Source organism: Helicobacter sp. L8 (assembly GCF_003660355.1).
Lineage (GTDB): Bacteria > Campylobacterota > Campylobacteria > Campylobacterales > Helicobacteraceae > Helicobacter > Helicobacter labacensis.
Genome location: NZ_QXQR01000001.1, coordinates 1 through 57,671 on the forward strand (window position 1 = coordinate 1; position 57,671 = coordinate 57,671).

The following is a 57,671-nucleotide window of genomic DNA, read 5'->3' on the forward strand; positions in this document are numbered from 1 at the left end:
CCAGCCAAACCCACCCCCCCAAGCCGCCCCCAAAGGCACAAAGAAAGATCAAGACAAATCAGTCGCTTTGGGGGTAGAGCAGACCGTGCGCGTGGATGTGCGCCGTTTGGATCACTTGATGAATCTCATTGGGGAATTGGTGCTAGGCAAGAACCGCTTGATTCGCATTTATGGCGATGTGGAGGAACGCTATGATGGAGAAAAATTCTTAGAGGAGCTCAATCAGGTGGTCTCTTCCATCTCAGCCGTAACCACGGATTTACAGCTTGCCGTGATGAAAACGCGCATGCAACCTATTGGCAAGGTGTTTAACAAATTCCCGCGCATGGTGCGCGATTTGAGCCGCGAATTAGGCAAGAGTATTGAGCTTGTCATTGATGGGGAGGAAACCGAGCTAGATAAATCCATTGTGGAGGAAATTGGCGATCCGCTCATCCACATTATTCGCAACTCCTGCGACCATGGCATTGAAAAACCCGAAGATCGCAAGATGTTAGGCAAACCAGAAACCGGGCGCGTGGAACTCAGTGCTTACAATGAGGGCAACCACATCGTCATTAAAATTACAGACGATGGGGCTGGGTTAGACCCCGAAAAGCTCAGAGAAAAAGCCGTAGAAAAAGGCGTAATCACCGAAAGAGAAGCCGCAGGGATGAGCGATAAAGAAGCTTTGAATATTATCTTCAAACCCGGCTTTTCTACTGCCAAGACTTTGAGCAATGTCTCAGGGCGGGGCGTAGGGATGGATGTGGTCAAAACCAATATTGAAAAACTCAATGGGATCATCGAACTTGAATCAGAAGTGGGGGTTAAAACCACCCAAAAACTCAAAATCCCCTTGACTTTGGCGATCATCCAAGCCTTGTTGGTGGGCGTGCAAGAGGAATACTACGCGATCCCTCTTTCTTCTGTGCTAGAAACTGTGCGCATCAGCCAAGATGAGATTTATAGCGTGGATGGCAAAAGCGTGTTGCGCTTGCGCGATGAGGTGCTCTCTTTGGTGCGCTTGGCAGACATTTTTAAGGTGGATGCGATCCTAGAAGCCTCTAGGGAGGTGTATGTGGTGATCATCGGTCTAGCCGATCAAAAAATCGGGGTGATCGTGGATTACTTGATCGGGCAAGAGGAAGTGGTGATCAAGTCTTTGGGCTATTATCTCAAAAGCACTAAGGGGATTGCCGGAGCCACCGTGCGCGGAGATGGCAAGATCACCTTGATCGTGGATGTGGGCACGATGATGGAGATGGCTAAAAATGTGAAAGTCAATGTCAACAATCTCATAGACCAAGCGCATAACTCGAACGCCAAAAGCGCGCCTAGCGATTATGTGATTTTAGCCATTGATGATAGCAACACGGATCGCGCGATGATGCGCAAATCCCTAAAGCCTTTAGGTGTTACCGTGATCGAGGCGAGCAATGGCTTAGAGGGCTTGGAAATGGTGAAAAACGCAGACAAAGTGCCCGATGCGGTGTTGGTAGACATTGAAATGCCTAAGATGGACGGGTATGCCTTTGCCTCTGAGGTGCGCAAGTATAATAAGTTTAAAAACTTGCCCTTGATCGCGGTTACCTCACGGGTTACCAAAACCGATCGTATCCGCGGGGTGGAGAGTGGCATGACAGAATACATCACCAAGCCCTATAGCCCGGAATACCTAGCCAATGTCGTCAAACGCAGCATTAAACTAGAAAATTAAGGAAGAATATGAAAGACGCGGCGGCTTTAAAAGAAATCTTTGACAAGCAGAAAAACAAGGACGAGATCAAAGCAGAGGACACCGAAGAGATTTTACAATTCATTGGGTTTATCATTGGGAGCGAGGAATACGCCATCCCTATTCTCAATATCCTAGAGATCGTCAAACCCATCGGCTACACCCGTGTGCCAGAAACTCCCAATTATGTGCTAGGAGTCTTCAATCTGCGGGGCAATGTCTTCCCCCTCATTAGTTTGCGCCTCAAATTTGGTCTGCCCCCTGAGAAACTCAATAAGGACATGCGCTACTTGGTGGTGCGCCATAACGATCAAATCGCGGGCTTTTACATCGATCGTCTTACAGAGGCGATTAGAATCAAACAATCTGACATCGATCCTGTACCAGAAACATTGGTGGACAACAACCAGCTCATTTTTGGGATCGGCAAGAGGGAGGATAAACTCGTCTCCATTTTAAAGGTGGAAGAGATTTTGAAAAAAGATTTCTGATGCCACAGGTTGCGTTCTGTCCTAAGAGGTGGACCCGGGATTATCAGGGATTATCAGGGATTATCAGGGATTATCAGGGATTATCAGGGATTATCAGGGATTATCAGGGATTATCAGGGAGTCATCATGTTAAAACGTGCCAAAATTGGGGTTAAAATGTCCTTGGCGGTGTGTGGAGTGGTGATCGTTTCTGTGGGGATTTTGGGGTGGTTGATTGGATTGAAAGTCCAAACAGCCATTAAGGATCGCGCGATCGCCCAGCTGACAGAGGGTACAGGGGAGGTCGCTGCGCGCATGCAACGCGTGGTGGGGCGCATGCTCAACGGGTTTGAGGACTTTTCTAAAGTCCTAGCCAATGTTAACCCCACCCAACAAGAAGAAAAGCTCAAACACATCCGGAAATTTTTCTTTGTGGACGCGCCAAGCGTCAAGCGCGTCAAGATTCGCTACGCTAGCGCGCCCCGGATCACAGAGGTTTTTTACAGACAGGACACCACATTTGCCACCCCCACACAAGAAGATTTGCAGGACCCCGTTATCGATCGCGTGAACGCGGATCACAACGTGCATAAAAGTTCTGTTTTTTTTGAAACGATCGGGGATAAAAAGTACTTTGGATTTGAGTTTGCCTTGCCTCTGTTCAAGGGGAATAAGATGGTTGGCGTAGTCAGCGCGTTTTTTGATGCCAGCACCTTACTGAGCTTGTCTTTTAGAAAGAATCAAGACACTTTTATGTTACAACAAAATGGTTTGGTGCTGACCTCAGGCAACCCAAAAATGGACCCCAAAGTGCAAGGGCGTTTTTTGGTAGATGTCAATACCAGCCCCAGCGCGCGCGCATTGCAAGACTTTGTGCGTAGCAACAAATCAGGGCCGCTAGATTACCACACTGTGAGCACCGATGAAGATGGAATCTTAGTGGTAACCCCCTTTAAAATGTGTGTCAATGTCAAAAGCGATAGTGGAGATTTTAAATGGGTGGTGGCGCGCTACATCGCCAAAAGCAATATTGCTAGGACCACCCATGAGATCTACACGATCATTTTCATCGCCTCAATTCTCATTGTAGTCCTCATCACCGGGATCACCTTGCTCTTGATGCGCTATCTCATCGCCCAGCCCATCGCCACGCTGTCAAACACCCTGCATGCCTTTTTTGATCTCCTCAGCCAGCAAAACACCACAGAGGTTGCTATCATGCCCGTCAAGCATTATGACGAAATTGGGATCATGCAACACTCTATCAATGAGAATATTCTCAAAATCCAAGAGCGCATCAAAATGGATTCAGCCTGTATGCGCGATGTTTCCTTAGTGGTTCAAGAGATCAAACAAGGCAATTTCAGTCAAGAGATCGCCGCCACGCCCGCTAGCCAAGACCTCGTCCAGCTCAAGCAATTCTTCAACGAGATGATCGCCTTTTTACAACAGCGCATCGGTTTTCATATCCAAAATATCAACCAAGCCTTTGCGCGCTACCAAGCCCTAGATTTCTCTCAGGGCATCCCTAATCCTTCTGGAGAGATGGAGCGCACTTTAGACACACTGGGTACAGAGATTAAAGAGATGTTGCAAACTTCTTTGCGTTTTGCCAACGCGCTAGGCGAAGAATCCAAACACCTTAAAGGGTGTGTGGACAATTTAAAAGAGAGCGCGAGCCAACAAAGCCAGAGCTTAAATGTAACCTCGCAATCCATTGCCAATATTCTGAGCGCGATCCAAGATGTCAGTGTGCAAAGTGAAGCGATGATCGCCCAAGGTCAGGACATCAAAAACATCGTAGAGATCATCAAGGACATCGCCGATCAAACCAATTTGCTCGCCCTTAATGCCGCCATTGAAGCCGCACGCGCGGGTGAACATGGCAGGGGATTTGCGGTGGTGGCTGATGAAGTGCGCAAGTTAGCCGAACGCACCCAAAAGTCTTTGGGCGAAATTGAGAGCAATATCAATGTGCTGGCCCAAAGTATCAGCGACACCACTCAATCCATCAAAGCCCAAGCCCAGCATGTAGAAAGTATCAATGGCGCGCTAGAAGCCTTCAAAGCGGACACAGAACATAATTTGAAAATCGCAAACACTTCCCTAGAGGTAGGGCATCGCATCGATCAAATTTCCTCAGACATTCTTCAAGATGCCAACCAGAAAAAATTCTAGGAGTCTTATGCAAATCCTTAAGAAAATCCTATGGGTGCTTTTCATCTTGCCCGTGTTGATCGGGGGGGTTGTGGGGGGGGGATACATCTTGTTTTTGTGGGGTGAGGCAGGAGGGGAGGTACAAAAAATCGTGCACTACAAACCCGCGCTAGCCACCAAGATTTTAGACACGAAGGGGCGCTTGATCGCCAATCTCTATGACAATGAATTCCGCATTTACGCGCCTTTTAAAGAGATTCCCCCCAAGATGGTAGAGGCTTTATTAGCCGTTGAAGACACCTTGTTTTTCGAGCACAATGGGATCAACTTAGATGCGATCATGCGCGCCTTTTTAAAGAATTTACGCCACCAAAAATACAGCGAAGGGGGGAGCACTCTCACCCAACAATTAGTCAAAAACATGCTCCTCACGCGCGAAAAGACTTTGGATCGCAAGATCAAAGAGATCGTGCTAGCCTTGAAACTCGAGCAAAAATTGAGCAAGGAAGCGATTTTGGAACGCTACTTGAATCAAACTTTCTTTGGGCATGGTTTTTATGGGGTGAAAACTGCCAGTTTGGGTTATTTCAAAAAACCCCTCAAAGCCCTTACCCTCAAAGAAATCGCTATGCTTATGGCGCTCCCGCGCGCCCCCTCTTTTTACGATCCCACTAAACATTTAGATTTTTCCCTCACGCGGGCTAATAGCATTATCCGCCGCCTATTTAATTTAGGTTGGATTAGCCAGGCAGAAATGCAAAGCGCGCTAGCCCAAGTGCCTAAGGTTTATCGCACCACCACGACTCAAAATGTCGCCCCCTATGTGGTGGACGAGGTGGTGCGCACTCTGGGTTTCTTGCCCGACTTGAAGACAGGGGGCTACACCATCAAACTCTTTATTGACCTAGACTACCAAAACCTAGCCAGAGAGGCGTTGGTGCGCGGTTACGAGAACGCATTAGAGCGTTTGCGCGAGGATCACGACAGCAGTTTGAATGGGGCGATCGTGGTAACCGACACGCGCACCGGACATATCTTGGCGATGGTGGGGGGGGTAGACTATGCCAAGAGCGCGTTTAACCGTAGCACACAGGCTAAACGCCAATTTGGCAGCTCTATCAAACCCTTTATTTACCAAATTGCCTTTGAACACGGGCTTTCTAGCGCGTCCTTGATCCCTGATGTGGCGCGCACCTTTAGCACAGGGGGTTCTAGAAACTGGCGACCCAAGAACTACAACCGCAAATTCTCCGGGCTCATCACCCTGAAAAAAGCCCTAGTCAACTCCATCAACCTAGCCACCATCAACCTAGTGGACACTGTTGGTTTTGACACCATCTACCAAGGCTTGCAGGATTTTGGCTTTTCTAATTTGCCCAAAAACATGTCTATTTCATTGGGCAGCTTTGGGATTTCCCCCCTAGAGGCGAGCATGCAATACTCCCTATTCTCCAATTACGGGACCATCTTAGAACCTAGCTTGATCTCTGATGTGATCGATGCACAGGGGCAAGCCAAACTCTTGCAAGTAAATCCCCCCAAACCTATTTTAAGCAGGGCGCAGGCATGGCTTACCCTCTCTATTTTAAAAGAAGTCGTGGAGAGGGGCACGGGCACACACGCGCGCGTGCCGGGCATGGAAGTAGCGGGCAAAACAGGGACTTCTAATAATTATGTAGATGGGTGGTTTTGTGGCTTTAGCCCTAGTTTACAAGCCATTGTGTGGTTTGGCAGGGACGACAATAGCAGTATTGGGCGTGGCATGGCCGGGGGGGTGATCGCCGCGCCCGTGTTTGCGGACTTCATGCGCCATGCCCTCCAGATTAACCCCGCGCTCAAACGCCACTTTCCCATCCCCCAAGGCGTGATCGTCCAAAAGATCAATGGCGAAACCTACTATTCCACCCAAAGCGCACCCCTGCAAGACGACCTAGAACAAGAAGACAGCACCCAACCTTTAGTGTTCTAATGCCCCTCCTGCTCTAAACCCCATTCTAAAGCTTTGATGGGCGCGATGGTGTTGCCAGCAATGCCTTCAATGCAACCGCGCGCACGCGCGACAATGAAATGAAGCCCCTCTATCTGTTTAGCCCGTTTAGCCCATTGTTTTTCAAACTTAGCCCAGAGTTTTGTCATGGATTCTTTTTCTTTGTTTAAATCCTCCTGCATCTCCCTAAAGATAGCGATCGCGTTTTCCACCTCCTTAGCAAACTCTGGACCTATCAAGTAGTCATAGAGATCGCCAATCTTGCCTCCCTTGTTTTCTTGGCTTTTCTGCGCCCACACCAGATGGGCAACCATCGCGCGTAAAATCCCACAAAGACCCTTAAATTCTTGGAAAGTGCAGACATACACGCCCTTATAAAGCCCCATGCGCTCCATAGAATTGGGTAAGTTTGTGCTCACAAGCACCCCTATATGCGCCCCTGCTTCCCGCTTGTTTTGTGTGAGTTTTTCAACCCATTCTTCTTTAAAATCCTTGGCGCGCTTGCTCTCATAACAAATCACACCGCAATCTCGTCCCCTGCTATCGCGCACCACTTGCAGACAATCTGCCCCCCTTTGCCCCTTTTTGATCTCTTGGATGCGATCCATGGGGAATTTGTCGCGCAGGTATGCCTCAATAGCCAATTCTTGGACCTCCCCTTGTAATTGCTGAGAAATATTGGCTTGCGCCTTTCTATTGGCTTCTTGGATCGCCTTTTCTAAGCGCTCTCTTTGCACTTCTTGGGCTTTGAATTTGAGTTCGTATTCCTCTTGAATCCTAGCCTGCAGAGTCTTTTCTATCGCCTCTGTGTGTGCCTGTAGTTGCGCGGTGTTTTGGGCTTGCAAGCGCGCTTGTTCTTGTTGCAGTTGGGCTTGCATTTGGGCGCGCTCTTTGTGGAGTGCTTGTTCTACCCCTGCTTGAATCTGTTGTTGCACAGTTTGCTTTTGGGCATTGAGTTGTTTTAAGGCTTCTTGGTATTCTAATTGTTTGTTGGCGATCTCTTGTTGCACCTGCGCGGACAAGAGGTCGTCTATTTTGAAAGTGTGTTGGCAATGAGGGCATGTAATACTTGCTAGCATGGTGGCTCCTTGTGTTTGTGGCATTGTAACGCATTTAACCTTGCGCGCTATCCAAAACACTGGAGTTTGAGCGCAGGACGCGCGGGCATTTTTTGTCCCTTGGGTTTGGTTTAAATCTATCTAGGCTTAAGGGTTTTGCCCCCCAAGCAAAGTCTGTAGGGGGGGGGTTATGCGCCTCTTTTGGGGGGATTTGGGGCATTGTGAGCGCGATCAAGCAGGCAGGCATTGGGGCCACATCCTTACTAGAACAGCTCTCCAAGATCTTATGGAAACACGCCTTGGCTAGGGGCTATAAAATCAAGGATTACAACACGGGAGAAACCATCCACAAGAGCCTGGAGGGATACATCGTAGATATTAGAGTGGCTTGTGATGGAAGAGAAAAAGAAGATGTTGAGCGTAGCATCCATGAAGTGGTCAAAGGTCTTAAACCCAAAGCCTCTAAGAATAAACAAGAAAGAGCCCAAGGGGCTATCAAGTATCTCAATAAAGGAGGTGTGGGTTCTGCAGAACAACTTAGAGAAATCCCTGAAATCTTCTTAATGCAGGTAATGGAGCAGCTAAAGGGCTTGAGATTAGTGGCTTATACAGGCATTTTTCAACCTAAAGACATTTTTGAGCCCTTTGATACCCCTGAAAGTGTAGAGAGCGCACGCTTTGATGATTCTATATTTAAAAATGTGCCTACTTTCAAAAGAGATGAGGACAACAAAATGAGCCTAGATGAGCACCTTGACATTTACGCACCTGTAGAGCAGTGCATGGCTGATCATACAGAGCAGAAATATACGGACGACTGGGCTGTACTAGAACCTTTGTGTGCTAAACATATCCGTCTGCATTTCTTATTGGAATTTGAACAGCTACGACCCAAATTGAAGGTGTTGGCAAGAAAACTAAGTGGAGAGAAGGATTTTATTGTAAAGGGGATGAGGGAGTGCTCGCAAATTTATATGGATATACCCCATGAGGGGTTTGTCTTGCAGGCAGCAGCTTATGCAAAGGTGAGTGAGTGCTACCATTCGTGGATTAAGCAATATCGAGAACAATTAGAAACAGGACCTATACCCTTAGAGTCTTGGCTCTTTCAAAAAGCCTGTCAGGCTTACACCTTTACAGAGCTCACGAGAAACTTGCAAGAAAGTATGGGCTTTACTTTCTTGCTCTTTAGATACGGGCGTTTGAAAGACGGGTGCTTTAAAGAGGATGACACTCTTTTGACTTTAGAAGGAGTTGAGCAAAAGTATAAGCAGCTAGAAGCACAATACGAGGCTCTAGCAGGCATAGAGGCGGGGTGGATAGCTCTATTGATAGCACTAAGCTAGAAAAACGCCTAGAAAAGCTCTCTAAGCGTCTAAAAAAGCTATATGCTAAGAGAGAGATGCCTTAAAAGAGGAGAAGGCTAAACTCAAAGCGGAGAGAAAGCGGTTGAAAGAGATTAAGGCATAGGAGAAAAAGCAACTCAAGGAGATTGAGCAGAGAGAGCGAGAGCAAAAGAAGAAGGACAAGTTATTAAAGTCTAAGTCTTTGGTACGGAGGGATTTAGAGCAAGGGGTTTTAAATAAATCCTTGTTTGGGGATTTTGTGATGGGGGATGAAGATGTGTATCTGGCGTTTAGCAAAAAAGACTATACGCCTCCAAAATCCCTCAAGCCTCCTAAGAAAACACGAAAGAAAACTCTTGCCAAACCCGGAAGCCATTCTCAGACAAAACGGCAAGCTCAGTCTTGTCAAATAACTAGAACACATTCTAGCTCTGATTTTAGTCAGACAGATAGTCAGACAGGACCACCCATAGTGGATGAAGAAGCCTATCCAACTCAAGGATAACAAAAACCACATTGTTCAAGGGGGTTCAAGGGGGCATCCCCCTTGCCAGCAAACGGAGCGTAGCGGAGTGGTAACACGATGGCTACTTTGTAGCCGCAAGTGTTATGCTGGCTAGGAAACCACGAATTTTAACCCGAAATGGATTGAAAAAGGCTTATTTGACACTTGTGTAGCTCTCTAGGCGCAATGAAAATCTCTATTTGAGTGGAGTGCCATCCAAACCTTCTAAACCATCTGGGGCTGTCTGCAAAGCGGTTCTTTAAAGGTGTCGTCCTTTGGAAGTTGATCTGGATACCTCTCTTTCAGACACTCTGTGAACATTTCTGTATCCTCCCATCTTCTCCTCCCATGTTTCCTGCTTGCCCTTCCGCATCCTTTGCATCGCTTCGTATTTCTGACACGCCGTTAACTTCTTGGAATTGGTTGGCTTTTGTAGCTGTATGTTGCCCTGTGGATTGAAGGATTTGTTTATCTGTATCTGCAAATCCTTGTTCTGTTTTTTCATCAGAAAAACCATTGTTGCTGTCTCCATGGTGAGGAAAATCGCCAGAGTAATCGCGCTGATCCGCCATAACTTGCGACTTTGGAGCAATTCCTTCTGTCTGCTCTCCTGCTCCAATATCAGATTGCGCACGCCCTGGATTTGCATCAAGACTTTTTTCTTCAAACCCTGTTGCCAGTTTTGTTGTCGGGCTTCCTGTTGGTTTTGCCACTTCTGCAAATTTTGCTGCATAGATTGGTGCTTGTATAACCATTAGATTTTTTGATAGTATGGCTTTTTGTTTTGCAAAAGAAGACTTGTGCGTCAAGCTCTCTTGTTTCTCTTTGCGCTCTCTTTTGAGCTTCTCTATCACTCTTTGGCAGATCACTTTGGTGGTCATTAAGCGTTTTTGCTGGTCTATAAGAATAGGAGTCATAGCAGGAGGAGTTTGGTGTTTGGCATAGTAGCGTGCCATGTCTTTTAAAGCCGCTTCATCGGCGTAATCTGCAAGTCCTAGCACCTTAGCGACTTGTTGATGGAATGCGCGGTAGAGCTCTGTATCTATGCTCCCATCCATTCTGCGCACAATCAATCTGCTAGAGATAGGCTCGCTTAAAGGCACGATGATTCTAAAACGCTCTATATTAGGGCGTTTGTCCTTCTCTTTGAGCTTCTTGTAATTGCGTGAGGGCACAATGGCAAAGCAAATGGGGTATTTAGCCTTGTCCATAAACTCATAGGCTTCTTGCACGCTTAAAGGCTTTTTCTTGCCCTCTTGGTCGTTGTCAATGTCAAAGAATAAAAAGGGGTGAAAGGCTATGACATTTTTAGCACTTCTTTGGGCGTGCTTTGGATCATACTTTTGGGCAAAGACAGCTACAGAAACATCAAACTTTATGGCAATCTCTGCAATGTCTTGCCATTTGCTCAGCTCTATACTTCTCCAATGATGACAGGCATTGAAGTTTGCAGGTTCAGAGATGCTAATGGTAAAGCGGTTCAAGGGTCATCTTTGATAGGTATTCTAACAAGCAAAATGGCTCACTTTTAACCTACCTTTACTAGCACAAAAAAGAAAAAATCACCCCCACAAACACACAATTTTTACCCTCCTTAAAAAATGTGCATTCTCATTATTAAGACAAAATAAAACTACTAAATACCGCTATCATGGGGCTTTGCACAGGTATTCTGCAAAAAAGTTCAGAAATTGTTTCCAATCATGTTCGAGTGAAGTTGATATATCCCTCATGTAATACTATCGAAAAACAATAGAGATTTCACCAGACCTAGATTGTCTCCATTCATTTCTGCCATCCAATAAATCACCTCACATATTAAAAATGAATATCAAATCTTCCCATAAACAACACTATCACAAAACATATACTGAATTATAGAATATCACACAAATCTTTAAGTTTTTTTTTAATGAAAAACATGATACGCTAAATACTGAAAATAAATATCAAAGGAGCATACAATGAAAAGAAGAAAATAGCAGGTTTTAATCATAACCACAATAACCACAATAACCAACCACACGACACAAGACTATTAAATACCGAAGAGGCTGCTAAATATTTAGGAATAGATATAGGTACCATGGTAAGATGGCGCAAAGAAGGAAAAGGTCCCGAATATGTAGTTATAGGTGGTCTAGGTCAAGGGCGTAAAAGAATCTTTTACCCAGTCTACAAACTTGAAGAGTTCAGAAAAGATAATCCACAACCTAACACCAATAAGCGTGAGGAGTTTTACACTTTAGATGATCTATCTACTAGAAACGCAGACTCTCCTCCCGGTAGGTTCGGTAGAATTAGCCGTAGCACAGTGCTAAAATCATTGACCTCAGAGCCACAATGGAAATGGAACGGCAAGACTATAATAGACAGAGAAGACAGAGAGAACTCTAGGATTTACATTAAAAAAGATTTAATGAAGAAATGCCTCTTATCAAATATGGGCATTGATGATGACAAAGTATCTCGCTATGTCAACATACAAGAAGCTGCACAAATACAAAAAATCAGTGTAGGAAATTTGCATGCATTACACAGAAATAAAAAAGGACCTCCATGTGTCAAGTTTGGTCAGGTCCGCGTATATCCCCTAGAACCACTAGAACAATATATCCAGGAAGACGAATCAATACAAGGTGCTTTTGGAGAACACAGGTGCGCTAGAGAACTAGGTGTTAGCATAGACACACTTAGGGAGTGGAGAAAAAAAGGGGTGGGGCCAAAATGGGTTGAGTTTTACGGTAAAATCTACTACCTAGAGGACGAAGTCAAACAGTTCAAAGATAAACTAAACCAAAAACTGTAAGCTACGATGGGCGGTTACTTGTGTGTGCCCTCGCCCTTTTTGTCTTTGCGGACCTGTTCTAGAGTTGATCGATCCTTTAGATTACCCCACAACTATAAGAGATAGGATTTTTACACGGCTTATGGTGATGTGCGGTAAGAGTTAAATGGTGAATAGGGCTACTAAAATGGCTCTAAAAACGCTCCACAATCGCTTTTGGGAGAAAAATCAAAGCCAAAACACACTTTTTTTTGAAAAATTTTACAATCTTGGGGAAATTTTTAATTGTTTCTAAGAAAGAGATAGATACGCTTAAGTCACCATAACACAAGCGTATTTAGCGCGTAATAACAAACTGAAACTTAAACCTTCCAAAAGACAAAGAGCCTACCAAAAGAGGGGCAAGAAAGTAGTCCCCCACACGAGAGTGCCCTAAAAAGATGCCTTGCCAAGCACAGAAAGCAAAAATACAGTACTGTGGCTTGGAAAATCAACAATATCTACAAGATTTTGAGCGATGAGACCCATGAGTGGCATGAAGAATTTATGGAGAAGTATCTGGGTAAAATCAAGGTGGGAGCTTTTAAACAGCAAAGATCAGATATTCACTACTGCAATAGCTTGATACTAGCAAGCCATCATGGAGAGATGGGTGTTGTGCGTGCGAATTGTTGTCATCACCGCCTTTGCACAACTTGCAATGAATTACAAGCTTCTATTCGAAGCAAACTCATTGCCCAGCACGCTTTACCTCAAATCTTAGAGAATCATCGTTTGATCATGCTCACTTTGACGGTGCAAAATTGCAGTGCGCAGGATTTACACAACACCATCACGGTGATGCACAAGGCTTTTAAATACCTTATGGACACAAAGGGAGAAAATGGACTTAAAGAGCGTTTTGATGTGCCTAAGCTTCTTAAGTTGGATTAGAACTACAGAGATTGTGGGGGATTATACAGACTTCTCTAATGGAACCTGCCATCCACATTTACACATTCTTGTGCGTGCGGACTGGGGCTACTACAGCGGTAAGCGGTATTTACTGCAAGAATGAAACTTTTTAGCCGCTTCTAAGTCTCAAACCAAAATCCGATACTGATATAGCACGAAAATCCGAAATTTTGTCAAGCTATTCACAACGGCAGTTTTTAATGCACATTCTAGTTCTAGTAGTTGTTACGATAGTTCCAACACTTTAAAGAGCAGTTCTGATATGATTTTCCTATGAGTTTTTGTTGTGCTACTACACAGTTCCTTACCAACCCCAAGCCAGTTCTTAATAGTTTTTCTGTTCAGTTCTCATACTTGTTAATGTGAGTTCTAATATGATTTTTTATCAAAAGTTCCCTGCACATTTCTCTTAGTTCTCCTAATTATCTAGTCAGTTCTCCAACCAAATAAAGATAACCTTAGATAAATCTTTAATATATATCTTAAACAAATCTTAACCATTACATCTTGGCATAGACTTTGACAAGTATTGGACACACCAAAAACTCCTTAAAATGTCTTTTTTTAAAATGCTTCTAAGTAGCTCGTAATACGCCCCTGAATCCATCTCTACATTTTGGTATTGTTTTTCAAAATATTCCAAAGCAAAGGGGGTGGACAATAAAGCTAGAATCCAACGCTTGCTAATGCGGAAATTTTTAAGATACCAAGGTTTGCTATCCCCATAAAAATGCCACATGATCACCTCCTTAGAATCGTTAATGTGTTTGTGGATAGGGTGTGTGGGGTTGTCAAAATCCTTAGGATAAACATTGTAAGTGTAGGGTAATTCCAAGATACGCCCATGGCACATTAGAATCAAAGTTTCTTGTTCAGGATACAGCAAAACATGGTGTTTGGCGCGCAAAAAATCTAGACATCGACTCTCTAGATTATCCTTGCGCCATGCCTTGAGATTGAGCACCATAAACCCGACATTAAAGCTATTGGCATGCATGATCTCCCACTCCTGCATGGACAACGCGTGTTCAGAAAAGTCAATATGACGGCGGCGTGCCTCTCTCTTGTGCCTTTTGATGAGTTTTTCTACACGCGCGGGACCAAATTCCTTAGCCGCAGCAAAATAGTAGGGATCATCCGGGTTTAATGTAAAGTAACTCGCGCTCAAATCCTGGCTAAACACCACATCTACATCACAAGAGATGATCTTGTCATATTGGGGGAATAAAGAGGGCAAAACCAAGCGCAACAAGATCAAATTAGAAAAACGGGCTTGGGTGGCAGGGTGCAGAGTTTTAAAGAGAGTGTTTAATGTTTCATGGTAGGGGTGTTCGTGGTTCGTGGTTCGTGGTTCGTGGTTCGTGGTTCGTGGTTCGTGGTTCGTGGTTCGTGGTTCGTGGTTCGTGGTTCGTGGGATCAACATCTAAGAACTCCAAGCGCGCGAAGTGAGCAAAGGACGCGATGTTTTCTTGGAGCTTGTCCTTATGGGCTTGATCTAAGCCTTGCGTGAACGCGTGGATGGTGTAGGTGTGGGGTGTATGCGCGCGCGCCATGCAAGCTAGCATGGAGTGCATTGCTACCCCAGCGGGGATACAATAGCGTTGATCAAAAGCCATCACTATAGGGATCATCTCTGCTTGTGCCATTGTTTGCCTTTAAACTTTTAGTTGCGCCCTGAGGGCTTGTAGGCGCGCGTAGAATTCCTGGTATTTTTTTTGCGCCTCTTGCATGCTAACAGCCACAAAAGACACCTTGTCATTGGGACGCATTTGGGCTAGGGTGCCAAGAGAGTTCTTTAAGAGTGTGGCGATCTTAGGATAGCCCCCCATTGTTTGGCAATCAGCCATCAACACAATGGGTTGCCCATCTGAGGGGACTTGGATACTCCCTACCACTAAGGGTTCAGAGATCATCTCTATGTGTTCTTTGTAGGCTAATTGTTGCCCTTCTAGACAAATCCCCATGCGGTTAGATCGCACCTTAATCGTGTATGGCATGCTTAAAAAATCAGAAAGGCTAGCTGGGTTGAAGTAATGCTCTTGGGGACCCAAGAGCACCCACAAGGACGCGCTAGGGGGGTAGTGGGGTTGCAGATTTTGGGGCACTTTTTTAAGTTTGTGCTCAGGGCGCACGATGATATTTAATACATCGCCATTTTGTAAAACCCGCCCTTGTAAGCCTCCCATGCGTGTGCGCACATCTGTAGCCTTGCTCCCACACACCACAGGCACATCTATTGTGCCTGAAAACGCCACATAGGCGCGCACCCCCTCCCCCAAGCGTCCAAAACTCAAAATATCCCCTTTTTTGACATCGTGCGACTCCCAATTGGCGATGTCTTGATCGTTGATCTGGGGATTCAAATTAGCTCCCGTGATGGCTATGTGCATGGACTCCAAAAATTCTAGGCGCGCGCCCGTGTAGGTCATCTCCAACAAGGCTTCTTGCGCCTCATTGCCCACTAAAAAATTTGCCACTACCGCGCTAAACTCGTCCATCACCCCGCCTATAGGAATACCAAAGCGCATGTAAGCCCTGCGCCCTAAATCCTGAATGCTGGTAAATAACCCCGCTTCTAGCACCTTGATATTAGCCATGCGTAGACCTTTTAGCGCGCTTGAGAGTATAAACACCTTCTTGCACCTCTTTGGCAATTTGGTGGTAAGTGTCTATGCTAATGGGCACAAAGCGCACGCGATCGCCAGGTTGCAAAAAAACGGGGGGATCTTTACTGGGGTTGTAAAGCTCAAGGGGAGTTCTGGCGATGATTTGCCAGCCCCCCGGGGAAGCCAGCGGATAGATTCCTGTTTGCATGCCCGCAATACCAATGGATCCGGGCGCAACCTGCACCCTAGGGGTGGCTAATCGGGGTGTGGCTAACAAGGCATCTAACCCACCCAAATAGGCAAAACCGGGTAAAAAGCCCAGCATGTAAACCAAGTAGTCTGGCGCGCTGTGTTTGTCGATCACCTCTTGAGCAGAAAGCTTAGTGTGGGCGCACACAGAGGCTAAATCCTGCCCAAACTCTGGCGCGTAACAAGCCGGGATTTCTACAAGATGGGAACAAACCTCTAGGTGTTCCTCTTGTATGTCTAGGTGATCTAAAATGTGGATCAAATCCCCATAAGAGCACACTAAAGGGTCATAGTGGATCAAAAGAGTGCAGTAAGCAGGCACGAGCTCCACCACCCCCTTTATGCGCCGCGCTTCTAAGGACACGCGCACTTTTTGAATCTGGGTGTGGGTTTTGGGGCTAATTTGCGCGCCAAAGTCCAAAAGCAAAGCACTCTGCCCGTATGCAAAATACTTCACTCCCTTTATCAAAACACACTCCCTAAATGTGTTAAAGAAAGCCCCCCTAAATAGGCACTAAAGAGCACCACCAGCGCGCCCAAACCAGATAAGATTTTGGGGTGTTTGTAAGAGCCTACTAAATTTGTTTTATACCCTGCGATGAGGACAAGCGTTAAACTCAAAGGCAGGATCAGCCCATTGAGCGCGCCGGCGATGATGAGTAGGGCTACGGGTTTTTGAATCAGCATGAACAATAGCGTTGAGATCACAATAAAGCCAATGATACAGCCATTTTCATGCCTTTGGACAAAAATAAACCCTTTTAAAAAGGACACGCTGGTGTAAGCCGCTCCCACCACAGAGGTCAAACTAGCGGCTACAAACACCATCCCAAAGATTTTATAGCCCCACTCCCCGGCTGCGATTTTAAAGGCACTCCCGGCCGGATCATTTTTATCTAGCGTATGCCCAGCATACAAGACTCCCAAGATCGCCAAAAAGAGTAAAAGGCGCACCAAAGTGGCGATCCCAATGCCCAGATAGGCAGATGTGTCCACTTGTTTGAGATCGCTCTTTACCCCCGCATCTAAGAGGCGATGTCCCCCGGCAAAGATGATATAGCCTCCCACAGTGCCCCCACTGAGGGTTAAAACAGCCAAGATAGAAAATTGGCTAGGCAAAATAGCCTCCTTGGCGGCTTGGGCTAGGGGAGGTGAAGTGCTAAAAGCGATGTAGCCTACCAAGAGAATCACTAAAGCCCCCAAGACTTGGGCAAGCTTATCCATAAGTGCCCCTGCCCTCTTAGAAAAAAAGATCACCATCCCCAAAAAAGCCCCCAAGAGCGCGCCAGCTTTGAGATTTAAACCCGCAAGGATTTGCAACCCAAGAGCAACTCCCCCAATATTGCCCACATTAAACACCAATCCCCCAAAACAAATAATAAAGGTGAGCACCCCCCCTAAGCCGGGCAAGAGCGCGCTAGCGATCTCATCTCCCCTTTTTTGCGTGATCACCAAAATGCGCCACACATTGAGCTGTGCGATCAAGGACATCCCCACAGAGAGCAAGAGCGCGCAGGCAAAAGAGCTACCTAACTCTTGGGTGAATTGGGCTGTTTGGGTGAGAAAACCCGGTCCAATGGCAGAAGTCGCCATAAGGAACGCTGCGCCTATGAACGCCGATTTAGAGCGCATAAAGCGGCTTGATGGCGATGTCGTGGTGTTCTAGGGCTTGGCGGATTTGCAAAGCAAATTCTAAAGCCTCCTTGTGATCACCATGGACGCAGATCGAATCGGCTTGAATCTCTACACTCGTGCCATCTATGGCTTGCACCCTGCCATTGATCACCATGCCAAGCACTTGTTCGATGGCTTGCTCTGGATCGCTAATCAAGGCTTTAGGGTGGGCGCGTTCCACCAAGCGGGCATCGGGGTAATAACGCCTGTCTGCAAAGACCTCTTGGGCTACCCTCAAGCCTTTTCTTTGGGCTTGTTTAGCCATGGCACTCCCGCTCAAACACAGAATAACCAAATTAGGATCATAGTCCTCTATGCCTTCTAGGATCGCTGTGGCTAGGGATACATCATGCGCGGCTTGGTTGTAAAAGCTCCCGTGTAATTTCACATGCCCCAAGGTATACCCACAAGCCTTAGCAAAAGCGTTGAGCGCGCCCACTTGGTAGAGCATGTAAGCCCTAGCCTCTTTGGGGCTAATCTCCATCTTGCGCCTCCCAAAACCCAATAAATCAGGCAAACTTGGGTGCGCGCCCAAGCTAACCCCCAAAGCCTTAGCCTGCTTAGCAACTTGAGCCATGATCAAGGGATCGCCAGCATGCCAGCCACAAGCACAATTCACGCTACTCACCTGCGCCATAATGGCTTTATCATCGCCCATGGTATAACACCCAAACCCCTCCCCGATGTCGCTATTAAGGTCCACCACTCTCATAGCAGGATTATACTACAAGAATGTAAAGAGTGTGGGTTTATCCCCCTAGAGATTTTAAGCTAAAAATTTTGCAGTTATTGTTATAATGATCCGTTTTAAGACTTGAATTTAAGGATGGCAATGGCGCAAACCCTTTCGATTATCAAGCCCGATGGTGTAAAGAAACGCATCATCGGCAAGATTATCACGCGCTTTGAAGAGGCGGGTTTAGAAGTGATCAAGATCAAACGCTTGCGCTTGAGTGTTTCTCAGGCGCAGGATTTTTACGCCGTGCATAAAGAGCGGGCGTTCTTTAAGGATTTGATCGCATTCATGACGAGTGGGGAGGTGGTGGTGATGGTGCTTGAGGGAGAGAATGCCGTGGAGAAGAATCGCGATCTAATGGGCGCGACCGATCCCAAAGAGGCTAAACCGGGTACCATTCGAGCCGACTTCGCGCAGAATATTGATGCCAATGTGGTGCATGGAAGCGACAGCGCGCAAAACGCGCAAAGAGAGATCGCGTTCTTTTTTGCTTGATTGGCTGTGAAGTTGCAAATGCGTAAAATTGGAGTGCTTGCCAAGCCTTTTTGCCTTAAGGAGGGGGATCTGTGTTGGGAGGGAGGGGTGTGCCGTGTGGGGGACAAGCTTTACTTGGTGGAGGGGAGTTTGCACGGGCATTTGCAAGTGCAATGCGCTTTAAGTGGGGTGTTCTTTGACAAACCCATTTCTGAAGAGTTGGTGTTGTGCGTGAGTGATGGCTTATACACAAGCGCGCAGCGGGAGTGTTATGTGGGGGGTAGGTTTATAGATAGTTTAGATGTGGTGGAGAGTTTTGATGGTTGCATTGATCTAAGCGCGTTGTTGCGTGCAGAGATCCAATCCATCCAGCAAGATTACCATTACGCCGATCAAATTCAATAAAGGAGAGTTATGGCAGTTCCTGATAGACGCGTGAGCAAGACGAGAGGCAGAAAGAGGCGCACACACTATAGCGTGAAGCTGGCGATGCCTGTCAAAAATAAGGACGGGAGTTGGAAATTGCCCCATTTCACCAATAAATTTACAGGGGCTTACTAAGTGGTTCCGGATTAAAGACAATGAGAATTGTCATTGACATGATGGGGGCGGATCTGGGGGTTTTGCCCATCATTGAAGGCGTGTCTAAGGCGCTAGGATCTGTTGCCTTTAAGCCCGTTTTGGTGGGCGATGAGAGCAAGGCTAAGGCTTTTATCTCTAAGGATTTAGCCTCTAAGGTGGAGCTCATCCATTGCCCGGATTATATCCACATGGAAGAACACGCCACAGATGCCCTCAAACGCAAAGAGTCCTCTATTTTTGTGGCGATGGATATTTTAAAAAATGGCGCAGACGCTTTGGTTTCAGCCGGACATAGCGGGGCAACAATGGGTTTGGCGACCTTGAAGATCGGGCGCATTAGAGGGGTGAATCGCCCCGCGCTTTGCACGCTTATGCCCTCCATAAAAGAGCGCGCCAGCCTGTGCCTAGATGTGGGAGCTAATACAGATTGCAAGGCTGAATACCTCTTGGATTTTGCCATCATGGGTTATCAATACGCCAAGGATGTGCTAGGCTATGAAAACCCCACCGTGGGGCTCCTTGCCAATGGGGAAGAGGATAGCAAGGGCAATTTGATCACCAAAGAAGCGTTCAAACTCATCAGTGAATACCCTCTATTTAACCAACACAATACGGATACCCCTATTTTTAAGGGGAATGTGGAAGGCAATGACATTTTTGAAAATGTGGTAGATGTGGTGGTGTGCGATGGGTTTGTGGGGAATGTTGTGTTAAAAACCACAGAGGGCACGGCTAGCGCGATTGGATCGGTGTTTAGAAATGAGATCAAGTGTAGCTTGGGAGCCAAGCTGGGCGCGTTCTTACTCAAAGGGGCTTTTTACACCCTCAAGCAAAAGACAGATTATGCCGAATACGGGGGCGCGCCCTCTTGGGAGTGAGTAAAGTGGTGATCATCAGCCATGGCAAGAGCAATGCTAGGGCGATGGAATGCGCGATTTACCAAGCGATCAAAGCCAAAGAGAGTGGGGTGTGTGAGAAAATGGCGTTGGCTTTCGAGCACAAGCAAGCCCCCAAAGAAGTGCCCTAGATTAAAAGGAATAGAGATGGCCTATGCAGCCTTGAAATCTGTAGCCTCTTATGTGCCCCAGATTTGCGTGAAAAACAACGCTTTTGAGTCCCTGCTAGACACCAGTGATGAGTGGATTCAAAAGCGCACCGGTATCCAGACGCGTTATTTTGCCACTAACCAAGAACAAAGTAGTGACCTAGGAGTCAAAGCCGCCAAGATCGCCATTGAGCGTGCCAAGATCGCTAAAGAAGACATTGACTTGGTCTTGGTGGGCACACTCAGCCCTGATTACATGTGCATGCCCTCTACAGCTTGTGTGTTGAGTGCTAAACTGGGTTTGCAAAACACGCCTAGCATGGACATTATTGCCGCATGCAGTGGGTTTATCTATCTATTATCTGTGGCTAAGGCTTTTGTGGAGAGTGGCATGTATGCGCATGTCTTGATCGTGGGAGCGGAGCGTTGTTCTAGTGTGCTAGATTTTGAGGATCGTAGCACCTGTGTGCTGTTTGGAGATGGGGCGGGGGCATGCGTGATTGGGCGCACAGACAACCCCAAAGAGCGTATTTTAGATGTTAAGATCGCCTCTAATGGTCAGCATGCCAACTACCTCTATACCCCAAGGGCACTCAAAAACAGCCCCTTTATCCAGCAAGATACCCCCCAATCCCAATCCCTCCAAATGAAGGGCAATGAGGTCTTCAAGCTCGCCATTAAGACGCTACTCAAGGATGTAGAAGAAATTTTACAAAGCAACGCGATCGCTCCAGAGGAGATCACCTATTTTATCCCCCACCAAGCTAATTTGCGCATCATCCAAGCCGTGCAAAACCAATTGTCCTTTAGTCCTCAGCAGGTGGTCTTGACCGTGCAAAAATATGGGAATACATCGGCAGCTAGCATCCCGATGGCTATGAGCGATATTTATGAACAAGGAAAACTCAAAAAAGGGGATTTGATGCTATTGGATGCCTTTGGGGGAGGGCTGACATGGGGTTCAGCCTTAGTTTACTACGGGGGCGATCAAGCTTAATTTTAGGCACAAGGCGTTAGAATTAGCACTTTTGAAAGCAGAAAGGATTGGCATGACAGTTGTTAGACTTACACGCGTGGGACGCAAAAAAAAGCCTTTTTATAGGGTGGTGGTTACCGATTCGCGCAAGAAACGCGATGGGGGCTGGATCGAGTCCATTGGTTATTACAACCCTTTGAGCAACCCCAAAGTGGTGCAGATTGATCACGCCCGCTTGGACTATTGGAAAGGCGTGGGGGCTAAAATGAGCCAGAGGGTGGCTAAGTTGGCGCAAGGATCACAGACTTAAGATGCAAGAGGGCGCATGTGTAGAGGCGTTCATCTTGGAATACTGCAAGAAGATCGTAACCTACCCACAGATTGTAGAAGTGCGCTCCCAACTTGTAGAAGAACACCTCAAAGAAATCGCCATTTACACTAATCCGATGGATATGGGGCGTGTGATCGGCAAAGAGGGTAAGATCATCAGCGCGCTCAAGGCGTTTATTTCAGGGATGAAGGCTAAGGACGGCTTGAGTTACAAAATCGTGGTGTTGGCTTCTGAAAATCCCTATGTGCTTTAAGCCAGAGGACTTAGTAGTGGTGGGGCATCTAGGCAGGGCTGTGGGCTTAAAGGGGGGGATAAAATTGATCTTAGAGGGCGATTTTACCCAGTGTTTGCAAACAGGGGTGCGCGTTTATGTCTATAGCCCCACTCCCCACTCCCCCCCTCCAACTCCCCTAGTGGTCGCGCACTACCAAGCCCAAAAGGCTTTGATCTTCTTTGAAGAAATCCAAAGTCTAGAGCAGGCGAGGGGTTTTGCATGCTGGATTTTAGCGATGAGTAAGACGGATAGTCTTAGACTTTGCCCCCTGCAGGAGGGAGAGTTTTTATACTTCCAACTTGTGGGTTTGCAAATTATAGAAGCTCAAGAGGTCTTAGGTGTCGTAAAGCGCATTGAACGGCTGGCTAATACAGACTATCTCTTTGTGCAAGGCATCCACAAGCTCTTTTTGATCCCCTATATTGAAACCTATATCAAGGGTGTCGATTTGTCAGCGCGCTGCATTTATACCACCCATGCTAGAGGACTCTTAGAAGAGAGTTGATGCGCTTTAGTTTTCTAACCCTATTCCCCCAACTCATCGCCTTTTATTTTGAGGATTCTATTTTAAAGCGCGCCCTAGAAAAGCAGGTGTTTAGTTTAGAGATTTTTAACATGCGCGACTTTTCTCCCCATAAATTCCAGCGCGCGGATTTTGCTTTAGTGGGCGGGGGGGCTGGGCAAATTTTAGACCCCTACATGGTGGAAAACGCGCTCAAGCATGCCCAAAGTCCCAGCGCGCATGTGATTTTTCTAACCCCCAGTGGAAAACGCTTTTGCCAACAAGATGCCAAGCGCCTAGCCACACACCAGCATTTAGTGCTTGTTTGTGGGCGTTATGAGGGGTTTGACGAACGCTTGGTTGAATCTTATGCCCATGAAGTGTTGAGTGTGGGGGATTTTGTGCTCACGGGGGGGGAGTTGGCAGGCTTGTGCCTTTGCGATAGTGTTGCGCGTTTGTTAGAGGGCACTTTAGGTAACGCGCGCTCTTTGGAACAAGAAAGCTTTGAAGACAACACCCTAGAAGCCCCTAATTTTGCCCGCACCCCCCTTTTAAACACCCCATCCTGTGCGCACTCTGGGGTGATTTCAGAGTATTCAAAGGGAAATCATGGCAGAATTAAGAGTCTTATGCGCGATTTATCCATGGACAGGACGCGGTTTCACGCCCCTAATCTCTATGCCTTGAATCGCTCGCTACACACTTTTAGACACATCAAGAAAGGGCGTTGATGAAAAACCGCTATATCCAACATTTTGAAGACACCCAGATCAAAAGCCAGCCCCCCATTTTCAAAGCGGGAGACACGATCAGGCTAGGGATTCGAATCCAAGAGGGCGATAAGGTCCGCACACAATATTTTGAGGGGGTGTGTATTAGCTTGCGCGGGGCGGGCGTGGATCGCACCTTTTGCGTGCGTAAGATCAGCGCAAATGGCATTGGGGTGGAGAGGATTTTCCCCCTTTATGCGGAGAGTTTGGTGAGTGTTGAGGTCTTGCGTGTAGGGCGTGTGCGCCGCGCCAAACTCTATTATTTACGCGGTCGTAAAGGCAAGGCTGCTAGAATCAAAGAGGTGCGTAAGAAAGAACTCACTTGAGAATCCCCTTAAGCAGGGATGTGTCCTCTGGCGTGAACCGCCCCTCCCTAAAGGGAGGAACTTCCCAACTAACAGAAACTAGCGTTTCTTAAGCTCGAAAGGCTTTGCTGTTTATACCGCAAGGCTAGTTTCAGTTCCCAAAAGACTTACAGACCCACTGGCGGGTGGAGATTAGTTACCAACCCGTCATTGTGCTCGTTTTAATGGCTAGAACGAGCGTATCCAACTCTGCCATATTAGGTTTTTACTAATCTCGCTTACCTATTGCAAGGGTAGCCTTTCTTTTCTTAGCGTGCGCTTACATCTCTACCATAAAGGACGGAGTTTACGCGCAATCTAGATAAACTTACTTGCCTTTTAGTAAACCTCCATGGCTTGCCCTCGCGTTTGCACGCCTAAGACAGAGGGTTCATGCTATTTTGCCAACCACCAATGCTAGGGTCGCTTGATCGTATCTATTAAAACTTCTTGCTATTGGCTTCATCTAGGATATTTTGCGCGATCTTTTGCACATTTTGGCTAATGGTAGAGGAGGTGGTGGCAATTTGGGTGTTATTGAGCATCGTTTGTTCCAATTCGTGCATGGCGGTGTTGATCAAGTCGATGCTAGCACTCTGCTCTTCTATGGCGCTAGCAGCCTCATTGATAGATTGGGTGAGGGCTTTGGTATTAGCCTCAATTTCGCCTAAAGACTTTTGGGTGCGCTCGGCTAGTTTTCTCACTTCATCAGCCACTACCGCAAAGCCTCTGCCATGCTCGCCTGCCCGTGCGGCTTCAATGGCAGCATTCAAGGCTAGCAGGGTGATTTGATCGGCGATCTCTGTGATCACTTCCACCATGTTTGAAATCCCTTGGGATTGGGCGATCACCTCCTCACTCTTGGCGTTCACGCTTTGCATACTCGAGCTAATTTGGGCTAGCGCGTTGGTGGTTTGCTCTAAGGAAACCACTTGTTGTTTAGAGGCATCCTGCATCGCGTGCGTGGTCTGGTTGAGAGTGTGGGTTTCTTGGGTGAGCGCGTGGGCAAAATCTAAGGAGTTTTTCAAAGAAACAACAATGCTTTGTTGTAAAGTATTGATATTATTAGCTAGTTGCAAAAACCCGCCCTGTAGCTGGGTAGTGTCCATGCCCTTGGTGAAATCGTTGTGGCAATAAGTTTCAATGGTCTTAGAGATGTGCTCAAAAGTGCTGTTTAGAAGGCTAGAGAAATTGTTTAGATTCGTGCCCAAGTGTTGGAGCTCTGGGTTGATCGCGCGCGCGTGGATGGTTTGGGTGAAATCCCCGGTGCGCGCGCTATCTAAGGCTAAGATCGCCTCTTTAGAGAGTTTTTGATCGGCTTGCAGATGTTGGATGGCTTCTTGAATGCTCTCATTGAGCGCGCGCGCCATTTGCCCCAATTCGTCCTTAGAGCGCAGAACAATGGGCTCAGGGACATCGTTTTGTTTGTAATTGACAAAGGCAAAGAAATCCTTAAGCCCCTTGTTGAGCACACTAATAGCCCCCGTGATCTTGCGGTAAAAGAGGTAGTAAAGCGGGATCACCACCACGATTAAAAAGACCAAGGCGATGAGGACATAGAGATTAAAGCTCGAGCTCAATTTGTGGCGGATGTCCTCAGTGATGAACTTAGTGCGCTCTTCAACATTGTCCATGTAAACCCCCGTGCCCACCCACCAATCTGGCATGCCCTCGATCTTTTGGGCGTAGGAGATTTTATCGGTGTAGCGGGTGGTGCCATCGGCTAGAGGTTTGGGTGAAACATAGTAGACAAAGTCTCCCCCAGCCATCGCAGCTTTATAAAGTTCTTTAATGTAAAACACCCCATTTTTATCCTTGGTGTTCTCTGCGCTCACGCCCACGGGGTATTTGGGATTTGCGGTGTAAATAGGGGTGTATTTTTCATACACGAAAAAGTAGCCTGAGCGATCCTTTGCGAAGCGGAACGCTTTAAACATGGCGGTGATTATGCGTTTTTTAGCCTCTAGGGTGGGTGCGTCTTTGAGCACTTGGGCGATGTTAGAGCTAGCCAAATCTACGGCTAGTTTGAGCTTGTCGCCTAGCATGCGTTTTAAATCTACACTCACGGCACTATTCACACGGTGCACGGATTGTTGGTTATTGCGCGCAAAGAGTAAAAGAGTTGCCACCATCGCCACAATGGTTAAACCCCACAAAGCGACAATCTGTTTACCTAGAGAGAAAGAACGCATAAATACCTGCTCCTACACCCTGTTTTTTTAAAATTTCTTGCTATTGGCTTCATTGAGAATATCCTGGGCGATGTCTTGCACATTCTTGCTAATGCTCAAAGAAGTGGTGGCAATCTGCGCGTTATGCACCATTGTCTGCTCTAGGGTTGCCATCGCGCTATGGATTTGTGTGATGCCCTCTGTCTGCTCTTCTATGGCGCTAGCAGCCTCATTGATAGATTGGGTGAGCGATTGGGTATTAGCCTCAATCTCACCTAAAGACTTTTGCGTGCGCTCAGCTAGTTTTCTCACTTCATCAGCCACCACCGCAAAGCCTCTGCCATGTTCGCCCGCTCTAGCAGCTTCAATGGCAGCATTCAAGGCTAGTAGGGTGATTTGATCGGCGATCTCATTGATGATGAGCACCATATTTTTAATTCCCTCAGAGCGTTCCATCACCTCTTGACTCTTGGCGTTCACGCTTTGCATGGAATTGCTAATGCGCCCCAACGCGTTCATGGTTTGATCCAAAGAGTCCACTTGTTGTTTAGAAGCGTCTTGTAGGCGGCGTGTGGTTTCATTGAGAGTATTGGTTTCTTGGTGGAGCGCGTGGGCAAAATCCAAAGAGTGCTTGAGCGAATCTACAATGCTTTTTTGCAAGGTGTTGATGTCGTTGGCGAGTTGTAAAAAAGCCCCCTGCAAATTGGTGGTTTCTAAACCGGCTTGGAAATCGTTGTTGGAATAGGTTTGGATGGTGGTGCAGATGTGGCGGAAAATGTCGTTGAGAAATTTAAAAAAGGCGTTGAGATCCGCGCCCAAGCGTTCTAACTCAGGGTTAGCCGCATGCGCGTAGATGACTTGGGCGAAATTGCCGGTATGGACATTGTCTAGGACGCTTAGCGCGTCTTTGGAGAAGTGTTGATCGGCTTGGAAGTGTTGCACCGCTTCTTGCACATTGCTTTTAAGCGCGCGCGCCATTTCGCCTAGCTCGTCCTTAGAGTGCAAGATAATTTCTTTGGGTTCGTTTTTGGCGCGGTAATTGACAAAGGCAAAAAAATCCTTGAGAGCCCCACTAAGGGTGCTAATATTCCTCGTGATTTTGCGGTAAAACAGATAGTATAGAGGCATCACCACCACAAATAAGAGTAAAACGACAATGGCGGCGTAGAGATAAAAATGGTAGCGCATACTCCCTTCAATTTCGTAAATAATGGTCTTGGTGCGCTCTTCAACATTGTCCATGTAAACCCCCGTGCCAATCCACAAATTAGTAGTGCCCTCAATTTTTTGGGCATAGGAGATCTTATCTGTGTCGCGCACGCCCCCATTTAAAAGGGGTTTGGGGAAGACATAGTAGACAAAATTCCCTCCTGATTGCGCGGCTTTGTAGAGGTCTTGGATATAGAGCACGCCGTTTTTATCGCGCACATCCTTGAGGCTTGTGCCTATTTTGTCCGTGATATTGGGGTTGTAAAAGGGGACATATTCCTCATAGGCAAAGAAATAGCCCGATTTGTCCTCCTCAAAACGAAAACCATGCAAAATATCGCTGACAATGCGCTTTTTGAGCGCGTCCGTGGGCGCGTCCTTGATCGCGTTAGAAATGCTGTGCGCGAGCGCGTCTGTGGCTAATTTGAGCTGTTCGCCTAGCAGGCGTTTTAAATCTAGATCGACAAGTTTGTGCACATGCTCTATGGATTCCCTATTGCTCTGCGCAAAGAGCAAAAGGGTAACTCCCATAGTGAGCACGCTAAACGCCCATAAAACGATGATTTGCTTGCCTAGAGAAAAAGAGGTCATAGCCACTCCTTAATAACGCTTAATAATCGGGGGGGGGGGGGGGGGTGAAACAGCGCGTAATACCTTGCATCAAACTTCCTTGATCACAATTTTACCCTCTTGCACATCAAATAAGAGATGTTTATCGCTCCAATGCGCGCTGTCTTGCTCTAAAAGCAAAGTGGCTAGGCGATCCTCAATCTCCTCATACAAAGCCCGTTTAAGGGGGCGCGCGCCATAAATTGGGTCAAACCCACTTTTGGCGATGTATTCCTTAGCCTGCGGGCTCAATGTGATTTGCACCCCCCTTTCATTGAGTTTTTCTTGAATATCTGCAAACATCAAATCTACAATCTGCATGATGGATTCCATATGCAGGGGGTTAAAGATCACAATCTCATCTAAGCGGTTTAAAAATTCGGGCTTGAAATAGGCTTTCAGGGCTTCTTGCACTATTTTTTGCTTATCGTGCTCTTCGCTCAATTCCATGATTTGATCGCTCTCAATATCATAGGCTTTTAACACTTCCTGTTCAGCCTTATGTTTAGCATGGACACTCTCAAATTCTAAGATTTTGTCGCTGGCGATATTGCTGGTCAAAATAATAATGGTGTTCTTAAAATCCACCACCACGCCCTTATTATCTGTGAGTCGCCCCTCATCAAGCACCTGCAAAAGCATGTTAAAGACTTCCGGGTGTGCCTTTTCAATCTCATCAAAGAGGAGCACGCTATAAGGGCTACGCCGCACCGCTTCGCTAAGTTGCCCGCCCTCCTCATAGCCCACATACCCGGGAGGCGCGCCCACCAAGCGACTCACTGCGTGCTTTTCCATGTATTCGCTCATGTCCAGCCTAATCAAATTCTTTTGGCTATCAAAGAGAAACTGGGCTAGAGTCTTGGCACTCTGGGTTTTACCCACACCCGTAGGTCCTAAGAATAGAAAGCTCCCAATGGGTTTATTAGGATCGCTCAAGCCCGCTTTATTGCGCTTAATCGCTTTAGCAATCGCGCTAATGGCTTGGGATTGTCCGATCACACTCTTAGCCAGCTCCTGCTCGATGTGTAAAATCTTATCTTTTTCCTCCTGCAACATCTTTTGGACTGGGATATGCGTCCATTTGCTCACAATGCGCGCGATACTATCCTTGGTTACGGCGTGTTGCAACAAACTCCCCTGCTCTTGCATGCGCGCCCATTGTGCCTCCAAATCGCGCACCACCTGTTCTAATTTGGGGACTTCTCCATGGTCGATCTTAGCGGCTTTTTCAAACTCCGATTGGCGTTTGGCTAGCTCGGATTCACGCTTCAAGCTCTCAATATTGTTCTTAGCCTGTGCGATGTCTTTGAATACCCGCCTTTCATTTTCAAACTGCGCTTCTAGGCGTTGCCTCTCCTCTAGGGCGTTGCCAAGCTCCTTTTGCACCTCCTCTAGGCGTTGCTTGTTGCTAGGATTCTCCTCCATAAGTAGGGCTTGTTTTTCTACCTCTAGTTGTTGCACTAACCTTTTGGTGTGGGAGAGGGCATAGGGTTCTGATTCGATTTGCATTTTCAACTCAGCAGCCGCCTCATCAATTAAATCAATGGCTTTATCGGGCAAAAAGCGGTTGGTGATATAGCGGTGTGAGAGCTTGGCACTCGCCACCAACGCGCTATCGGTGATGCTCACATTGTGGTGTGCCTCTAAATTTTCTTTAAGCCCTCTTAGAATCTGCAAGGTTTCATTCACGCTAGGCTCTTCTAAAGAAATGGGCTGAAAACGGCGTGTGAGCGCGCTATCTTTTTCAAAGTATTTGCGGTATTCTTTGAGTGTGGTTGCCCCGATGGTGTGCAACTCCCCGCGCGCTAGGGCGGGCTTTAAGATATTAGCTGCGTCCATGCTCCCCTCGCTCGCCCCCGCTCCCACAATGGTATGAATCTCATCGATAAATAAAATCACATTGCCCGCTTTTTTGACCTCCTCCACCACCTTAGTTAGGCGTTCTTCAAATTCCCCTCTATACTTCGCCCCAGCAATGAGCATGCTCATATCCAACATGACCACCTGCTTGTGCTGCAAAGACAAGGGCACTTCTTTTTTAGCGATGCGCTGGGCTAGCCCCTCCACAATGGCGGTTTTACCCACCCCCGGCTCGCCTAATAAAATGGGATTATTCTTGCTCTTGCGAATCAAAATCTGCATCATGCGCAAAATCTCTTCATCGCGTCCAATCACTGGGTCTAGGGTGTTTTCTAGGGCTTTGGTGGTGAGGTTGATCCCGTATTTTTCTAACGCTTCTAGCGTGGTATCATCGCTAGGCTGGTTGATTTTCACCCCCTTGCGCATACTCTGCAAGGTCTTAATAAGCTCTGGCACATCTAAAAATTTCTTAAAATAGTGGCTAAACAGCTCTGCATTAGCGATAATAAAGCTATCTAGCGCCACAAATTGATCCCCATTTTTCACACTCCAGCCCAAAGCACTATGCAAGGCATCCAAGAGATTCTTGCTGAGGCTAATCCCCTGCGCGCTCACGCTCGAACTCTTAGGCAGGCTATCTACTACACTTCTAGCCTCTAGCTCTAAAGGGGTTTTCTCTATGCCCATTTTGATGAGCGCATGGCTTAGTAAAGATTGGCTGTTGCTGAGCAACGCCCAAAAAAGATGGATGGGTTCGATCTCTTGATTTTTAGCATGCAGGGCTAGACTTAGAGCCTGATCCAAACTTTCTTTAAGCTGATTGGTGAGTTTTTCAAAAATATTTGGTGTGTGCATAGTATCTCCTTGTAGCGCATTATGCTACAAGTTTTAAAACAGATAGATAGCCCCCACGCGCTGGGCGTTGTATGGGCGTTGCGCACGCGTTTAGAACTTTTTCTTATTCGTGTCCTCTAAGATGTCATTGGCGATGTGCTCCACATCTTGGCTAATGCTCAAGCACTCATTGGCGATCTCAATATTATGTGTCAGATTGACATCAAAGCGCGCGATCACTTGGTTGATACTCAACACCGCATCGGCTTGCTCCTTGATCGCGCTGGAGTTATCCGCGATGCTTTGCACCAAAACATTGATATTAGATTCGATCTCGCCCAAAGACTTTTGGGTGCGCTCGGCTAATTTGCGCACTTCATCAGCCACCACCGCAAAACCGCGCCCGTGTTCACCCGCGCGCGCGGCTTCAATGGCGGCGTTTAGAGCTAGCAAATTGGTTTGATCGGCGATGTCACGAATCATCTCTACTACGCTTTTAATTTCTTGGCTTTGGGCGATCATCGCGCCACTTTTCTCGCTCACATCGCTAATGCGCTGGGTGATGCTCTCAATCACTTGGGTGGTGTCCTTGATCTCAGCGGATTGTTGCGCGGAGTTTTCCATGAGCTTGTCCATGCTCTCTTTCAAGCCTGAAGCCTTGATCTCTAAATTGTTGGCAAAGTCTAAGGACACCTGCAACATTTTGGTGATCTCTGCGCCTAGGTGGTTGATGGCTAATTCCACATCACCATGCGCGGATTCGATCTTGGGGGTGAAGTCTAGGTTTTGGTAGGCATGCACCACGCCTAAAATCTTATTGATGTCCGCGCCGATGTTTTTCTCCAAGCCCACGATCATGGAGTGTAGAGTGAAGAGCAGATCGCACAGCTGGGGGGTGCAATTTGCTTGGCATTCGAGATTCTTAGAAACGATAAAGCCCTTTTCCACATTGGTGGCGTTCAGGGTGGCGTGCGCCACCATGGCGTTATCCGCCTCAAAGGTGGTTTGGACGCGCTGGATATTGGCGATGATCTCCTTGGACATCAAGCCGATCTCATCATGGTAGCGCACGGTGTAGACTGGGATTCTTGTTTCTTGTTCGTGCTGGATGAGTTTGAAAAAAGAGCGCAACATGGCAAACATGCGCTCCAAACGCTTGATCACTTGGAAGTAGAAAAACAAAAGGAGCGCAAAACTCACAAATCCTAGAGTGATGAACCCCCCAATCACAATGGTTTTGCGCATGGTGTAGAGGTCCTTGAAGGCTACTTCGCTTGGCACAGCTGCGCTCACAAGCCAATTATAATGGACATTGGGCAGAATCAATTTATAGGGTTTGAAGGTGTAGAGCACGGCTACCATTTCTCTTTTAGTAACATCGCTACGCCAAGTGATCACCCTGATGCTTTGGGGTTGGGCGTTTTTTCTAAACTCTAAAATCTCTTGGGCTAAACCATCGCGCATGACTTCTACAAACTGCTTGCCCTGCAATTTGTGGTTGGCATGGAAGGCTAAAATATCATCAGTGCGTCCCAGCAAAAACCCGTTTTGATCGCCTTGGGGGAAGAATTGGGCTTGGACGCGCTCAAAATCGGTAAAAACCCCTACAACGGCGACCATTTTGCCATGGATTCTAATGGGGAGGGCGATGATATTGCCAAAAATCTTATGCCCTCCTAATAGAGACATGTGGTAGGTCTTGCTACGGGCGTTTTGCTGGGTTTTTAAAACTTCTTGCACGGGTTGGTAGTCTAGTAAACTCTTTTCGTTGTGGTAGACTTGTATTTTATTGCTATTGTCCTTAAACACCCCCACGCTATTTTGTGGCTGCCCCCTCTCATTGAGCACCACTAAGAAGGCTTCGCGAATATGCCCTTTTTCGTTAGTTTGGATCAAATTGACAAGCATGTCCTTCATCTTATTGTCCTCTTTTAAGACTTGGGGGGCAGAGGCGACATAACCGGTAAAATTCAAGACCGCATGCGCGATGCTATTCAAGGCGTAGATCACATTATTGGTCTTGATCGTGGTTTGTTCTTTGAGCGTGGCTTTGATATTGCGGTTCATCGTGCGGTTGGCGTTGGTGAGCAAGATCACCCCCAATATTCCAAAGAGCACAAAAAGAATCACAGAAACAACCAAAACAACCTTAGTGCCTAATTTCATATTCTTAAACATGCAATTCCTCCCTACAGTTGGTGCGCTTTAAGAGGTTTTCAATCTCTAACACAATACAGGGGTGAGCTGGTGAGCTGGTGAGCTGGTGAGCTGGTGAGCTGGTGAGCTGGTGAGCTGGTGCTAGCATATCTAACCTTAAAATCTCTTTTTGTTGGTGTCATCTAAAATGTCCGTGGCGATGGTTTCAATGTCCTGACTGACACAGAGGCATTTGTTGGCAATGTCCACATTGTGGCTTAGGTTGGTGTCAAATTGGGTAATGATCTGGTTGATACTCAACACCGCATCGGCTTGCTCCTTGATCGCGCTGGAATTTTCCGCGATACTCTGCACAAGCACATTGATATTAGATTCGATTTCACCTAGGGATTTTTGGGTGCGCTCGGCAAGCTTGCGCACTTCATCAGCCACCACCGCAAAGCCGCGCCCATGCTCACCCGCGCGCGCGGCTTCAATGGAGGCGTTTAGGGCTAGTAAATTGGTTTGATCGGCGATCTCAGAGATCATCTCCACCACGCTTTTAATTTCATGGCTTTGGGCGATCATGCTATCACTCTTAGAGCTCACCGCGGTGATGTTTTGCGTGATGGCTTCAATACTTTGGGTGGTGTTTTTGATCTCAGCGGATTGCTGGGCGGATTTGGCAGCCAACTCGTCCATGTGCAATTTCAAACTCTGGCACTTTTCATTGAGGGTTGTAGCAAAACCTGAAGAGGTCTTTAGCATCCTTACGATCTCTGCGCCTAGCTGGTTGGTGGCGATCTCAAAATCCCCCTTAGCGCGCGCAATTTTGGAAGTGAAGTCCAAATCTTGGTAGGCATGCACCACTTCTAAGATGTGGTTCAAATCCGCTCCCACCCTTTGCTCTAAAAAGTCTATCATGGTGTTGACGGTTTGGATCAATTTAGCCAAATTGGGGGCGGAGGCTTTGGCATGGATGCGCTGGGTGATATTGCCCTGTTCTATCGCTGAAGCCACAGAGATCACATCGGCTACGATCTCATTGTCGCTTTGAAAGGATTCCTTGATCTTTAGCACATTTTCGTTGATCTTGGTATACATGCCCCCAATCTCATCGTTCCAGCTGGATTTGTGGATGGTGATTTGGGATGTCTGGTGGTTTAAAAGTCTGAAAAAATCGCTCAAGGTTGTAGAAACGCGCTCCACACGCCGCACGATCGCATAATGGGTGTATAAAAATACCGCGGTCATGGTCAATGCTAGCAAGACCAACACGATGAGGGTGATCTGCCAGCGCATTTTGGCGACATGTCTTTGCAGGTCTTTTTGGGAGATCACCGCGCCGATCATCCAGTTGTGTTCTTGGTGGATCGCTTTAAAGGGGCGGAAGGTGTAAAGGGACACAATCACATCGGATTTGAGCACATTAGAATAGAAGGCGCTGTGTCCAAAGGCATTGCTTTGCGCCTTTTCCCTGAAGGTTTCGATTTCTGCCGTGTCTTCGCCTTTCATCACATCGTGGAAAGTCTTGCCCTGCAAGTTGTGATCGCGATTGAGCGCGAAAATGCGATTCCCACTCCCCATGAAAAACCCGTTTTCGCTCTTATCAGTGGGAAAATAGCGATCCTGCAACATTTCCATGTTGATGAAAATGCCTGCGATGGCGACTAAGCGTTTTTTTTCATCAAAAATCGGCGTAGCGATGGTCGTGCCAAAACGCCGCGAGCCATCGATCAAGGGGGTAAAATCTGTGGGGGAGCGCAAGGGTTTGAGTTCTTGTGCGACGCGCGCGATGAGGGGGGATTGCAAAATAAAGGAGGTGTTTTGGCGGAAGTGCAAGGTGTTATCGGGCTCTTCCATCACTTCATAACTCTTGTGGGCTTGGTTATTTTGCAAGAAGACTAACCACGCTTGGCGCACAAAGTGCTTGTCGAGCACCAATTTGCCTATATTGTTATTAATGGTGGCATCCGAGGCGTTTTTTAGAAACACAAACCCCTCCTCAGAAAAATAAGACGCGTAGTGGATCAAGGACTGGGCTAGATTATTGAGCTCTAGGGCGATCGCTTTAGCTTTGTGGAAGGATTGGTATTTCACCACCTTTCTAGCATCATGGGTTAGCATTTCTGTGGCTTCGTGGATAAAGTAAATGCCTAATAACGCGAAGGAAACGACCAAAATGATCGAATTCATCAAAACACTCTTCACCCCAAGCTTGAGATTCTTAAACATAATTTTCCTTATTGATGGCGCTTCAAAGCGTCAGGGACACTTTCCAAGTAAACACTCTGGGAGGGGAAGGCAAAGCTCAACCCCAATTCCTCCACAATGCGCATGATCTCTAGCATTACATTCTCCTTTACAGCTAGCCACTCTCCCCACACCACGGTTTTAGAAAAGCAATACACCAAAATATTAATGGAACTATCCCCAAAATTATCCACATATACAAAGAGATTAGATTTATAACCCATTAGATCGTCCATGGACACGATGTGTTCGCGATCCATCATATAATCGTGCTGGGCGTTGAGCTCGCGCTTGGCAGAAGCGTCTAAATCGGAGTATTGGGCGATGTGGGGGTGTTGTTCTAACATAGTGCGAATCGCTAAGACGCATTTAGCCAAGTTTTCGCGCGAAGAGCCGTAGGTGAGCCCGATATTCATCTTAATGCGCCGTCCCACCTTGCGCCGATTCCAGTTGCGAATCGATTTGCCCGCCAATTCTGAATTAGGCACGAATAACAGCGCGTTGTCAAAACCCCGCACGGTGGTGCGTCTAAGCCCCATTTCCACCACAGTGCCCTCCACCTCCCCGCACACAATCCAATCCCCTTGCCCAAAGGAATTATCCAAGAGCAAGATCACAGAGGCAAAGAAATTGGCTAATAAGTCCTTCACGGCTAAAGCCACAGCCAAACCGCCAATCCCCAAAGAGGCGATGATAGCCGAGATATTAAAGCCTAGTTGTTTCAACACGGCTAAGATGATGATGATCACGATGAAAAAGTAAGCCACTTTGAGGATCAAATTCACCACTTCGCGTCTAAAACCATTGCGCTTAGAGGCTAGGGTGGCTAGCAAGGCTGCCCCATAAGCCTTAAACAACGCGATCCCTAGCCAGCCTAGCAAACAGATGTAGATCACCCCTAAATACATGTTGAATTTGAGGGGGGCAGGCTGGGGGTAGTATAAAATGTCTATGGAAATATCAAAGCTGTAAATGAGCAAAAAGGTGGAGATGGGAGCTAGGATACTATCGCGGATCTTCTCTTGGACATGCTGATTCTTACGGCTAAAGCGCACGAAGAGATCGAGCACTTTCATAAACAGCGTGGTAACCAATTTTCTAAGTGTGAGCAAGATCAACAAAAGGGTCAAGGAGAGAAGGATCTTCGCGCTACGCAAGCCATGCGAACCTGGGAAGATCGCATTGATGATCCCTGCGATGCGATCTAAAATCCAGTGCATGTCAATGCTAAAGAGCACATTTTTAGAGAGCACTTGGGAGGGGTGGGCTTGGATGTAGTGGAGCACTTCTAGATAGGTCTTGAGCTTGAGCTTGTAATTATTGAGAGCTTCTTGGAGTTGGTGCAACTGGAGCGTGTCTAAATTGGGGGGCAAGACATAGCTTTTAGCCGCCGCGCTCTCTAATTTGAGCAAGATCGCCATGCTGAGGCTTTTGACATCTTTTTCTTGGCTGAAAAAGTCTAGGGAAGTGCGCAATTTCTCTAAAAAGTCATGCATCTGCTGGTCGGCTTCTAGGCTTTTGAGCTCTAGGGTGCTCAACACATAGGTGTAGAGATCATTACTGCTCTTGAGCAAAATCTGCTTGAGGCGCGCTTGTTGCTGGAGATTTTTTTTGATGTCAATGCCGATTTGCTCTTGGTTATTGAGCAGGCGCAAGGCGAAGGTGTGGATGAGGTCGTTTTTTTGATCGCTATAAAGAGGGATTTCTGAACGCTTGATAGGGTCTTTTTCATAGCGCGCGATCACTTGGTTAAGCTGGCTGATCTGCTTTAAAAGCAAGTAGAGATCGATAGCGTCCGGATCGCCCTCAGCGCGCGCCACACCCACCAAATACAAGCAACAAAGCAATAAGGCGCGCAAGATAGCCATTTTAAGACTCCAACACGCAAGCTTTAAAGAGATCGCCGCGTTCTTGGTAGGATTTGAATTGATCCAAACTAGCCGCGCTAGGGGAAAGCAGGGCGATTTGATCGGGTTTTAAACAGGCTTTGATCGCGCGCACCGCGCTAGCCACATCGCCACAACGCAAAGCCGGCACGCCATACTCCCTAGCCATTTGCGACATCTGTTGCGCGCTAGCCCCAATGGTGTAAATACGCACTTGCATGCGCGCTAGGCTCTCAAAAAGAGGGGTTAGATCCACCTGCTTAGTGTCCCCCCCCACGATCAAATGCACGAAACGATCGCTAAAGCGCGCTAGAGCTTTTAGGGTCGCATCCACATTGGTCGCCTTGCTATCATCTACCCATGTGCGCCCCTTGTCATCTTGGAAGACTTCTAGGCGGTGGGGTTTTAGGGTGTAGCTATTGAGGCGATCGTAATCCACCTCCCCAAAGGCGATTTTTGACGCGCTCAACGCCAACAACGCGTCTAGTAAAAAGGGCTCTTCAAAGCGCACCTTAGACAAATCCAAGCCCATGTAATTAGCTAAATGCGCGGAGTCTTCATAAAAAAGTAGCTGGGGTGGGCTGGGTCTTTGGGCGGCTTGGCGCACGAGGGGGTGATCTTGCAAGCGCGCTTGGAGCCACACGGGGCTAGAGGGGGGCATTATGCAAAGGGGTTTGAGTTTGGCGCACACATAGTTGCTATAGCTCCCATGCCAGCTTAGGTGATCTTGGGCTAGGGGCAATAAAATGTAGAGATGGGGGGCGTAGTGCTTGGTGTAGTGCAGGCTAAAAGAGCTGGTTTCTAAAATCCACAAGGGCGCGTCTTTAAGCTCGATCAAGGGTGTGCCAATATTCCCGCCCACCAAAGCCCCAAAGGGGGCGCAGAGCAAACCTAACATTTCGGTCGTGGTGCTCTTGCCATTGGTGCCACTCACAAAAAAGCTAGGCGGGGGGGTCTTGATCTGGACGATGTAATCGTATTCGCTACACAAATGACGGCTAGCCAACACCAAAGGGTGGTTGGGGGGAATCCCGGGGCTAACAATCTCCAAGAAGGAATGCGCCGGGTTAAAGGCGCTAGAGGGGAGCAGGGGTTGGTTGTGGGGTGTGGTGGCGGGGGTGTGGATCGCATCGTCATAAATGGCGCAGGGCGTGTCTTGCTGGGCAAAATAAGTAGCAAAAGCCTGATTAGTGCGTCCATACCCAAGTAAAGAGATCATTGTGTCCACCGCTTGATGATGATAATAAGATTTTAACACAAAAACACCAAAAAGTGGTTAGCCTTAACGCACTTTCAAACTGAGCAGGGCTACAAGATTGCTTAGGATCGCCACAATCCAAAAGCGCAAGATGATCTTATTTTCGGGCAAGCCTTTGGATTCAAAATGGTGGTGCAAGGGTGCCATAGCAAAGATACGCTTTTTGCGCACCTTGTAACTGCTAATTTGCAAGATCACCGATAGGGCTTCTAGCACAAACACCAAGCCCATTAACACCAGCAAGATTTCATTATTAGTGATGATTGCCATGTAGGCAATAAAGCCCCCAATCCCCAAACTCCCACTATCCCCCATAAACACCTCAGCGGGGAAGGCGTTAAACCACAAAAAGCCCAACAAAGCCCCCATGAGCGCAGCAGAAACCACCACCACCTCCCCGCTGTGCACCACTTTAGGGTAGAGCAAATATTTACTCAATTCCGCATTCCCCACCACATAAATAAACACGCTCAAACTCAATAGCACGCAAATACTAGGCACGGTGGCTAACCCGTCCAGCCCATCGGTGAGATTGACCGCGTTGCTAGTAGAGAGAAACACCAACACCCAAAAGCCCAGCAATAAGATCGAGTGGTGTTCAAAAGAAAAGATGGGGTTTTTCAAAAAGGGCACATAGAGATTTTTCTCAGAGATCAAGGTGGAGAGCGCGTAGGCAATAGAAAGAGAAACCACAAAGAGCAAGAGCATTTTCAAACGCGCTGAGATACCCGCGTTCTTTTTTTGCGTGATCTTGGTGTAGTCATCTTGCATGCCAATCGCCCCAAAGGCTAGCAAACTCAACAAGCCCAAGAGCACAAAGGGATTATCCAGGCGCGCGCTCAAACAAGAAGACACAATTGTGGTCCCCAAAAACACCACCCCACCCATCGTGGGAGTGTCCTTCTTGTTTTGGTGGGGGATGAACTCTGAAATGGGTTGGCTAGCTTTTGTAGCCCTAGCCCACTTGATAAAAGCGGGCATGAAATACACACAGGCAAAGAAACTCATAAAAAAAGCCAAGCCCGCTCTAAAGGTCAGGTATTGGAAGATATTGATGTTGAAGTAGGCATAAAGGTAGTAAAGCATCGCGCGTCTTTGCAATAAAATCAAATCGTATTATGCTCAATTTTGCTTAATCGTTGTTCCTTGACAAGGGAATTTAGCCCATGCGCCAACTTTTGCTTTGGTATACTTGCTGTGTTTAAAGCGCGGTTGTTTTAAGGAGCGCTTTTAAGAAAGGTAAGGTATGCAACAAGAAAATTTAAACCGCGACATCAAATTACGCCAAGTGTTGATGATCGCTTTGGGCGGGACCATTGGGACGGGGTTATTTGTAGGCACGGGGGGTAATATCGCTAATGCGGGACCTCTGGGCACTCTGCTAGCCTATATTGTGGGCGGGGTGATTGTCTATTCTATCATTCTCTCTTTAGGAGAGTTAGCCAGCGTTTATCCTAGCACGGGGAGTTTTGGGGATTACGCCACGCGCTTTATTGGTCCAGCCACAGGTTACATGGTTTTTTGGATGTATTGGGTGGGCTGGATCGTAACCGTGGCGGTAGAATACTTCGCGGTAGGCGCGCTGATGCGACGCTGGTTTCCAGAGGTGCCCATTACTTACTGGGTGGTAGCCTGTATCGCGCTCATCTTTTTGCTCAACGCCTTTTCGGTGAAAATCTTTGCTGAGGGGGAGTTTTTCCTAGCCTCTGTGAAGGTGTTTGCGGTGTTTATTTTCATCGTGCTGGGCGTAATTGGGATACTCTACCAAATTTATTTGCATGGCATAGGGGGCATTTTTGCGAATTTTTACATCGATCACCCCAGCAAAGATCTCCAAGAAGGGTTATTCCCTAAGGGGGTTAGCGCGGTGTTTGGGGCGATCTTGGCGGTGATCTTTGCCTACACGGGCACAGAGATCGTAGGTGTAGCCGCTGGGGAAGCTAAAAACCCTAGTGTGGCAATGCCCAAAGCCATTAGAGCCACTTTATGGCGCATTGTGTTTTTCTTTTTATGCTCGGTGATCATCATCTCAGTATTCTTGCCCATGACAGATTCTAGCATCACTAAAAGCCCCTTTGTGAGCACCCTAGAGCGCATCCCCCTGCCTTTTTTTGGCATAGGGATTCCCTATGCAGCCGACATTATGAATTTTGTCATCATCACCGCCATTCTCTCTACTGCCAACTCAGGGATTTACGCCTCTAGCCGTATGGTTTATGGTTTAGCCCAAAAAAAGATGTTCCCTCCCATCTTTGCTAAACTCAACAAACAGGGCACGCCCGTTTATGCGATGTATTTGTCCATGGCTTGCACCCTTATTATTATGTTTGGCAATGATTATGTCCAAAATGGGCGGATCAAAGAAATGATGGAGGCTCTCATCAATATCATTAGCTTTAGCGTGATCATCGTGTGGATTAGCGTGAGTATCGCCCAATACAATTTTAGAAAACAATTTGTGGCTTCAGGCAAATCCTTAGACGAATTGCCCTACCGCGCGCCCTTTTTACCCCTCATCCAATTCATAGGCATTAGCGGATCGATTATTGGGGTCATTGGGGCGTATATGGACCCTGAACAGCGCGTTGGGGCGTATCTGACAATCGGGTATGCGATTTTGTGCTATATGGGTTATTATCTCACCAAAGACAAATGGGGTTACCAACACGAACAGGGGCTTTAGCAGATGCGCGGCAACAACTCCCCCTCAGGCATTTCTAAATAACGCCTAGAACCCCACGCGTTGCGCAGATACACGCAAGGGGTGCGCGCTTGTATGACCTCCCCAATGATAGCCGGGTTTGCCCCCCCCTGCCTTAATAGATCGCACACCCCTAAAGCGTCCTTGCTAGCCACACTGAGCACACACACCCCCTCATTAGCCAAAGCGTAGGGCTCAAGCCCTAAAATCTCACACACCCCCCCCACGCCCTCTAAAATGGGGATTTGTGCCTCCTCAATCTCTATCCCCACTCTAGAGGCTAAAGCCCATTCATTGAGCAGGGCAGCTAGCCCGCCCCGTGTGGCGTCTCGAATCGCATAGAGTTGGTAGGGGCTTTTTAACACCCCCTCTAGCACGCTAAAGAGTTGCTTACAATCGCTTTGTAAAGAGGTGTGTAACTGGATTTCATGGCGCAAAGAAAAGAGCAACGCGCCATGTGTGCCAATGCAATCGCTCACAATAATACTCTGCCCTACTTTGAGATGGCGCGCGCTGATATGCGGGTAAATCACGCGCCCTAGCGCGGTGGTGTTGATAAAGAGTTTATCCACACACCCCTTAGGCACGACTTTAGTATCTAGGGAGAGTAATTTAAGAGCGCCTATTTCTAACTGTGTGCGCACAGAATCTAAGACTTGCTTTAAAAGCGCGATCTCTAGCCCCTCCTCTAAGATAAAACCCATGCTCAAAAACTCCGGGCGCGCCCACGCACGCACACATCATTAGCGCTCCCGCACACGCTCAGTTTGCCAATATCCCCCCCGGGGAAGATGAGTGGATCGATGACAAAACTATCCGTGCTCAAGGCGCACGCCCCCCCCTCAAATATCCCAGCGTCCTCACCCTCTGCGCTCAAAAACTCTTGTAAATAGGGCATAAACACCCCATTAATAAGTTCTAAACTTTCCTTGCCCCCATTCCCACAGCTTAAAGCGATTCGCATGCCTGCCTCCTTATTTGGTTGCGTAAATATTCTACTTGCCCAAAGCCAATCGCCCCATCCCCAAAGGGGAGTTTTTGGGGGAAAAAGGCGTTTTTGCCCAAGAGCGCGCTAATACTCTGGACAAGCAAGGCATTAGCAAACACCCCACCCCCTAGCAATAAAGGCGCATGGTGGCGTTGGTGCAATTCTAGGGCTAAATGAGCAAGGGCGTTGTGGAATTTGCGCGCGCTTAAAGCCTCTTTGGCGTTTAAAATATCTGCTTGTAATTCTGTGAGCAGGGCATGGTAAGCGATACAATCTTGTTTTAATTCTAAGCCATAACGCGCGTGGCTATTTATTGAGCGCGCCAAACTCTCTAATTGCGCCGCGCTTTGGGATTCATAGCTATTAAGCCCCCCCACCCCACAAAAAGTAGCGATCGCATCAAAGAGTCGCCCTAAAGAGGTGGTGAGCCGGGTTTGCAGGTGGGAATCTAGCATGCGATTAATCAAATCTGCGTGTTCTATCTGGGCGCGATCTAGTAAGCCTTGCAAGTGGTGTGCGCGCGCTAGGGCATAGGCGCAATAGTGCGCATTTTTAAGGGCTTTAGGGGTGGTTAAAATCTCAAAGGGTTCTAGGCTATAGAGGCGTTTAACCTCCCAAAAGTCCTTATATTGTGCCTCAAAGATTTCACAACCCCATAATTGCCCCTGCAAACCTAGCCCAAAGCCATCGGCAATCCAACCCAACACTCTCTGCCCCGGCTTTGGGGGGTGTGTGTGCGCGTATTCGCCCAAAAGGGCGTAAAAATGCGCCTCGTGGTGTTGCACTTGGCTTAAAGATGCGCCCCACTGCCTAGCGCGTTGACTCCCTAGCTTAGAGGAGCAATAACCGGGGTGTAAATCTATGGCGGTGTGCTCAGGCGTGCCTCTTAGGTGGCAATAGAAATTTAAGCTATCTTGGTAATGCTCCACACACTCCACACTCTCTAAATCTCCCATCTCAGGGCTAATCAGGCTAAAATCTTGGCTAAAACACAAAGAGGCTTTGCTTTGTGCCCCAAAGCCACAGAGTAAAGCCGGGCTACTACTAGGCAGACTCAAGGGGGCAAGAGCGCGCCCCAAGCGCACCACCCCCACACGCCCCCCACTCACACGCACCACGCTATCCTCTATGGGGCGCACAATCGCGCGGGTGTGATCTAAAATCCCCTCCACTGCAAGACTACGCGCCTGTTCTAGGGTGTGAAAAATGGGCGCGCCCTTGCAATTAGCGCTGGTGAAAATCAAGGGGCGATCTAGAGCTTGTAAAAGCAGATGGTGCAAGGGTGTGTAGGGCAGACACAGCCCCACAGTGTCTAAATGAGGGGCAATGAGGGGGTTTAGGGGGGTTTTAGCGCGCGCAATCACTATGGGCGCGCTGCTAGTCTGCAGGGTTTGTTCCTCTAAGGGGTTGAGATGGGCTAGAGAATGCGCCATGTCCAAATCGCGCACCATCACGCTTAGAGGTTTAAAGGGGCGTGTTTTGATCTCTCTAATACGCCTAGTAACCTCTATATCGCGCGCATCTCCCATTAAAGCAAAACCCCCAATCCCCTTGATTGCCACCACCCCCCCTTTTTGCAACACCTCTATACAAGCTTGCAGGGGCGCGCTTGTGCGCACTTTGGTTTGGGTGTGAAAATACAAGGGGATCGCACACTTAGGGCATGAAAGCCCTTGGGCGAAGAAGCGCCGACTCTGTGGGTTATGATAATCGTGCGCGCACTCTTTGCACATCTCAAAGGCGCGCATGCTCGTATTAGTTCGATCAAAGGGCAGATCATAGAGCATGCTAAAGCGCGGTCCACATTGCGCACAGGTGGTAAAAGCGTAATGATAAAAACGGCTTGTTGGATCGTTTAAATCCTGCAAACATTCTAAACAGGTGGCTTGATCTAGGGGCAGGGGGTCGCAAGCAGAGGGCGCGCTCAGGCTAGGCTGGATAGAAAAATCTAGCGCTTCTATCTCTATGTCTTGGGTGGTGATTTCTAAAATCTGGGCTTGGGGAGGGAGTTTGGCATGCAATGCAGCTAAAAAGGGGGATTCTAGGGATTTTTCTAGCACGATCTGCACCGCCCCGCCCACATTGCGCACAAAACCATGCGCGCCTAATGCGCTAGCGATTTGGTAGACTAGAGGTCTAAAACCCACCCCCTGCACGCGCCCGCGCACCCAAATTTGGCGCATTAGTAAAGTTGCATGGTCGCGCAGTGCAAGCTCCCATGTTGGCGGATCAAAAAGGAGCAATCTATCCCCACCACCTCAATTTTGGTGTGCTGTTGCAAGATTTTAAGCACATGCGCGTCTAAGGGGTCGTTATAGGTGGGCACAAAGAGCACGCGTTGCCCCCCGCTATTGGCAAATAAGAAATTGGCGTAGGTGGCGGGCAGGCGTTGGTTTTGATAAAATTTGGGACCTGGCAAGGGCAGGGGGATGAGTTTATAGCGTTTGTTTTTTATAGTTTTAAAACTCTTGAGCATGTCCTGCATTTCTTGTAGGGGTTGGTAGTGGGGATCGTAAGGGTCGGTGCAACTCACATAGGCGATGGTTTGGGGGTCTAAAAAGCGCGCCAAAGTGTCAATATGCCCGTCTGTATCATCTCCGGCTAAGGGGGGCGTGTCGATCCACAAAATGCGCGAAAGACTGAGTTCTTGTTTGAGTCTAGCAATGCTCTTTTCTGGATCCGGGTTGCGGTTAGGATTGAGTAGAGAATAGCGATTAGCTAGTAGTGTGCCCGCCCCATCGCACTCAATGCTCCCCCCCTCTAGGACCACATCCACAAAACGCAAGGGGTGGCGCAAAAGCCCCTTTTGGGCAAGGCGCATGCTAATGGTGCTATCTAACTTGCTCTCGTATTTATTCCCCCACGCGTTGAAAACAAAGCTCAAATAAAAATGCACCCCGGCGGTTTCCACGCATAAAGGTCCAAAGTCGCGCGCCCAAGTGTCATTGGTGTCTAATAACACCACCTCAACATTATTAAGGCGGCTTAGTTTGTCCAACCCCCCACTATCGCTAGTATGCACGCACACCAACACGCGTTGGTAATCTGCTAGAGTGCGGATAATCTTGGTAAAATACTCGCGCGCCTCGCTCAAATACGCGCCCCAATCACTAGAGGCGTGCGGAAACGCCATCAAAAGCGCGCTTTGTTCTTCCCATTCTGCTTTAAATCGTGCCATCTTTCACCTTGTAGTATAATGGGGCGCATTATACCCTAAAGGGAGGCGATGCTTTTAAGTATTGAAAGTAGTTGTGATGATAGCTCGCTCGCGCTCACGCGCCTAGAGGATTGCAAATTACTTTGGCATGCTAAAATCTCTCAAGAGGCAGAACACAGCGCGCATGGGGGTGTGGTGCCTGAATTAGCCTCCCGCTTGCATGCCCACAACTTACCCCTCTTGCTCCAAAAAGCTAAGGCGTTTTTGGGGGGTAAAACCCCTTTTGCCCCCCTTAAAGCTATCGCGCTCACCACGCGCCCCGGATTAGCCATTACCCTTTTAGAAGGGCTAATGATGGCTAAAGCCCTAGCTCTGAGTTTAAACCTACCTCTTATTAGTGTGGATCACCTCAAAGGGCATCTCTATTCGCTCTTTATTAACCAGCCTTGCGCGCGCTTTCCTCTAAGCGCGTTATTAGTCTCTGGGGGGCATACTCTCATCATAGAGGCGCGCGCGCCAATAGACATGCGCATCATCGCCCAAAGTTTGGACGATAGCTTAGGAGAAAGCTTTGACAAGGTGGCTAGAATGCTGGGTTTGGGTTATCCGGGGGGTCCGGTGGTAGAAAAACTCGCTAGACTCTGCCCTGCAGGGGAGGAGCACCCCTTTCCTCTGCCCCTTAGACAAAAAAACACCCTAGCCTTTAGTTTTTCAGGGCTCAAAAACGCCGTGCGTTTGGCAGTGGCTAAAGCCCAACCCTTAAGCCAAGAATTGCAGGCACAAATCTGTGCGGGGTTTCAAACAACCGCCTGCGCGCATCTGCTACACAAAGTGCGGGCGTATTTGCAGAGCGCTCGAGTGGAGTGCTTTGGGCTGGTGGGGGGGGTGAGTGCGAACACTTATATCCGCACGCAATTAGAAAACTTATGTGCAGAGTTTGGCATAGAATTGCTATTAGCCCCTTTAGAGTTTTGCACGGATAACGCGGCAATGATCGGGCGCGCGGGGGTGGTGGCTTACCAGCATGCAGAATTTAGCGATGCGCACACCCTAGACATCAGTCCACACACAGAGATTCCACAAAGCGCGGATTCAATTCTCTAGCACTTTTATGTTAAAATGCTAAATCAAAACCCCAAAAAGAATTGGAGAGAAACTTATGCTGAGTTTACGAGCGCGCGCTGTGATCTACCTAGTCGTCTTGCTGGGGGTTTTGGCTTTTGCGATCTTTATGACCGTCAAACGCGATTATAAGAGTCTGACAGAAATGCAGGGTAAAGAGGTAGCTAAAAGCATCAACGCGTCCATCATTAACACCATCGTGCAAGCCATCACCGTGGGCACGACTGAAGCCATTTATAAAGCCATTAATGACAGCAATAAGCTCCCAGGGGTGCAGATGAAATTCTACCCGGGTGAAGGGGACATTAAACTCTTTGGCTTGAATCAGAGTTTCACTCAAGACCCAGAGATTTTGCGCTATTTCAACGATCCTAGCACCCCCCAAGAAGTCAAGGTGCGCGGGGTGGGCAAGGATAGGCATGTGCGCGTTTTGCAACCTTTGGTGGGGGATAAAAGCTGTGTAACCTGCCACACCAATAATAAACCCGGGGATATGATTGGGGTGATGCAAGTCAAACTCTCCTTAGAAGAACCCCAGCGCAATGCCGATGCTTTCAGCACCAAAACCTTGCTGTGGATGATAGGGATTTCCTCAGGGATCATTTTGTTAATCTTTATCGTGGTGCAAAAAGATGTGATCAACCCTCTTAACAATCTCAAAACCACGGCTAGAAATTTAGCCTCATCTGAGGAAGCCGATTTGACTAAAAAGCTTGAAATTAACTCTAAAGATGAGATCGGGACGGCTTGTAGCTTTATCAACCAATTCATCACCAAGATCGCCGAGATCGTCAAAATTGGGAAAGGCATTGTAGAGGAGAACAACCAAGTGGGAGTCGCGCTCAAAGACTCCACAATCACACTCAACGAAGCGGCTGATCGCGAGCTCAAATCGGTAGAAAATCTCAAGAGCATTAACCATGAAGTGGGCGCGAGTTTGGAGGTGGCTAGGGGGAATTTGAGTAACACCATTAAGAATTTGGATCAAACCAGCGTCATTTTGGGGGCGTTTACCGACAAGATTCAAAACTCTGTGGATCTCATTTTGAGCTCCGCGCAAAACCAACAGGAGATCGCTACCGAATCTAGCGAGCTAGTCAGCCATGCCAATGAGATCAAGGGCGTGCTCTCCATCATTGAGGAAATCGCCAACCAAACCAATTTATTAGCTTTGAACGCCGCCATTGAAGCCGCCCGGGCGGGTGAGCACGGGCGCGGGTTTGCCGTGGTGGCTGATGAGGTGCGTAACCTAGCTAGCAAAACGCAAAAATCCTTGGGCGAAATCACCGCAATGGTGAATATGGTAACCCAAAGCATTGAAAACATGGGGGCGCGTATCCAAAGTGTGGCGACCCAATCCCAAGAAGTTTCAGAACAAACCTCTTTGCTCATCAAGGACGCTAAAGACGCTACGGATAATTTGAGCACCACCAAGAGCAGGTCTCAAGAAACCCGCAACCAAACCAATATCGTGGTGGCAAAAATGGAGGAGCTCAACCAAGTTACCACCGAATTTCTCAATATTTTTAAGGAAGTCAAGGCGGTGCGCCAGCAGCTAGAGGCGCATAGCCTCAAATTGGTAACCAAAAATCAGGAATTAGAAAACGAGTTTGGGAAATTCAAAGTCTAGGGTTGTTGGGCTTATTGGGGTATAATACCCTTTAAAAAAGGGTTGTTATGCAAGTGGATATTGTGGTGGTAGGCGGGGGGCATGCTGGCTTAGAAGCCGCCCTTGTGGGGGCAAAAATGGGCGCGCGGGTGCACATGCTCACCCTCTTGGTGGATAATATCGCTCTAGCTAGCTGTAATCCTGCCATTGGGGGGCTGGGCAAGGGGCATTTAGTCAAAGAAATTGACGCATTGGGGGGGGTGATGGGGCTTTTGGCAGATAAAAGCGCGTTGCAATGGCGCACTTTAAACGCCTCAAAGGGACCAGCCGTGCGGGGCACACGCGCCCAAATTGACATGGACACTTACCGCATTTTAGCGCGCAATCTTGCCTTGCAAACCCCAAATTTGAGCGTCTCTCAAGAGATGGTCGAATCTCTCTTGCTAGAGGGGGGGGCTGTGGTGGGGGTGCAAACCAATTTGGGTAAAACTTACCATGCTAAAAAGGTGATCCTCACTACAGGCACTTTTTTACAAGGGCTGGTGCATATTGGCACGCACCAAAGCCAGAATGGGCGTTTTGGGGAGAGCGCGTCTGTGCAACTCTCGCGCCAACTTGGCGCGCTAGGTTTGCAAGTGGGTAGGTTAAAGACGGGCACTTGTCCTAGATTGGCGGGTATTAGCATTGATTTTAGCCAATTAGAAGCCCACCATGGCAACTCTAACCCCCCTAAATTTGCCTACAAAAGCCCCCCAAGCCCTTTAGAACAACTCCCCTGTTTTATCACCTACACTAACTCCAACACCCATGCCATCATACAAGCCAATTTAGACAAATCCCCCATGTTTAGCGGGCAGATTGAGAGTGTGGGACCGCGCTATTGCCCTAGCATTGAGGACAAGATCCATCGTTTCAAGGACAAGGAACGCCACCAACTCTTTTTAGAACCCCAAACCCGATCCGCTAGCGAATACTATGTTAATGGACTGAGCACCTCTTTGCCCTTTGAAATTCAAGAGCAAGTAATTCACTCCATCAAGGGGCTAGAAAATGCCCATATTACGCGCTATGGCTATGCCATTGAATACGATTTTGTGCAACCCACGCAATTACACCACACCCTAGAAACTAAGAGCATCCCTAATCTCTACCTAGCTGGGCAGATCAATGGCACAACTGGCTATGAGGAGGCAGCCGCACAAGGGCTAATGGCGGGCATTAACGCCACTTTGGCTTTAGGCAGGCATAAGCAAGATCGCCTAGTCTTTGCGCGCAACCAAGCCTATATCGGGGTGATGATTGACGATCTAGTTTGCAAGGGCACTCAAGAGCCCTACCGCCTATTTACCGCGCGCGCGGAATACCGCCTCTTGCTCAGAGAAGACAACGCACGCTTGAGGCTAGGATCACACGCGCACGCGCTAGGTTTGATGGATTCTAGAAATTACGCTAAATTGCAAGCCCAACAAGCCCAAATCGCGCAGGCATTGCACACCCTCAAGCACACAAGCATCACCCCCAATAAACACACCCTAGAAAAACTCCAAGCCCTAGATCAAGCCCCCATTAATGATAAATGCGATGGGGTGTTTTTGGCTGGGCGTGAGGGTTTTACACAGCAGGATTTGCGCGCCTTCTTTGACTTTTTACAAGACTTGGATAATGAGGTGCTTGAGCAGGTTAAAATTGCCTGCAAATACCATAGCTACATTGAAAAACAAAGCACCTCTATTGCCAAGATGCAAAGCATGTTAGAGAGCCAAATCCCTCAAGATTTCAATTTTGAAAGGATCGCCGGATTAGGCTTAGAAGCCATTGAAAAACTCAGCAAGCACCGCCCTAAAACTCTGCTAGAAGCCTCTTATATCAGTGGGATCACTCCAGCTAATTTAGAGGTCTTGCAAATCTATCTACACTTGCACGCAAAAACTAAGGCGGTGCTCCCATGAGCGCGGTGCTCAAACTTGCCCAACAATTACTCTCCTATAAAACCATCACCCCCAAGGAAGAGGGGATCTTTGATTATATCGGGGCACTCTTGGGGGGTTTTGAGGTGGTGCGCGCGGATAAAAATGGGGTGAGCAATGTCTTATTTTACAAACGCTTTGGCGATCCCAAACAAACCCCCCTGCATTTTTGCTTTGCCGGGCATATAGATGTGGTGCCTGTGGGGGAGGGGTGGTCTTGCGATCCCTTTGGAGGAGTGGTGCGCGGGGATTTTCTCTATGGTCGAGGAGCTCAGGACATGAAGGGAGGGATAGCAGCCTTTGTGTGCGCCTTGCGCGATGTGTGCGCCACTCTCAAACCAGATAGCCCCGCGCTCATTCTCTCGATCCTGCTTACCAGCGATGAGGAGGGGGAGGCGCGCTTTGGCACCAAGCACATCTTAGAAGTCCTAGAGGAGCGCGGGCTCTTGCCCCATTACGCCCTAGTGGCTGAACCTACTAGCATGAAGGAATTGGGCGATAGTGTGAAAATTGGGAGGCGGGGCTCCATTGGGGGGAAAATTGTCGTGCAGGGCATTGCTGGGCATGTAGCCTACCCTAAAACCTGTTTAAACCCCATCGATCTCATCGCTAGTAAGCTCAATTTGATCGCTGGTGTGCATTTGGATGGGGGGAACGCCTTTTTTGAGCCCTCAAGACTCATCATCACCACCATTAAAAGCGACTCGGGGGCTGAAAATGTTACACCCAAATCCCTAGAACTTCTCTTCAATGTGCGCCACTCCCCTGAGAGCACCCTAGAAGATGTAGCCAATTTCTTAGATGTGGTCTTAGAGAAAATCCCTTGTAGCATCACTTTGACTCAACACTCCCTGCCCTTTTTAAGCCCCAAAGATGGCGTGTTGGTCAAACATCTTCAAGAGGCTATCTCTAGGGTTTTAAAGCGCACCCCCTTGCTCAACACGCATGGGGGCACGAGCGATGCGCGCTTTTTAGCGGCTATGGGGGTGGAGGTGGTAGAATTTGGGTTGCCTAACGATCGCATCCACGCCATAGATGAACGCGTGCGTGTGGAGGATTTAGATCGGCTTTACAAAGTCTTTATAGAATTACTCTATCTCATCATCAAGGAGGCGCATGCCAAACAAACATCTGATCTTTAGTGCGGATAAAATCGGAGAGGGAGATTTGGGGGCTAAGGTGGTCGTGGGCTTTTTAAATAGCCTTTCTGCAGTGTCTCCAGACTTACTGCCTAAGCAAATCATCTTTTTAAACCGCGGAGTGCTTTTGAGCACGCAAAATAGCCACATAGACAACTCTCAAGCCTTGCAAGCCTTGCAAAATTTAGAAAAACTAGGGGTGGAGATTCTCTCCTGTCAAACCTGCGTGGAGTATTTTGGGGCTAAGGTGGCTCTAGGGCGACTCACCCACGCCCAAGAAGTTTTAGAGATCATACTACAAAGCCACAACGCGATCGCGTTTTAATGTTCTGTGCTACCCTTGGGGTAGCAGAAGCGATACCCTCTACGGCGCACGGTTTCTACTGTGGAGATGCCTAGAGGTTTGTCCATCTTTTGGCGGATTTGGTTGATCGCCACTTCGATCACATTGGGGGTTACTAGCTCGGGTTCCTCCCAAATCGCATCTAATAATTGCTCTTTAGAAACGATCTGATCGCGATGGCGGGCTAAGTGGGTGAGCACCTCAAAGGGCTTACCCTTGACCTCAATCTCTCTGCCTTTGTAGATGATCTTCTCCTCATCGGGGTTAATCACCAAGTCCTCAATCTCAATAATGCTCGAACCCCAAAAGCGCAAGCGCGCTTCAATCCTAGCGGCTAACACACCCAAATCAAAGGGCTTAGCGATGAAGTCATCTACCCCCTCTTTGAAGGCTCGAATCTCTTGTTCGCTAGAAGCCTTGTTGGCAAACATGATACTCACAATGGCCGGGTGCTTGGACTTAGCATAGGAAATGAGATTGAGCCCGCTCCCATCACTAAGCTCCATATCCACCAACACCAGATCGTAATTGCGGATACTGATGTAATATTCCCCATCTTCTAGGTTTTCTGCCATATCCACCTGAAAACTCTTCTCACCTAAATAAGCGCTGATTTGCTTACTCAAATGGATATCACGCTCCACTAACAAAATACGCATCCTCATCCTTTGTTTTTAAACTTAAAGGATTATAACATAAGTTTTTAATCCACGATAGCCCCCCGCTCCCGCGCGCCTTTTGAAAGAATTTTGACAAAAAGCGATTCATTTAAGCTAAAATACCTAAAACTTCTGCTAGAATGGTGGTCGCAGGGCGGGGTAACCTCCCCCTCCTTCCCCGTCCTGCATTCCTTACATTTTTTTCTTGGCTTTGATCCCTAGAATGTCTAGCCCGATTGTCAAGCTCAAACTCACCATTTGGCATAGCTTGAGGTATTTGAGCTCCTCAGGGGTGTTCAAGATTTTGTGCGCGTTGTAAAAACTATGGAAATCCCCAGCTAGGTTTTTGAGATATTCGCAAATCTTTTGCAACTCTCGATCCATAAAGGCGTTAGAGAGCACTTTGGGTAAATTCAGGGCACTAAATAACAGGTGTCTTGCTTGGGGGGGGAGATTCTCCAAGTGGCTTTGTGCGATCGCGCGCGCCTCCCCTCTTTGCAAGAACTTGGCTAGCATGGTGTGGATACGCGCGTTGGCGTAGTGGATGTAAAAAATGGGGTTGGTGCTATCTTGGTGTTGCAAATTGGCGATGTCAAATTCCCAATGGGTGTCCAACTTCTTAGAGAGGAAGACAAAGCGCAAAGCGTCCTTACCCATGTCTTGCAGGGCTTCTTCTAATAGCACGACATTCCCTTCGCGTTTGCTCATTTTATAGGGCTTGCCCTCTTTGAGTAGTGCCACCATTTGGGTTAAGAGCACCTCTAGGCGTTGGGATTCATAGCCCAAAAATTCTAAAGCCGCCTTGATACGCGCCACATAGCCATGGTGATCGGCTCCAAAGATATTGATGTAGTGGTCGTAGCGTTGCGCGAATTTATAATCGTGGTAGGCGATGTCCCCAGCGATGTAGGTGAAACTCCCATCGCTTTTTTTCAAAACACGGTCTTTTTCATCGCCATGCATGCTGGAAGCTAGCCACATTTTCCCCTCTTTTTCATACACCCCCCCAGCTTTTTGCAGGCGTGCAAAAATGGCTTCTTGCGCGCTAAACATGGCTTTTTCACTCACATAAGCGTCCATTTGCACGCCCATGTCCTGCAAACTTTGCTGGATTCGCCCTAGCAGACAATCCTTAGCAAAATCCCCCAATTTAGCGATCAACTCCTCTTGCGTTCCCTCTAAATGACCAAAGTGTTCTAGCGCACGCGGGGCTAATTCTTTAGCGTCATAGGCTCCTTTAGGAAACTGCACTTCCATGCCCTGCATCTCTTGGATCGTCAATAACACAGACAAGCCCAACATCTTAATTTGTGCGCCCATGTCATTGACATAATATTCCGCATGGGTTTTTACGCCCAAAAAACGCCCCAAACGGCACAGACTGTCCCCAAAGATCGCCCCTCTGGCATGCCCGATATGCAAAGGTCCCGTTGGGTTGGCACTCACAAACTCTACATAGAGGCTCTCCTTTGAAACACCCCGACCAAAATCACACCCCAAAGCCAAGGCTTGCGTGCATAAACTATCTAGGAAACTCTCTTTAAGTGTGAAATTGATATAGCCATTGAGAGCTTCAATGCGCGCAAACAACTCCTGACACGCCTCTTGTTCTTGCAAGAACTCCACGATCTCTAAGGCGAGGAGTTTGGGGGCTTTTTTGCGCGTCTTAGCCAAAGAAAAAGCCACCACGCTGGCATAATGCCCCAAACTTTTATCTTTAGGGTGTTCTAGGACAATCTGCGTTTCTAACAGCTGTTCTAGCACCCCCTTGATGCGCGCATACACGCGCTAAACCTTGTGTTCTTGGGGGGGGTGGGGGGAGGAGGTGGGGTTTGGGCTTGCACCACCTTGGGGTCCTTGCCCTCCTCTTCGTCCTCCTTGATCGCCTTTTTGAAGTTTTTAATGCCACTCCCCAACCCCTTGGCTAACTCAGGGATCTTCTTAGCCCCAAATAACAGCACAATGACAAAGAGCACAATCAGCCAGTGCCACACACTTGTAAAACCGCCCATGTTCAATCCTTTAGGGTTTAATAGGGCGCATGTTACTACAGATGCCCTTAAAACTTAAACTCCCCTTTCCAAGCCATGCATAAACTCTCTTTAGGATACATCTGTTGTTTGTAACTCAATGTCTTAGCTATCCATACAATGCGCTCTTTAGCCTGCTCTAAATCATCATTGATCAACACATAGTCAAATTGATCCAAGGCTTGCAATTCGGCGTAAGCGTTGGCTAGTCTTTGGGCGATCACCTCTGGGCTGTCTGTGGCGCGTTGCTTCAAGCGCGCCTGTAACACCTGCGCGCTCTTGGTAGTGATAAAAACTGAAGTGGCTTTAGGGTAGATGCGCTTTAAGCTCTCATGACCTTGTATATCAATGTCAAACAAGACAAGTTTATGCGCCTCTAGGGCTTGTTGCACGGGGAGTAAGGATGTGCCATAGTAATGCCCATGCACACGCGCCCACTCCAAAAACTGCCCTCGATCAATCCCCTCCAAAAACGCCTCTTGACTCACAAAATGGTAATGTTGTCCTGAGAGCTCCCCTGGGCGCGGGGGGCGTGTGGTGGTGGAAATAGAAAAATACAAATCGGAGAAATGCGCCATCAAATGCTTTACCAAGGTGCTCTTGCCCGCCCCACTGGGTCCAGCTACCACCAAAATCCTATAAGCATCCACGCCCTAGACTTTATCCACAATTTGGATGCGCAACACCTTATTTTCTAAAATCTTGGAATCGATGGGCAAATCTTTGAGCAAGTCTTGCAAATCCAAAGTCAAAACCGCCGGGGTGCCCTGCGTAGACTCTGTAGACTCTGTAGACTCTGTAGACTCTGTAGACTCTGTAGACTCTGTAGACTCTGTAGACTCTGTAGACTCTGTAGACTCTGTAGACTCTGTAGACTCGGGTTGTCCGCTCTGTGTGGGTGGCTCTAGGGGTTGTTCGTCCTGTGCGGCGGATTTGGTCGCTGGGGTGCTTGGGGCACTTGCCACTTCTTGGGGCTGGCTTAAATCTGGGGTCTGCTCTGCTAAGGGCGCATCCATGTCTTGGTCGACATCTTGGGGCACTTGCTCTTGGGCGGGCATGGGGTCTTGAGAGGGGATCTCTTGATCTTGATCTTTGGTTTCATCCTGATCCTGATCCTGTGTTTCCACTGGCGTATCTTGGGTGGCTTCTGGCTCTGGCTCTATAGCCTCCTCAAGGCTTTGTGCTATATCAGGGGTGGCTTGCGCATCCAGCTCCTCGTGGGCGAAAGCCACGCCTAAGTCCTGCTCTATGTCTTCTTGTGGCGTGCTCGCCTCTGGCGTATCCTTGCTGTCCTCTTGCATTGGTGCTTGAGGACTCTGTGCCCTAGGCTCTGTTTTGTCCTGCTCTGTGGGCTGTGCTTCTAGCGCTGGCGCGTCCTCTGTGTGGCTCTCTTGTGTGGGGCGAGGCGCGCTTGACTCTTGGGGTCCTTCCACCACACCCACCATGACGGGTTCAGGGATATCCTCAATACGCTCAAACTCTTGGGGCTCTACCTCTGGCGCGCTGCTTGATTCAAGGGGGTTTGCTCTGCAACCGGGGTATCTTGGGGAGGTAAATCCTCTTGGCTTGAAGCACTCTGTTGCGCGGACGGGGCGGGGGGTTCTAGCTCAAGGGTGGGGGTGGGGTCTTCTTGGCTTTCTAGCGCAGGGGGTTCTAGCTCAGGGGGGAGAGTTGGAATTCTTGGGATTCTTGGGATTCTTGGGATTCTTGGGATTCTTGGGATTCTTGGGATTCTAACGCGGGAAACTCTAGTTCAAGGGGCGTATCTGCGGGGGAGGTTGAGTCCTGGGGAGTGTGTTCCTCCTCTTCTTCCTCATTGCTGTGATCCACGGGCAATAAATCCTCTAAAGAAAAATCCATGGTTTCTTTAGAAACTTGGGGGGCTTGCTCTTGGGATTCTTGAGGAATTTCTTCTTGAGGAACTTCTTCTTGAAGGGCATCCTCTTGGGGGGTCTGTGCGGGCTCTTGGGGGGTCTGTGCGGGAGGTTGTTCCTCCTGCGCGCTTGTTTGGGACTCTTGAGGGGCTTGTGGGGGGGGTGTGTCAAACAAACCCTCTAACTCTTCTAGTTGGTTTAAATCCGCCTCCAAGTTGGCATCTCCCAAACTCGCAGGCTCTAGGGGGGGTGTCAAAGCCTCTTGGGGGGTGGAGGTGGCGATGTGTAAGGACTCCATAGTCTTTTCTAAAATATGCAACACATCGGTGGGCAAAAAAGGCTTTTGGATATAGTGGGTGAAAGCCCCAAAGGGCGCGACACTCTTGCGGTGCACAAACGCGCTCATTTTAGTCCCCTCCAATAGGGGCGCAAGACGCTGGTAACCCTCCTCATCTACAACAGTGTCATCGGCAAAAAAGAAATACTCTGCGTCCTCTTGGAGTTTAGAAAGAGTTTCTTCTACATGCTCTTGCACCACCAATTCCAAAGCCAACTTCTTGGCGATGTTTTCAAATAACTTTTCAACCATCTTATTCTGATTGACTAACAGAATCTTCAACGCCACTCCTTAAGCTAAACTACCTAAACTCCGCATTATAATACAAGTTCACCCTATTTTGCTTAACTACAACATAAGGAATACTATGAGGATCGCTTACAAAACCTTATTTTTACCCTGTCTACTGGCGGGCATGTTGCAAGCTACCCCCACGCTCTACATGCTCCCCTACGAACAAACAGAGGCTCTCAATAGCCTCATTGCAGGCATCAATGCGGCTAAAAACACGATCAACATCGCCATTTACAGCTTCACCCACCAAAAGATCGCCAAAGCTCTCAAGGACGCGGCCGCACGCGGAGTCAAGATCCATATCATTTACGATTATGCAAGCAACGCCCATGGTAAGCATTCCACCATCGCCTATTTGTCTAAATACCAAGGGATTGACACCTGTTTGTTGCAGGGCACACCCGCTAAAGTGGCTAGGCACTTCCAGACCGTCCACAAAGGGATCATGCACCAAAAACTCGCTCTCATTGATGACAAATGGATTTTTCTAGGCTCAGCCAATTGGAGCAAAAACGCCTTTGAAAACAGCTACGAATTGTTGCTTAAAGACGATGACTCCAGCCTCATCCAAAAAGCCCAAAGTTACTACAAGAAAATGCTAAAAGCCTGTGTCCCCTACCACTAAAAGTGGTAATTGTAACCGATGTAAAAGGCAAAGGTTCTGCGTAGTTTGACGCTGAAGTTATTGCCCGAGTAGTAGCGGTTGTTGATGGTGGGGATTTTAAAACCGATATCGATGCCATGTTCGCCCACCACCAATGCTCTAAGCCCCACATTGAAGAGGAATTGGAACGCGCTAATGCTCACATTGTTGTCATCGTAGGGAGGAATCCCCATTTTATTTTGCCCTTCATCGCCCAAATACCACGAGCTCCCCGCAATCGCCATGCCCACATACGCGCCCAAATCCAGCGAAATGTCATCGCGATAAAAAGCTCCCTGAAAAAAATTATAAAAGACATCGGCAGCCGCGCCATAGGTGATCATATTACTCCCCCCATAATAGCCCCCGCCCCCATAAGGGCTTTTTCTATAACTCGCCCCAAAGCCTTGCCAATCTAAAAAGGCGTAATAGCGCGCCCCAAACATTTGATCATCTCTAAAATAGCCATTGTAGCCTATCAAAAAGCCTAGCCCATTAGCCCCCGCATTTCTATCATCACGCACCCCATAAGAACGCGTAAGAATGTTGATCGCCCCGGTTTGGTAACTTGTCCCCACAATGAGCCCCCTCATCCAATTGGGTTTCTCCCCTGCTTGCAAGGTCCCCATCCCCATCACCACTCCTAAAACACAAGGTAACACAAGTCGTTTTTGCATTTTCTATCCTCAAATCATAACTATGAAACCCCTATTATAGTATAATTAGGCGCAAAAGTGCTAAGGAGAGTTACGGTGGGTAAATGGATTTATCTTGTCGCCTTAGTGAGTGTGCTTGGCGCGCTAGAACCCGGGATCAAGTTTGACCCCCCCGATTATGTAGAAGAGATGCCCTCTAAGGAGTTTATCCCTGAGATCTCTAAGCCCGGAAGTCTCTTTGGGCAGGGGGAACGCCCCTTATTTGCCGACAGACGCGCGATGAAGCCCAATGATCTAGTTACCGTGGAGATTTCTGAGAGCTCTAATGCCAATTACAGCACCTCTAAGGATTATAAGAGCACCTCTAATGGCACTTCTAGCGCGCCCAGAC

48 protein-coding genes and 3 pseudogenes (1 of these 51 running past the window's edge) are annotated in these 57,671 nt (G+C 47.9%); 25 read left to right on the plus strand and 26 right to left on the minus strand.

Annotated elements, in window-relative coordinates; translation table 11 throughout:
• The 4 genes from EAO37_RS00005 to EAO37_RS00020 all read left to right on the plus strand — a co-directional run.
• A partial coding sequence (locus tag EAO37_RS00005) for a chemotaxis protein CheW (protein ID WP_162982901.1) occupies positions 1 to 1,699 on the plus strand: 1,699 nt, incomplete at its 5' end.
• 8 nt (positions 1,700 to 1,707) lie between these two features.
• Positions 1,708 to 2,208 (plus strand): chemotaxis protein CheW, encoded by a 501-nt coding sequence (locus EAO37_RS00010; RefSeq protein ID WP_120946362.1) that lies wholly within the window; start codon positions 1,708 to 1,710, stop codon positions 2,206 to 2,208.
• A 126-nt stretch (positions 2,209 to 2,334) separates the two neighbouring features.
• Positions 2,335 to 4,365 (plus strand): methyl-accepting chemotaxis protein, encoded by a 2,031-nt coding sequence (locus EAO37_RS09770; protein WP_120950823.1) that lies wholly within the window; start codon positions 2,335 to 2,337, stop codon positions 4,363 to 4,365.
• A 13-nt stretch (positions 4,366 to 4,378) separates the two neighbouring features.
• The gene (locus EAO37_RS00020) at positions 4,379 to 6,313 is read left to right on the plus strand and encodes a PBP1A family penicillin-binding protein (RefSeq protein ID WP_120946370.1); all 1,935 of its coding nucleotides are present in this window, start codon (positions 4,379 to 4,381) and stop codon (positions 6,311 to 6,313) included.
• Here the strand turns inward: EAO37_RS00020 and EAO37_RS00025 are convergent.
• Complete coding sequence (locus tag EAO37_RS00025) at positions 6,310 to 7,410, minus strand: DUF2130 domain-containing protein (RefSeq protein WP_120950825.1); 1,101 nt, start codon at positions 7,408 to 7,410, stop codon at positions 6,310 to 6,312. The two genes, EAO37_RS00020 and EAO37_RS00025, sit on opposite strands and share 4 nt — an antisense overlap.
• Before the next feature lie 92 nt (positions 7,411 to 7,502).
• On the opposite strand from EAO37_RS00025, the gene EAO37_RS09440 reads away from it, so the two are divergent.
• Positions 7,503 to 8,735, plus strand: a complete 1,233-nt coding sequence (locus EAO37_RS09440) for a hypothetical protein (RefSeq protein ID WP_240451656.1) — start codon at positions 7,503 to 7,505, stop codon at positions 8,733 to 8,735.
• Between the two features lie 807 nt (positions 8,736 to 9,542).
• Here EAO37_RS09440 and EAO37_RS00040 read toward each other — a convergent pair.
• A complete protein-coding gene (locus tag EAO37_RS00040; RefSeq protein ID WP_120950829.1) occupies positions 9,543 to 10,724 on the minus strand; it encodes a hypothetical protein in 1,182 nt (393 codons plus the stop codon).
• A 494-nt stretch (positions 10,725 to 11,218) separates the two neighbouring features.
• Between EAO37_RS00040 and EAO37_RS00045 the strand changes: the two genes are divergently transcribed.
• Together EAO37_RS00045 and EAO37_RS00050 are read left to right on the plus strand one after the other, a co-directional pair.
• Positions 11,219 to 12,049 (plus strand): helix-turn-helix domain-containing protein, encoded by an 831-nt coding sequence (locus tag EAO37_RS00045; RefSeq protein WP_276206395.1) that lies wholly within the window; start codon positions 11,219 to 11,221, stop codon positions 12,047 to 12,049.
• Between the two features lie 456 nt (positions 12,050 to 12,505).
• Entirely contained in the window at positions 12,506 to 12,961 is a 456-nt protein-coding gene (locus tag EAO37_RS00050; protein ID WP_120950833.1) for a protein rep, read from the plus strand.
• Between the two features lie 514 nt (positions 12,962 to 13,475).
• On the opposite strand, the gene EAO37_RS00055 is transcribed toward EAO37_RS00050, so the two are convergent.
• From EAO37_RS00055 to EAO37_RS00075, 6 genes are read right to left on the minus strand one after another with little or no spacing between them, the layout of a single operon-like run.
• On the minus strand, positions 13,476 to 14,405 hold the full coding sequence (locus EAO37_RS00055) for a glycosyltransferase (protein ID WP_120950835.1): 930 nt from the start codon (positions 14,403 to 14,405) through the stop codon (positions 13,476 to 13,478).
• A complete protein-coding gene (locus EAO37_RS09090; RefSeq protein ID WP_162982902.1) occupies positions 14,299 to 14,628 on the minus strand; it encodes a glycosyltransferase family 8 protein in 330 nt (109 codons plus the stop codon). The genes EAO37_RS00055 and EAO37_RS09090 overlap by 107 nt, the downstream gene beginning before the upstream one ends.
• 9 nt (positions 14,629 to 14,637) lie before the next feature.
• Positions 14,638 to 15,579 (minus strand): biotin-dependent carboxyltransferase family protein, encoded by a 942-nt coding sequence (locus EAO37_RS00060; protein WP_120950837.1) that lies wholly within the window; start codon positions 15,577 to 15,579, stop codon positions 14,638 to 14,640.
• Positions 15,572 to 16,306 carry a 5-oxoprolinase subunit PxpB gene (gene pxpB, locus EAO37_RS00065; RefSeq protein WP_240451658.1) on the minus strand — a complete coding sequence of 245 codons (735 nt, stop codon included), beginning with the start codon at positions 16,304 to 16,306 and terminating at the stop codon, positions 15,572 to 15,574. The genes EAO37_RS00060 and pxpB overlap by 8 nt, the downstream gene beginning before the upstream one ends.
• A complete protein-coding gene (locus tag EAO37_RS00070) occupies positions 16,303 to 17,469 on the minus strand; it encodes an NRAMP family divalent metal transporter (RefSeq protein ID WP_120945864.1) in 1,167 nt (388 codons plus the stop codon). Before EAO37_RS00070 ends, pxpB begins: the two co-directional genes overlap by 4 nt.
• Positions 17,459 to 18,223: a 5-oxoprolinase subunit PxpA gene (locus EAO37_RS00075; RefSeq protein WP_120945863.1), complete on the minus strand. Its 765-nt coding sequence runs from the start codon at positions 18,221 to 18,223 to the stop codon at positions 17,459 to 17,461. Before EAO37_RS00075 ends, EAO37_RS00070 begins: the two co-directional genes overlap by 11 nt.
• 120 nt (positions 18,224 to 18,343) lie before the next feature.
• On the opposite strand from EAO37_RS00075, the gene ndk reads away from it, so the two are divergent.
• The 10 genes and pseudogenes from ndk to rplS all read left to right on the plus strand — a co-directional run bounded on the left by ndk (position 18,344) and on the right by rplS (position 23,527).
• Complete coding sequence (gene ndk, locus EAO37_RS00080) at positions 18,344 to 18,742, plus strand: nucleoside-diphosphate kinase (RefSeq protein WP_120945862.1); 399 nt, start codon at positions 18,344 to 18,346, stop codon at positions 18,740 to 18,742.
• Positions 18,743 to 18,760: 18 nt separating this feature from the next.
• Entirely contained in the window at positions 18,761 to 19,126 is a 366-nt protein-coding gene (locus EAO37_RS00085; protein ID WP_240451659.1) for a hypothetical protein, read from the plus strand.
• A gap of 9 nt (positions 19,127 to 19,135) precedes the next feature.
• Positions 19,136 to 19,282: a 50S ribosomal protein L32 gene (gene rpmF / locus EAO37_RS00090; protein ID WP_120945861.1), complete on the plus strand. Its 147-nt coding sequence runs from the start codon at positions 19,136 to 19,138 to the stop codon at positions 19,280 to 19,282.
• 41 nt (positions 19,283 to 19,323) lie between these two features.
• Positions 19,324 to 20,330 (plus strand): annotated as a pseudogene (gene plsX / locus EAO37_RS00095) (phosphate acyltransferase PlsX).
• 10 nt (positions 20,331 to 20,340) lie between these two features.
• Positions 20,341 to 21,345, plus strand: a complete 1,005-nt coding sequence (locus EAO37_RS00100) for a beta-ketoacyl-ACP synthase III (RefSeq protein ID WP_162982222.1) — start codon at positions 20,341 to 20,343, stop codon at positions 21,343 to 21,345.
• Between the two features lie 52 nt (positions 21,346 to 21,397).
• Positions 21,398 to 21,634: a 30S ribosomal protein S16 gene (gene rpsP / locus EAO37_RS00105; protein WP_120945859.1), complete on the plus strand. Its 237-nt coding sequence runs from the start codon at positions 21,398 to 21,400 to the stop codon at positions 21,632 to 21,634.
• A 1-nt stretch (position 21,635) separates the two neighbouring features.
• Complete coding sequence (locus EAO37_RS00110) at positions 21,636 to 21,908, plus strand: KH domain-containing protein (RefSeq protein WP_120945858.1); 273 nt, start codon at positions 21,636 to 21,638, stop codon at positions 21,906 to 21,908.
• Positions 21,898 to 22,434: a ribosome maturation factor RimM gene (gene rimM, locus EAO37_RS00115; protein WP_120945857.1), complete on the plus strand. Its 537-nt coding sequence runs from the start codon at positions 21,898 to 21,900 to the stop codon at positions 22,432 to 22,434. The genes EAO37_RS00110 and rimM overlap by 11 nt, the downstream gene beginning before the upstream one ends.
• Positions 22,434 to 23,162, plus strand: a complete 729-nt coding sequence (gene trmD, locus EAO37_RS00120; protein ID WP_120950839.1) for a tRNA (guanosine(37)-N1)-methyltransferase TrmD — start codon at positions 22,434 to 22,436, stop codon at positions 23,160 to 23,162. Before rimM ends, trmD begins: the two co-directional genes overlap by 1 nt.
• Positions 23,162 to 23,527 (plus strand): 50S ribosomal protein L19, encoded by a 366-nt coding sequence (gene rplS / locus EAO37_RS00125; RefSeq protein WP_120950841.1) that lies wholly within the window; start codon positions 23,162 to 23,164, stop codon positions 23,525 to 23,527. Before trmD ends, rplS begins: the two co-directional genes overlap by 1 nt.
• Positions 23,528 to 23,985: 458 nt before the next feature.
• Here the strand turns inward: rplS and EAO37_RS00130 are convergent, their stop codons facing one another.
• The 8 genes from EAO37_RS00130 to mraY form a co-directional block, all read right to left on the minus strand.
• A complete protein-coding gene (locus EAO37_RS00130) occupies positions 23,986 to 25,737 on the minus strand; it encodes a methyl-accepting chemotaxis protein (RefSeq protein ID WP_120946003.1) in 1,752 nt (583 codons plus the stop codon).
• Positions 25,738 to 25,764: 27 nt separating this feature from the next.
• Positions 25,765 to 27,516 (minus strand): methyl-accepting chemotaxis protein, encoded by a 1,752-nt coding sequence (locus EAO37_RS00135; protein ID WP_120946004.1) that lies wholly within the window; start codon positions 27,514 to 27,516, stop codon positions 25,765 to 25,767.
• A 69-nt stretch (positions 27,517 to 27,585) separates the two neighbouring features.
• Positions 27,586 to 30,249: an AAA family ATPase gene (locus tag EAO37_RS00140; protein ID WP_120950843.1), complete on the minus strand. Its 2,664-nt coding sequence runs from the start codon at positions 30,247 to 30,249 to the stop codon at positions 27,586 to 27,588.
• 90 nt (positions 30,250 to 30,339) lie between these two features.
• A complete protein-coding gene (locus EAO37_RS09870; RefSeq protein WP_120950846.1) occupies positions 30,340 to 32,406 on the minus strand; it encodes a methyl-accepting chemotaxis protein in 2,067 nt (688 codons plus the stop codon).
• A 135-nt stretch (positions 32,407 to 32,541) separates the two neighbouring features.
• Complete coding sequence (locus EAO37_RS00150) at positions 32,542 to 34,599, minus strand: methyl-accepting chemotaxis protein (RefSeq protein WP_205589525.1); 2,058 nt, start codon at positions 34,597 to 34,599, stop codon at positions 32,542 to 32,544.
• Between the two features lie 8 nt (positions 34,600 to 34,607).
• Positions 34,608 to 36,485: a mechanosensitive ion channel family protein gene (locus EAO37_RS00155; RefSeq protein ID WP_205589526.1), complete on the minus strand. Its 1,878-nt coding sequence runs from the start codon at positions 36,483 to 36,485 to the stop codon at positions 34,608 to 34,610.
• Position 36,486: 1 nt separating this feature from the next.
• Positions 36,487 to 37,722, minus strand: coding sequence for a UDP-N-acetylmuramoyl-L-alanine--D-glutamate ligase (gene murD / locus EAO37_RS00160; RefSeq protein WP_120946006.1), 1,236 nt, complete (start codon positions 37,720 to 37,722; stop codon positions 36,487 to 36,489).
• 63 nt (positions 37,723 to 37,785) lie between these two features.
• On the minus strand, positions 37,786 to 38,847 hold the full coding sequence (gene mraY, locus EAO37_RS00165; RefSeq protein WP_120946019.1) for a phospho-N-acetylmuramoyl-pentapeptide-transferase: 1,062 nt from the start codon (positions 38,845 to 38,847) through the stop codon (positions 37,786 to 37,788).
• Between the two features lie 160 nt (positions 38,848 to 39,007).
• Here mraY and EAO37_RS00170 point away from each other — a divergent pair, with 160 nt between their 5' ends.
• On the plus strand, positions 39,008 to 40,444 hold the full coding sequence (locus EAO37_RS00170) for an amino acid permease (RefSeq protein ID WP_120950848.1): 1,437 nt from the start codon (positions 39,008 to 39,010) through the stop codon (positions 40,442 to 40,444).
• Here the strand turns inward: EAO37_RS00170 and hypE are convergent.
• The 3 genes and pseudogenes from hypE to EAO37_RS00185 form a co-directional block, all read right to left on the minus strand.
• Positions 40,441 to 41,426 (minus strand): annotated as a pseudogene (gene hypE, locus EAO37_RS00175) (hydrogenase expression/formation protein HypE). The gene EAO37_RS00170 and the pseudogene hypE overlap by 4 nt on opposite strands.
• Positions 41,411 to 43,633 (minus strand): carbamoyltransferase HypF, encoded by a 2,223-nt coding sequence (hypF, locus tag EAO37_RS00180; protein WP_120950850.1) that lies wholly within the window; start codon positions 43,631 to 43,633, stop codon positions 41,411 to 41,413. The pseudogene hypE and the gene hypF overlap by 16 nt, the downstream one beginning before the upstream one ends.
• A complete protein-coding gene (locus EAO37_RS00185; protein ID WP_120946010.1) occupies positions 43,633 to 44,628 on the minus strand; it encodes an agmatine deiminase family protein in 996 nt (331 codons plus the stop codon). Before EAO37_RS00185 ends, hypF begins: the two co-directional genes overlap by 1 nt.
• A 48-nt stretch (positions 44,629 to 44,676) precedes the next feature.
• On the opposite strand from EAO37_RS00185, the gene tsaD reads away from it, so the two are divergent.
• The 5 genes from tsaD to EAO37_RS00210 are packed head-to-tail and all read left to right on the plus strand — an operon-like array spanning position 44,677 to position 50,769.
• A complete protein-coding gene (gene tsaD / locus EAO37_RS00190) occupies positions 44,677 to 45,711 on the plus strand; it encodes a tRNA (adenosine(37)-N6)-threonylcarbamoyltransferase complex transferase subunit TsaD (RefSeq protein WP_120950852.1) in 1,035 nt (344 codons plus the stop codon).
• A 55-nt stretch (positions 45,712 to 45,766) separates the two neighbouring features.
• On the plus strand, positions 45,767 to 47,359 hold the full coding sequence (locus EAO37_RS09775; protein WP_120950854.1) for a methyl-accepting chemotaxis protein: 1,593 nt from the start codon (positions 45,767 to 45,769) through the stop codon (positions 47,357 to 47,359).
• Positions 47,360 to 47,406: 47 nt separating this feature from the next.
• The gene (gene mnmG / locus EAO37_RS00200; RefSeq protein WP_120946013.1) at positions 47,407 to 49,287 is read left to right on the plus strand and encodes a tRNA uridine-5-carboxymethylaminomethyl(34) synthesis enzyme MnmG; all 1,881 of its coding nucleotides are present in this window, start codon (positions 47,407 to 47,409) and stop codon (positions 49,285 to 49,287) included.
• On the plus strand, positions 49,284 to 50,447 hold the full coding sequence (gene dapE / locus EAO37_RS00205) for a succinyl-diaminopimelate desuccinylase (protein ID WP_120950856.1): 1,164 nt from the start codon (positions 49,284 to 49,286) through the stop codon (positions 50,445 to 50,447). Before mnmG ends, dapE begins: the two co-directional genes overlap by 4 nt.
• Positions 50,422 to 50,769 carry a hypothetical protein gene (locus EAO37_RS00210; RefSeq protein ID WP_120950858.1) on the plus strand — a complete coding sequence of 116 codons (348 nt, stop codon included), beginning with the start codon at positions 50,422 to 50,424 and terminating at the stop codon, positions 50,767 to 50,769. The genes dapE and EAO37_RS00210 overlap by 26 nt, the downstream gene beginning before the upstream one ends.
• Here the strand turns inward: EAO37_RS00210 and hsrA are convergent.
• The 6 genes and pseudogenes from hsrA to EAO37_RS09095 form a co-directional block, all read right to left on the minus strand.
• Entirely contained in the window at positions 50,766 to 51,446 is a 681-nt protein-coding gene (gene hsrA / locus EAO37_RS00215) for a homeostatic response regulator transcription factor HsrA (protein ID WP_120946016.1), read from the minus strand. The genes EAO37_RS00210 and hsrA overlap by 4 nt on opposite strands.
• Before the next feature lie 192 nt (positions 51,447 to 51,638).
• Positions 51,639 to 53,231, minus strand: a complete 1,593-nt coding sequence (gene argS / locus EAO37_RS00220) for an arginine--tRNA ligase (protein ID WP_120950860.1) — start codon at positions 53,229 to 53,231, stop codon at positions 51,639 to 51,641.
• 62 nt (positions 53,232 to 53,293) lie between these two features.
• A pseudogene (tatA, locus tag EAO37_RS09875) lies at positions 53,294 to 53,458 on the minus strand (twin-arginine translocase TatA/TatE family subunit); the annotation flags it as partial.
• Between the two features lie 47 nt (positions 53,459 to 53,505).
• A complete protein-coding gene (gmk, locus tag EAO37_RS00230) occupies positions 53,506 to 54,126 on the minus strand; it encodes a guanylate kinase (protein WP_120946414.1) in 621 nt (206 codons plus the stop codon).
• Positions 54,127 to 54,129: 3 nt separating this feature from the next.
• The gene (locus EAO37_RS00235; RefSeq protein ID WP_162982903.1) at positions 54,130 to 54,909 is read right to left on the minus strand and encodes a hypothetical protein; all 780 of its coding nucleotides are present in this window, start codon (positions 54,907 to 54,909) and stop codon (positions 54,130 to 54,132) included.
• 220 nt (positions 54,910 to 55,129) lie between these two features.
• On the minus strand, positions 55,130 to 55,969 hold the full coding sequence (locus tag EAO37_RS09095; RefSeq protein ID WP_162982904.1) for a hypothetical protein: 840 nt from the start codon (positions 55,967 to 55,969) through the stop codon (positions 55,130 to 55,132).
• A gap of 85 nt (positions 55,970 to 56,054) precedes the next feature.
• Here EAO37_RS09095 and EAO37_RS00240 point away from each other — a divergent pair, with 85 nt between their 5' ends.
• Positions 56,055 to 56,606 carry a phospholipase D-like domain-containing protein gene (locus EAO37_RS00240; protein WP_120950866.1) on the plus strand — a complete coding sequence of 184 codons (552 nt, stop codon included), beginning with the start codon at positions 56,055 to 56,057 and terminating at the stop codon, positions 56,604 to 56,606.
• Here the strand turns inward: EAO37_RS00240 and EAO37_RS00245 are convergent.
• Positions 56,603 to 57,301, minus strand: coding sequence for an outer membrane protein (locus tag EAO37_RS00245; protein ID WP_120946325.1), 699 nt, complete (start codon positions 57,299 to 57,301; stop codon positions 56,603 to 56,605). The genes EAO37_RS00240 and EAO37_RS00245 overlap by 4 nt on opposite strands.
• A gap of 75 nt (positions 57,302 to 57,376) precedes the next feature.
• Between EAO37_RS00245 and flgH the strand changes: the two genes are divergently transcribed.
• Positions 57,377 to 57,671, plus strand: partial view of a flagellar basal body L-ring protein FlgH gene (gene flgH / locus EAO37_RS00250; RefSeq protein ID WP_162982270.1) — the beginning only. Its footprint extends 404 nt past the window's final position; only the first 295 of its 699 coding nucleotides appear in the window; it begins with the start codon at positions 57,377 to 57,379; its stop codon lies beyond the right edge, outside the window.

Bases quoted from the DNA above. Each gene is read 5' to 3' on its own strand.
- EAO37_RS00010 (WP_120946362.1), top strand. From the start codon at position 1,708: ATGAAAGACGCGGCGGCTTTAAAAGAAATCTTTGACAAGCAGAAAAAC.
- EAO37_RS09770 (WP_120950823.1), top strand. From the start codon at position 2,335: ATGTTAAAACGTGCCAAAATTGGGGTTAAAATGTCCTTGGCGGTGTGT.
- EAO37_RS00025 (WP_120950825.1), bottom strand. From the start codon at position 7,410: ATGCTAGCAAGTATTACATGCCCTCATTGCCAACACACTTTCAAAATA.
- EAO37_RS00055 (WP_120950835.1), bottom strand. From the start codon at position 14,405: ATGTTGATCCCACGAACCACGAACCACGAACCACGAACCACGAACCAC.
- EAO37_RS09090 (WP_162982902.1), bottom strand. From the start codon at position 14,628: ATGGCACAAGCAGAGATGATCCCTATAGTGATGGCTTTTGATCAACGC.
- EAO37_RS00060 (WP_120950837.1), bottom strand. From the start codon at position 15,579: ATGGCTAATATCAAGGTGCTAGAAGCGGGGTTATTTACCAGCATTCAG.
- EAO37_RS00070 (WP_120945864.1), bottom strand. From the start codon at position 17,469: ATGCGCTCTAAATCGGCGTTCATAGGCGCAGCGTTCCTTATGGCGACT.
- EAO37_RS00075 (WP_120945863.1), bottom strand. From the start codon at position 18,223: ATGAGAGTGGTGGACCTTAATAGCGACATCGGGGAGGGGTTTGGGTGT.
- ndk (WP_120945862.1), top strand. From the start codon at position 18,344: ATGGCGCAAACCCTTTCGATTATCAAGCCCGATGGTGTAAAGAAACGC.
- EAO37_RS00085 (WP_240451659.1), top strand. From the start codon at position 18,761: ATGCGTAAAATTGGAGTGCTTGCCAAGCCTTTTTGCCTTAAGGAGGGG.
- rpmF (WP_120945861.1), top strand. From the start codon at position 19,136: ATGGCAGTTCCTGATAGACGCGTGAGCAAGACGAGAGGCAGAAAGAGG.
- rpsP (WP_120945859.1), top strand. From the start codon at position 21,398: ATGACAGTTGTTAGACTTACACGCGTGGGACGCAAAAAAAAGCCTTTT.
- EAO37_RS00110 (WP_120945858.1), top strand. From the start codon at position 21,636: ATGCAAGAGGGCGCATGTGTAGAGGCGTTCATCTTGGAATACTGCAAG.
- rimM (WP_120945857.1), top strand. From the start codon at position 21,898: ATGTGCTTTAAGCCAGAGGACTTAGTAGTGGTGGGGCATCTAGGCAGG.
- trmD (WP_120950839.1), top strand. From the start codon at position 22,434: ATGCGCTTTAGTTTTCTAACCCTATTCCCCCAACTCATCGCCTTTTAT.
- rplS (WP_120950841.1), top strand. From the start codon at position 23,162: ATGAAAAACCGCTATATCCAACATTTTGAAGACACCCAGATCAAAAGC.
- EAO37_RS00130 (WP_120946003.1), bottom strand. From the start codon at position 25,737: ATGCGTTCTTTCTCTCTAGGTAAACAGATTGTCGCTTTGTGGGGTTTA.
- EAO37_RS00135 (WP_120946004.1), bottom strand. From the start codon at position 27,516: ATGACCTCTTTTTCTCTAGGCAAGCAAATCATCGTTTTATGGGCGTTT.
- EAO37_RS00140 (WP_120950843.1), bottom strand. From the start codon at position 30,249: ATGCACACACCAAATATTTTTGAAAAACTCACCAATCAGCTTAAAGAA.
- EAO37_RS09870 (WP_120950846.1), bottom strand. From the start codon at position 32,406: ATGTTTAAGAATATGAAATTAGGCACTAAGGTTGTTTTGGTTGTTTCT.
- EAO37_RS00150 (WP_205589525.1), bottom strand. From the start codon at position 34,599: ATGTTTAAGAATCTCAAGCTTGGGGTGAAGAGTGTTTTGATGAATTCG.
- EAO37_RS00155 (WP_205589526.1), bottom strand. From the start codon at position 36,485: ATGGCTATCTTGCGCGCCTTATTGCTTTGTTGCTTGTATTTGGTGGGT.
- murD (WP_120946006.1), bottom strand. From the start codon at position 37,722: ATGATCTCTTTACTTGGGTATGGACGCACTAATCAGGCTTTTGCTACT.
- mraY (WP_120946019.1), bottom strand. From the start codon at position 38,847: ATGCTTTACTACCTTTATGCCTACTTCAACATCAATATCTTCCAATAC.
- EAO37_RS00170 (WP_120950848.1), top strand. From the start codon at position 39,008: ATGCAACAAGAAAATTTAAACCGCGACATCAAATTACGCCAAGTGTTG.
- hypF (WP_120950850.1), bottom strand. From the start codon at position 43,633: ATGCGCCAAATTTGGGTGCGCGGGCGCGTGCAGGGGGTGGGTTTTAGA.
- EAO37_RS00185 (WP_120946010.1), bottom strand. From the start codon at position 44,628: ATGGCACGATTTAAAGCAGAATGGGAAGAACAAAGCGCGCTTTTGATG.
- tsaD (WP_120950852.1), top strand. From the start codon at position 44,677: ATGCTTTTAAGTATTGAAAGTAGTTGTGATGATAGCTCGCTCGCGCTC.
- EAO37_RS09775 (WP_120950854.1), top strand. From the start codon at position 45,767: ATGCTGAGTTTACGAGCGCGCGCTGTGATCTACCTAGTCGTCTTGCTG.
- mnmG (WP_120946013.1), top strand. From the start codon at position 47,407: ATGCAAGTGGATATTGTGGTGGTAGGCGGGGGGCATGCTGGCTTAGAA.
- dapE (WP_120950856.1), top strand. From the start codon at position 49,284: ATGAGCGCGGTGCTCAAACTTGCCCAACAATTACTCTCCTATAAAACC.
- EAO37_RS00210 (WP_120950858.1), top strand. From the start codon at position 50,422: ATGCCAAACAAACATCTGATCTTTAGTGCGGATAAAATCGGAGAGGGA.
- hsrA (WP_120946016.1), bottom strand. From the start codon at position 51,446: ATGCGTATTTTGTTAGTGGAGCGTGATATCCATTTGAGTAAGCAAATC.
- EAO37_RS00240 (WP_120950866.1), top strand. From the start codon at position 56,055: ATGAGGATCGCTTACAAAACCTTATTTTTACCCTGTCTACTGGCGGGC.
- EAO37_RS00245 (WP_120946325.1), bottom strand. From the start codon at position 57,301: ATGCAAAAACGACTTGTGTTACCTTGTGTTTTAGGAGTGGTGATGGGG.